Genomic DNA, 54,391 nt, shown 5'->3' on the forward strand with positions numbered 1-54,391 from the left:
AGCACAAGACACCGGAGCAGAGCGCAGTCGACCTGTCCGAGCTGATGCAGCACTACCGCCAGAAGTGGGGCACCAAACGCTTCGTACTGACCGGCTATTCATTCGGTGCCGACGTGCTGCCGGCGATCTACAACCGCTTGCCATCCGAAGACCAGAAGCGCATCGATGCGGTGATTCTGCTGGCGTTCGCGCGCAGTGGCAGTTTCGAGATCGAGGTCGAGGGCTGGCTGGGCAATGCCGGCAAAGAGGCGCCAACCGGGCCTGAGATGGCCAGGATGCCGCCGAGCAAGGTGCTGTGCATCTATGGTGAAGAAGAGGCCGATGAAAGCGGCTGCACCGACCATACCGCCGTGGGTGAGCGCGTGAAGCTGCCTGGCGGGCACCACTTCGACGAAAACTACCCGGCCCTGGCCAAGCGCCTGATCAGCGAGATCGAAACGCGCCAGGGGAAGTCCAGCATCGCTGAACAGTAGAAGCCTCGCCGGCAAGGCCGGCTCCTGCAACGGATCGCATCCTGCAGGAGCCGCCTTGGCGGCGAAAGGTCCCGCTAGATCTCCACCTGCGTACCCAGCTCGATCACCCGGTTCAATGGCAGGTTGAAGAACCTCAGGTTGCCGTTGGCATTCTTCAGCAGGAAGGCAAACAGCACCCCACGCCAGCGCGACATGCCCACCAGCTTGGATGCGATCACCGTCTCGCGGCTGAGGAAGTAGGTGGTGCGCATGGGGCTGAAATCCAGCTCGTCCAGGTGACACAGCTTCAACGCCGCCGGCACGTCCGGCTCGTCCATGAAGCCGAAATGCAGGATCACCCGGTAGAACCCCTCGCCATACCCCTCCACCTCGAAACGCCGCTGTGGCGGTACCCGCGGTGAATCCTCGTTGACCACGGTGAGCAACACCACCTGGCGGTGCAGCACCTGGTTGTGCAGCATGTTGTGCAGCAGCGCATGGGGCACCGCGTCCGAACGCGCGGTCAGGAACACCGCCGTACCTTCCACACGGTGCGGCGGCTGCACGCGGATGCTGGCGATGAACACCGGCAATGGCAACGCGCCTTCATCCAGGCGCTCCACCAGGATCTGCTTGCCGCGCTTCCAGGTGGTCATCAGGATGAACAGCGCAATCCCTGCCAGCACCGGGAATGCCCCACCCTGCAGCACCTTGGGCACGTTGGCGGCAAAGAACAGCCCGTCGACGAACAGAAAGCCCAGCAGTACCGGTACCGCCAGCAGCGGTGGCCACTTCCACAGCAGCAACATCACCGCCGACACCAGGATGGTGGTGATCAGCATGGTCCCGGTTACCGCGACGCCATAGGCCGACGCCAGCGCGCCGGAGGACTCGAAGCCCAGCACCAGCAGGATCACCCCGACCATCAGCGACCAGTTGACCGCCCCGATGTAGATCTGCCCCTGCTCGTCGCTGGAGGTGTGCTGGATCTGCATGCGCGGCACATAACCAAGCTGGATGGCCTGGCGGGTGAGGGAGAAGGCCCCGGAAATCACCGCCTGGGAAGCGATCACGGTGGCCAGGGTGGCCAGCCCGACCAGCGGCACCAGCGCCCAGCCGGGGGCCAGCAGGTAGAACGGGTTGCGTGCCGCTTCGGGGTTCTCCAGCAGCAATGCGCCCTGACCGAAATAGTTGAGCACCAGCGCCGGCAGCACCAGCGCGAACCAGGCCCGCGCGATCGGTTTGCGGCCAAAATGCCCCATGTCGGCGTACAAGGCCTCGGCCCCGGTCAGCGCCAGCACCACGGCGCCCAGAATCGCCACGCCCATGCCGGGGTGGACGATGAAGAAGCGCACGGCCCAGATCGGGTTGAGCGCCTGCAGCACTTCGGGGCGCTGGATGATGCCGTGCACGCCCAGGGCCGCCAGCACCACGAACCAGGCCACCATCACCGGCCCGAACAGAATGCCGATGCGCGCGGTACCGTGCTTCTGGATCAGAAACAGCGCCACCAGCACGACCAGCGCCACCGGTATCACCCAGTGATCGATGCCATCGAACGCCAGTTGCATGCCTTCGACCGCCGACAGCACCGAAATCGCCGGGGTGATCATGCTGTCGCCATAGAACAGCGCCGCACCGAACAAGCCGAACACCACCAGCAGCGCACGCAACCTGGGATAAGGCGCAGCCGCTCGTCGGGCCAGCGCGGTCAGGGCCATGATGCCACCCTCCCCCTGGTTGTCCGCGCGCAGGATGAACAGCACGTACTTGATCGACACCACCCAGATCAGCGACCACAGGATCAACGCCAGGATGCCCAGCACACCATCATGGTTGACCGGCACCCCGTAGCCGCCGGAGAAGACTTCCTTGAGGGTATACAAGGGGCTGGTACCGATATCGCCGTATACCACCCCGACTGCCGCCACCAGCAGGCTCAGCGGCTTTGCCGCCGTATGCCCGGCATTGGCCTGACTGCTTGCCTGAACCATCAACCACTCCCGCAACCAAGACCCAGAGGCCGGCGAAATTCGCGCCAGGCGCTATCATTTTTGCAACCCGTCGCAGCGTGCCGAACGCAGCGCTGAACGACGCGGGAGCGATGGCGCGAAGCATAGCGCAGCGTTCGTCGCATTTCTGCTAGTCAAGCGCGTTGTGCCTCGCTAGAATTGCGCACTTTTTGATCAGAGGCGCCCCAAAGCGCCCGTCAGGGCTGCCACCTTCGCGTGCCAAGCAGCCCCTCTACACCGAGGTTAACCATGTCCACCACCGCCACGCCCACCACGCCAAAGGTCGGCTTCGTTTCCCTGGGTTGCCCCAAAGCCCTGGTCGATTCCGAGCGCATCCTGACCCAGCTGCGCATGGAAGGCTATGAAGTCGTGCCCACCTACGAGGATGCCGACGTGGTGGTGGTCAACACCTGTGGCTTCATCGACTCGGCCAAGGCCGAATCGCTGGAAGTGATCGGAGAGGCCATCAAGGAAAACGGCAAGGTCATCGTTACCGGCTGCATGGGTGTCGACGCCAACAACATTCGCGACGTGCACCCCAGCGTGTTGTCGGTGTCCGGGCCGCAGCAGTACGAGCAGGTGGTCAACGCCGTGCACGAAGTGGTGCCACCACGTCAGGACCACAATCCGCTGATCGATCTGGTGCCGCCCCAGGGTGTCAAGTTGACCCCGCGTCACTACGCCTACCTGAAGATTTCCGAAGGCTGCAACCACACCTGCAGCTTCTGCATCATTCCGTCGATGCGTGGCAAGCTGGTCAGCCGCCCGGTGGGCGAGGTGCTGAGCGAGGCCGAGCGCCTGGTCAAGGCCGGCGTCAAGGAGCTGCTGGTGATCTCCCAGGACACCAGCGCCTACGGCGTCGACGTCAAGTACAAGACCGACTTCTGGAACGGCCGGCCGGTCAAGACGCGCATGCTCGAGCTGTGCGAAGCGCTCGGCAGCCTGGGCGTGTGGGTGCGCCTGCACTATGTGTACCCGTACCCGAACGTCGATGACGTGATCCCGCTGATGGCCGCCGGCAAGCTGCTGCCGTACCTGGACATCCCGTTCCAGCACGCCAGCCCCAAGGTGCTCAAGTCGATGAAGCGCCCTGCCTTCGAAGACAAGACCCTGGCACGCATCAAGAAATGGCGCGAACAATGCCCGGAGCTGATCATCCGCTCCACCTTCATCGTCGGCTTCCCCGGCGAGACCGAGGAAGACTTCCAGTACCTGCTCGACTGGCTCACCGAAGCCCAGCTCGACCGCGTCGGCTGCTTCCAGTACTCGCCCGTCGAAGGCGCACCGGCCAACGACCTGGACCTGCCCGTGGTTCCTGATGACGTCAAGCAGGACCGCTGGGATCGCTTCATGGCCCACCAGCAGGCCATCAGCAGCGCACGCCTGCAACTGCGCATCGGCAAGCGCATCGAAGTGCTGATCGACGAAGTGGAGGAGCAGGGCTCGGTGGGCCGCAGCTTCTTCGACGCCCCGGAGATCGACGGCAATGTGTTCATCGACGGCGACCACGGCTTCAAGCCGGGGGACAAGGTCTGGTGCGTCGTCACCGATGCCGACGAATACGACCTGTGGGCCGAGCCTGTCTGACGCTTTGCGGCCTGGAAAAGCCCTGCCATCATGGCGGGGCTTTTTATTGGACTATCGTGTCCAGTACGGACACCCCAGGAGACCCTGCGATGCGCGCGCATTTCACCGTGCAAACCCCTAGCCCCCACGACTACCCTCGCCTGCTGCAGGTATGGGAAGCCTCGGTACGTGCCACCCACGATTTTCTCCCCGACAGCTACATCGTGCTGCTGCGTGAACTGGTGCCCAAGTACCTGGATGCAGTGATGCTGATCTGCTGCAAGGACAGCCAGCAACGCATCACCGGCTTTGCCGGTGTAGCGGCCGGGCGTGTCGAAATGCTGTTCGTCGACCCGCAGTATCGCGGTCAGGGCATCGGCAAGCAGTTGCTGCGGCATGCCATCAATGAGCTGAACGCCGATGAGCTCGACGTCAACGAGCAGAATCCCCAGGCCATCGGCTTCTATGCCAGCCAAGGCTTCGAAGTCATCGGGCGCTCGGAAAAGGACGGCATGGGCAAACCCTACCCCCTGCTTCACCTCAGGCTAGGTCGTACACAGTCTGCGAGCACGGGCTGAAGGACGCTGTAAGGCCGATCCGAAAATCATCCCCTCACGGCATTAATAGCCGCCCGGCACGAATGTAGCCGGGCCTTCGCCCGCCCGGGCGGTTACAATGGGCGCCTTTCCCTGTGCCACGGCCGCCGTCATGTCTGAACCCATTCGTCTTTCCAAACGCCTTATCGAACTGGTCGGCTGCTCCCGACGGGAGGCCGAACTCTATATCGAAGGCGGTTGGGTGACCGTTGACGGCAACGTCGTCGACGAGCCACAGCTCAAGGTCGACGGCCAGGTCGTCGCCCTGCTGCCGGGCGCCAAGGCCGAAGCCCTGGAACCGGTAACCCTGCTGCTGCACCAGGCCGCCGACCAGGACAGCGAAAGCGCTCGCCTGAGCATGACCCCGGCCACCTTGTCCGAGGCCCACGCCGAAGGGCATCGCCCGCTCAAGGGCCACTTTGCCCGGCTGACCTGCGTCGCCGAGCTGCAACAGGGCGCCAGCGGCCTGCAGGTGTACAGCCAGGACTGGCGTGCCGTGCGCAAGGTCACCTCGGACCTGGCCAAGCTGGAGCAGGAGTATGTGGTCGAGGTCAGCGGCGAGATGGTTGCCCATGGCCTCGAACGCCTTAACCGCGGTTTCACCTGGAAGGGCCAGGAATTGCCCCGCATCAAGGCCAGCTGGCAGAACGAGACGCGCCTGCGCATGGTGCTGAAAAACCCGACGCCGGGGCTGATCGAACTGCTGTGCCGCAGTGTCGGTGTCAGCGTGGTCAGCATGCGCCGTATCCGCCTGGGCGGCGTGGCCATGAGCAAGCTGCCGCTGGGCCAGTGGCGCTACCTGTCCAGCAAAGAAAAATTCTAGGCCTCGCCACTCGGGCGTTGCCACTTGATCAGGATTGTCCAATGATTCACAACGATGTGCTGCGCAGCCTGCGCTACATGCTGGATATCAGCGATGCCAAACTGGCAGAGATCACCCGCATCAACGGTTTTGACGTCAGCGATGCCGACATTGCCAGCTACCTGAAAAAAGACGAGGAAGAAGGCTTCGTGCGCTGCCCGGATGAGGTCATCGCGCATTTTCTCGATGGCCTGGTGGTGTTCAAGCGTGGTCGCGACGAGAGCCGCCCGCCTCTGCCGGTCGAACTGCCGGTCACCAACAACATCATCCTGAAAAAACTGCGGGTGGCCTTCGAGCTCAAGGAAGACGACCTGCATGCCATTCTCAAGGCGGCGGATTTTTCGGTATCCAAGCCTGAACTCAGCGCCCTGTTCCGCAAGGTCGGCAATAGCAACTACCGCCCCTGTGGCGACCAGTTGCTGCGCAACTTCCTCAAGGGCCTGACCCTGCGAGTGCGTGGCTGATTCGATCATGGCCTACAGTGTCGAGCCGGTCGGCTACGTGCGCTCCTGCTTCAAGGAGAAGTTCGCCATCCCGCGCCAACCGCAGCTGGCTCCGGCTGCGCGCGGGGCGCTGGAGCTGGTATCGCCTTTCGATCAGGGGGAAGCGGTTGCCGGGCTAGAGCAGGTCAGCCACGTGTGGCTGCTGTTCCTGTTTCATCAGGCCCTGGAAGAGAAGCCGCGCCTGAAGGTGCGCCCGCCGCGCCTGGGCGGCAACACGTCGATGGGCGTGTTCGCCACCCGCGCCACCCACCGGCCAAACGGCATCGGGCAATCGGTGGTGAAGCTGGAGGGCGTCGAGGCCGGGCGACTGCTGCTGTCGGGCATCGACCTGCTGGACGGCACGCCGGTCATCGATATCAAGCCCTATGTACCCTATGCCGACAGCGTAGCCGGGGCGGTCAATCACATGGCCAGCGCCCCGCCTGCGCCGATCACGGTGCAGTGGAGCGACTCGGCACTGCAGCAGGCCCATGCGCATGCGCTGCGTCTCGCAGAGCCGTTGGTGGAGCTGATAGAACAATGCCTGGCACAGGATCCACGCCCGGCCTATCAGGTGCCCCCGGTCGAGCGCGTGTACGGGGTCAGGTTCTGGGACGTGCAGGTACGCTGGCACTACCCTCAGCTGGATACGATCCGGGTGCTGGAGGTGGTGCGCGAGGCGTAGGGCCGGCGCCCGCGAGGTCGCAGGAACGCCGCGCCGGCGAATGCCACACCACAAATCCAGGGCAAAAAAAAACGCAGACCACGGTCTGCGTTTTTTACTGGTACTGCCTGCTTACTTCTCGACGAACGCACGCTCGATCAGATAGTCACCTGGCTCGCGCATGCGCGCGGAGACTTTCAGGCCGAAGCTGTTCAGGACTTCGCTGGTTTCATCCAGCATGCTCGGGCTACCGCAGATCATCGCACGATCGTCCTGCGGGTTGATCGGCGGCAGGCCGATGTCGCTGAACAGTTTGCCGCTGCGCATCAGGTCAGTCAGGCGTCCCTGGTTCTCGAACGGCTCGCGGGTGACGGTGGGGTAGTAGATCAGTTTTTCACGCAGCGCCTCGCCGAAGAACTCGTTCTGCGGCAGGTGCTCGGTGATGAACTCGCGATAGGCCACTTCGTTGACGTAGCGCACACCGTGGACCAGGATCACTTTCTCGAAGCGCTCGTAGGTTTCCGGGTCCTGGATGACGCTCATGAACGGTGCCAGGCCAGTGCCGGTGCTCAGCAGGTACAGGTGCTTGCCCGGGTTCAGGTCATCCAGCACCAGGGTGCCGGTAGGCTTCTTGCTGATGATGATCTCGTCGCCTTCCTTCAGGTGCTGCAACTGCGAGGTCAGCGGGCCGTCCGGCACCTTGATGCTGAAGAACTCCAGATGCTCTTCCCAGTTAGGGCTGGCGATCGAATAGGCGCGCATGAGCGGGCGGCCGTTAGGCTGTTGCAGGCCGATCATCACGAACTGACCGTTCTCGAAGCGCAGGCCCGGGTCGCGGGTGCACTTGAAGCTGAACAGGGTGTCGTTCCAGTGATGAACACTGAGGACACGTTCGTGGTTCATGTTGCTCATGTACGGGGGCTCCTGAAAAATAACGCAGCGCTGACCGTGAGCGCGATTGCGCGATAGTTTAGTGCGAGCGACAATATCTGTTAAATGAATTATCAAGATATGTCTTATCGGTTATATAGATATGCGATTTACACTGCGTCAACTTCAGGTCTTCGTGGCCGTCGCGCAACACCAGAGCGTCTCCCGTGCGGCCGGGATACTGGCGCTGTCGCAGTCGGCTGCGAGCACCTCCATCACCGAGCTTGAACGGCAATCCAGCTGTCAGCTGTTCGATCGTGCCGGCAAGCGCCTGAGCCTCAATGCACTGGGGCACCAGTTGCTGCCCCAGGCCGTGGCCCTGCTCGACCAGGCCAAGGAAATCGAGGACCTGCTCAACGGCAAGTCCGGCTTCGGCTCTCTGGCAGTGGGCGCCACACTGACCATCGGCAACTACCTGGCCACCTTGCTGATCGGCAGCTTCATGCAGGTTCACCCGGAGAGCCAGGTCAAACTGCATGTACAGAACACCGCCCATATCGTGCATCAGGTCGCGCACTATGAAATTGATCTGGGTCTTATAGAAGGCGATTGCAACCACCCCGACCTGGAGGTTCAGCCCTGGGTCGAGGACGAACTGGTGGTGTTCTGCGCGCCGCAGCACCCCTTGGCGCTCAAGGGTCGCGCCAGCCTTGAGGAACTGACCCATGAAGCCTGGATTCTGCGCGAGCAGGGTTCAGGCACGCGCCTGACCTTTGACCAGGCGATGCGCCACCATCGCTCGACACTCAACATCCGCCTGGAACTGGAACATACCGAAGCGATCAAGCGCGCGGTGGAATCAGGGCTCGGGATCGGCTGCATTTCACGTCTGGCGCTGCGCGATGCGTTTCGTCGCGGCAGCCTGGTGGCGGTGGAAACCCCCGACCTGGACCTGGCGCGGCAGTTCTACTTCATCTGGCACAAGCAGAAGTACCAGACCTCGGCGATGCGCGAGTTTCTGGAGTTGTGCCGCAACTTTACTGCCGGGGTACGACGCAGCGACGAAATCGTGCTGCCGCACATTGCCTAGAGCAGAATCACCGCCCACACCACCGCCACGATGCTCAACGCCACGAACTGGGCAGCACTGCCCATGTCCTTGGCGTTCTTGGACAACGGGTGGCGGTCCAGGGAAATACGATCGATCGCGGCTTCCACGGCAGAGTTGAGCAGCTCGACGATCAGCCCCAGCAGGCACACCGCGATCAGGATCGCGCGCTCGGCACGGCTTACATCCAGCCAGAAGGCGACCGGGATCAGCATCACGTTGAGCAGCACCAACTGACGAAACGCCGCTTCGCCGGTAAAGGCGGCGCGCAGGCCGTCGAACGAATAGCCGGCGGCGTTGAACACTCGTTTAAGGCCGGTCTGGCCCTTGAAAGGCGACATAGAAAGCCACTTGAACCCAATGAGGAGCGGTGCAGGCTAGTGCACGCCGAGTCAAAAAAGCGTGAAGGCCAGTGGCCTTAATTCGTTGAAACCGATTCCAATTGTTGCAGCAACAACGCGGCCTGGGTGCGCGTACGCACGCCCAGCTTGCGGAAAATCGCGGTGACGTGGGCCTTGATGGTGGCCTCCGACACGCTCAGCTCATAGGCAATCTGCTTGTTCAGCAGGCCTTCGCACACCATGGTCAACACGCGGAATTGCTGTGGGGTAAGGCTGGCCAGGCCCTCGCTGGCGGCCTTGGCTTCAGCGGACACATCGATCTTCTCGAAGGCTTGCGGCGGCCACCAGACATCGCCATCGAGCACTTTCTTGACCGCGTCCTGAATCTGCTCCAGCGGGCTGGATTTTGGGATAAAGCCGCTGGCACCGAATTCTCGGGACTTTACCACCACGGCCGCCTCTTCCTGGGCCGAGACCATCACCACCGGGATTTGCGGATACTGACCGCGCAGCAGCACCAGCCCCGAGAAACCATAGGCACCGGGCATGTTCAGGTCCAGCAGCACCAGGTCCCAGTCGTTTTTCTCGGCCAGGCGGGTTTCCAGTTCGGCGATGCTTGCCACCTCAACCAGTCGAACGTCCGGACCTAGGCCCAGGGTAACGGCCTGGCGCAGCGCACTGCGAAACAGCGGGTGGTCATCGGCAATCAGGATTTCGTATGTGGCCATCGATCTAATGATCCTGTTCTGTGCAGGCGCAGCCAGCGTGGGGGCGCCTGGCGGGGCAGCTCAAGGGCATCGGGCGGCAGTGCCGGAAGCCAAAAAGGCACGTCGGGGCCAGGAAAACAGCATTCAAGCCTTCGTCGTGCCCGAATCGGCGCCAAGGATGCCGAGCCCGGACCGGGTGGTCAAGTTCAAAGCCCGGTGGTTGTCTCGTAGCCCATGGCGCCAGTGCACACATTATGAAGCAAAGTGGCGTACTTGCCCCTTGAACTATAGGAAGGGCCGCAGTTTTTGGTGCACGGCATCGTCTTCATCCAGCACAAGCCTGTTCTTGGCGCCCAGATAATGGGTGCTGAATACGTCCAGATAGGCATCCAGTGCCTGCGAGGCCTGCTGGTCATCGGCCAGCTCCAGACACATGGCTGCCACTTCAGCGGTACAGAAATGGTCGTCGCGCCGCGAGCGGCGCAATGTGTAGCGCGAGATCTGTTCAGGCTGCAGATTGAGCACCGGGAACCGTTCCAGGTACGGGCTTTTGCGAAACATCTTGCGGGCTTCGGGCCACGTGGCATCCAGCAGAATGAACAGCGGGCGCTTGCCCGACGCTGGGGCGACGCTGCTGACCACTCGCTCCGGCGCCACGAATTCACCCGGGAAAACGATGTAGGGCTGCCACTGTGGATCATCGAGCAGCGCCTGCAACTGTGCATCCACCGCCTTGCGTTCCCAGGCAAACGCCGTGGTGTCACCGATCACGTCGGCAATCAGCCAGCCCGTGTTCGTAGGCTTGAGTGGTTCGGTGTCATGCATGAGCAGGCAAATGCCCGAGTGCGCCTGCACCCGCGGGCGCCAGGCACACAGACAGTATTCGGGGATTACCCGGCAGCCGGGACAGCGTGGCGCACGCGAGCCGCGCGCGACGAAGGGTTTGACACTGCGCGCCAGGCGCTCGGCGCGCAGGCGCGAGACGGCATGGCTCATGACAGGGCGCAACGGTGGCAATGGGGATGGCAATAAAGGCAGGGCACGACGCAGGCTCAGCGAGACTAAAACCCCGGCAGTTTACCAGAGCCCGCCTCCACTGGCCGTATTTGCCGTGCAGCCTTGCGCGCTACTCCCTTATAATCTCCAGCCTGTACAGACCTGCCAGTACTGCCATAGCGCCTGTGACGGAACACTGCGCGCAATGACCGGTCAAATCGCCAGTTATCGAACCAGGAGAGATTCATGCTGCGTTTCATTGCCCCATCCTTGAGCCTGTTGCTTGCCCTGCCGTTGGGCGCGCATGCCGTCTCCAAGCAAGAGTACGCCCTGAACCAGAAGCTTCAAGAAGTCGCCAAGGAAAGCAGCGTGGGTACCCCTCGGGCAATCAACGAAGACATCCTCGATCAGGGCTACACTGTCGAAGGCAACCAGTTGATCAACCACCTCAGCGTTCGCGCCGGCCATGCACAAAAAATGCAGCAAAACCCGGAAGTCATGCGCGGCCAACTGGGAGACAGCGTGTGCCGTAACACCGGCTTTCGCCAGTTGATGGACCGCGGTGCTGTGCTGACCTACCGTTTCACCGAGTACAAAACCAACCGCCCGGTGATCGACCAGTCGTTCAACAAGGCCAGTTGCGTTTCCGGGCAGAAGAAGAAGTAACCAGCGTTCTCTGTTGCGCCGCTGCTCGCCATCGGCGCGCAGCTCAGCGATCAAGGCCTGAATGTGACGCGTACTCTACGCACGGTCACTACAGGCCTTGTCACTTCAGGCCCCGGTTGTTGGCCTGTACTGCGCAGTTCGGGCCCGGCTTGTCCGCCCGGCTCCCACCTGAACATCATGTACAGCCCATTGCCTGCCGCGTCCTCGCGAGCCCACGATCGACACCGGCATAACCCTGCGACAAGGTCTAGATTTATAGCCAGGACCTTTCACTTTGCGGACAAGCAGAGGGGCCTGACCGATGTGCGGCCAGGCCGAAGGTTTTGCTGCAAAAGGAGAAGTTGAATGCCGTACCAGACCAACGAATTGCTAGCCAACCATTTCAAGAACAATGCAATCGACCTGACCCACCTCGAACAACAGCTCAACCTGGTCGCCCCCAACAGCCCCAACCTGCCACTGTACCGGGACATGATGCTGACCGTGTTGCGCATGGCGCACGATGACAGCGACCGCTGGAGCGCCAAGATCACCCTGCAGGCACTGCGTGAACTCGACCACGCCTTCCGTGTGCTGCACCAGTACAAGGGGCGACGCAAGGTCACCGTGTTCGGCTCGGCACGCACCCCGGTCGAACACCCCATGTATGCCCTGGCCCGCGAGTTGGGTGCGACCCTGGCGCGCTCGGACCTGATGGTGATCACCGGGGCCGGGGGCGGCATCATGGCTGCGGCTCACGAAGGCGCAGGCGTCGACAACTGCCTGGGCTTCAACATCACCCTGCCCTTCGAGCAGCACGCCAATGCCACGGTGGATGGAACGGACAAGTTGCTGCCGTTCCACTTCTTTTTCATTCGCAAGCTGTTCTTCGTCAAGGAAGCTGACGCGCTGGTACTGTGCCCGGGCGGTTTCGGCACCCTGGACGAGGCCCTGGAAGTGCTGACCCTGATCCAGACCGGCAAGAGTCCGCTGGTGCCGGTGGTACTGCTCGACTCACCGGGGGGGACCTTCTGGCAGGATGCACTGGACTTCATTACCCGCCAGCTGGAAGGCAATCGCTACATCCTGCCGAACGATCTGAAGCTGGTGCGCCTGGTGAACAACGCCGACGATGCGGTAGCGGAAATCAACCAGTTCTACAGCAACTACCACTCCAGCCGCTGGCTGAAGAACCAGTTCGTGATTCGCACACACCACCCGCTCAGCGAAGCGGCCCTGCTCGACATCCAGCAGTCCTTCGCCGACCTGCGCCTGAGTGGCGACTTCCATCAGCACGCCTATGCAGGCGAGGAGCATGACGAGGCACAGTTCAGCCACTTGTCACGCCTGGCTTTTGCCTTCAATGGACGCGATCAGGGCCGCCTGCGCGAGCTGGTAGACTTCATCAACCGGTCGGAAAACTGGGCAAAGCCTCAGCACAATGAAGCCCAGCAACGGGCACGTGAACCCCTCAAGGTCACCTGAAAAGCCACACCGTGAACATGCCTGGCCTACCCCCTTTCGGGTCGGCCATCGCTCAATCGTCCAGGCTGCGACCACTCAGCACACGACCGACCATCTCCATGGAAAAACCACGGTAGACCAGAAAACGGGTTTGCTGTGCGCGACTGCGCGGATCGGAGGGCAGTTGCCCGGAAAACTTGCGTTGCCATACATCGATCAGCAGGCTTTGCCAGTCGATGCCGCACTCACGCAAGGCCTGTTCGATATCACTACGCTGCAAACCGCGCTGACTGAGCTCTTCACGGATACGCGCAGGGCCATAGCCCGAACGGGAGCGGTAACTGATGAAACTTTCGAGATAGCGCGCTTCGCTGAGCAGGCCCTCTTCCGTCAGACGGTCGAGTTCCTGGTCGATCAATTCGAGCTCAGCGCCGCGCTGACGCAACTTGCGCGTCAGCTCGACACGACCATGCTCGCGTCGCGCGAGCAGGTCCATAGCTGTCCGCCTTATGGCGACGGGGGTATCGAGTACGACGGACATGGTCTATCTGCAAATCAGAAGTTGGCGTCGGCGTCAGCGTCGACCAGATCATCTTCAGGTTCTGCAGCAGCCGTTTTACCAGCAGCCGCAGCAGCTGCAGCTTCAACACCACCGGTCAGCAGCTTGTCACGGATCTGCTTCTCGAGGGTCGCGGCGATTTCCGGGTTCTCTGCCAGGAACTTGGCGGAGTTGGCTTTACCCTGACCGATCTTGCTGCCCTGGTAGCTGTACCAGGCACCGGCTTTTTCGAGGAAACCGTGCAGCACGCCCAGGTCGATGATCTCACCGTTGCGGTAGATGCCCTTGCCATACAGAATCTGGAACTCGGCCTGGCGGAACGGCGGCGCCACCTTGTTCTTGACGATTTTGACCCGGGTTTCGCTGCCGACCACTTCGTCGCCTTCCTTCACCGCGCCGGTACGGCGGATGTCCAGACGTACCGAAGCGTAGAACTTCAGCGCGTTACCACCGGTGGTGGTTTCCGGGCTGCCGAACATCACGCCGATTTTCATGCGGATCTGGTTGATGAAGATCACCAGGCAGTTGGCGTTCTTGATGTTGCCGGTGATCTTGCGCAGTGCCTGGGACATCAGGCGAGCCTGCAGGCCCACGTGCATGTCGCCCATTTCGCCTTCGATCTCGGCCTTGGGTACCAGGGCCGCCACGGAGTCGACGATGATCACGTCGACAGCGTTGGAGCGCACCAGCATGTCGGTGATTTCCAGGGCCTGCTCACCGGTGTCCGGCTGCGAGACCAGCAGGTCGTCGACATTGACGCCCAGCTTGCCGGCGTACTCGGGGTCGAGGGCGTGTTCGGCGTCGACGAATGCGCAGGTGGCGCCGGCTTTTTGTGCCTGGGCGATCACCGACAGGGTCAGCGTGGTCTTACCCGACGACTCAGGACCGTAGATTTCGACGATACGGCCCTTTGGCAGGCCGCCGATGCCCAGAGCAATGTCCAGACCCAGCGAGCCGGTCGAGATTGCCGGAATCGCCTGGCGATCGTGATCGCCCATGCGCATGACCGCGCCTTTACCGAATTGACGTTCGATCTGACCCAGGGCCGCAGCCAAGGCACGCTTCTTGTTGTCGTCCATTGAAGTCCTCACGTAATCATCGATAGGGCCTGACGGCCACAACACCTGTATAAGTAGCCAGTATTATTCCACAGGGTTTTCTTTCCGCCTACCCCCGATTTGCGATTTACTCTGCGCCAAGCTGTAACAAGCCCTCTAGGGCGGCGATTACCGTTTGTCGGCGCACCGCATCGCGGTCGCCATCGAAGTGCCGGCGCTCGCTGGCCACATGCGCACCGTCGCCCCAGGCCAGCCATACAGTGCCCACCGGTTTGGCCGGCGAGCCGCCATCGGGCCCTGCCACACCGCTGACCGCCACGGCAAAGCGTGCCCCGCTGGCAGCCTGGGCGCCGCGCACCATGGCCTCGACCACTTCCTGGCTGACCGCACCAACCTGCTGGAACAGTGCCTGGTCTACCCCCAGCTGGCGAGTCTTCTGGGCGTTGGAGTAGGTCACGTAGCCCGCTTCGAACCAGGCCGAACTGCCAGGAATACGCGTGATGGCCTCGGCGATACCGCCGCCGGTGCAGGACTCGGCCGTGGTGACTTGGGCATTGTAACGGCGCAGGTGTTCCCCCAGCCGGGCAGAAAGTGCGGTGATCGGGTCCATGGCGGGCTCCTTGAAGGTCTGGCGCCTACCCTACACCAGCTATCGGCGTGGCTGAACACTCAAGGTGTGAGCGCGCGTATGTAACCCTGGCAGGCGCGCAGGGCGATCAGTCCGGCGTCACCGGCATCGGTGATGGCGATAATTCGTCGAGCATGCGCCGGGTCAAGTCGGGCGCGTGGGGCGCCATGATCCAGGCTGCCGGCGCCGGGGGCGGCAGGCAGGTCGGGGGTGGCGTCGCGGTCGAGAAGGACCGACAACCGCAGATCAGCAGTAGCCAGCCGATCACGCAAGCGTGCCTGAGCCTGTTGTGCATCGAGAAGCTCCTGATAATGGGTGTTGTCGTTCAAATCCAGCTGGCGCTCCAGCACATGACGTTGCTGGCGTTCGCCCTGCAGCTCGGCGGCAGCACGCTCGGCCAGTTGCTGGCGTTCGAATGCCCAGGCCTGTTGCTGCTGCGCCAGCTGGCGGCCCAGGCGCCAGCCCTGGACCTGCCAGGTCAATGCGCAGGCCAGCAGCGCCAGGCTCAGCAGCACGCCAGCGTGCAAGCGGTTCAACACAGCACCTCGCGGGCGCGGGCCCAGAGTTTGAGGCGATCCTCCAGGCCATTGAGGCCACCGTTGATATGCCGCGTGATGCGGTTGAACTCACCGCGGTCGGCCAGCGCGTTAAGCCCGCGCGAGTGCCAGAACCAGGCAGCCGACTCGGCGGCCCAACGCGGTTGCTCGAGCAACTGCGGCAACTCCAGCAGACGCTCGTCGCCAAACAGCGCCATGCTGCAGGCGCGGTAGTTGTTGCGCCCTGTAACCTGGATCAGCCCCCTGCCGCAGTACCGCTGACCGTCGCCGTCCGCCTCCGGCGTGTTGCCCAGGCGCAGGGCCAGGGCGCCGGTGTCGTAACGGGACAGGTAGCGATCGCTGCCCAGCTCCTTCACGTAACGCAGGTGGCCCGACTCGTGGCCGATCTGCGCGAGGAAGGCGGCAATGCGTCGGGGGTTGTCGATTTCCCAACGGGCCATGGCGGTGTTCAGGGCGGGTACAAAAATGCCGGCATTGGCGCCGGCACCGGGAAGAATCTGCATCAAGTTCTGCTGAGTGATGACCATCATCATTCTCCAAAATGCATAGGGGTTCAGGCCTGTCCGGCCTTGAGCGAACGACCGGCATTACCCTGCCCGCCCTTGGCCCTGGCCTTGCCTTGCTTGCCGCCATTGCACTCGACCGTGGTGCTCCACCCGGACGCGCTGAACACCTGCTCGATCGACTCGATCAGGTACTCGCCATCGAGGCCGGGCTTGAAGCCCTGGGCATCGAGGGTGCGTTCGACGAACAGGTCGGTGCGGCCCGGCATTTCCAGGCGCAGGCTGGCGGTGCTGCGGTTGAGCGCCGCCAGGCGGGCCTTGGCGGCCTGCTCGGCAGCGCTACGGTTGGGGTACAGGTGGCGGTCGGTGTGCACAGGCGACAGGCCGTCGGGCGCGTCGTCGTTGGGCAGGTCGACCACGCTCTGCTGGCCGGTCTTGCTGTCCAGATGACGGGCTTGCACGGCCTTGTGGGTACCTTTGTCGGTCATGCGAAACTGCCAGCTGCGCACGTCGCCACGGCTGATTCTGACGTTACCAAGGGCCTTGCCGCTGGCGCTCTTGCCGGCCTGGCGCGGCATCACCAGCAGCGCGCCGTTCGCTACCTTGGCGGTGCAGTCGAACAGGCGCCCCAGACGGGTGATGAAGTTGAAGTCCGACTCGTTGAACTGGTCGATGCGCGGTATGCGCACCGTCACCGGGCACGCTGGCTGCCAGCCATTGCGCGCGGCGATCTCGCGTACGATCTGCTGCAGGGTGACGTTCTCCCAGCTGCCGCTGCGGGTGGTCTTGCCGCTGCCGCGCATGTCGCTGGCCTTGCCTCGGATCACGATGCTGTCGGGCGGCCCGGACAGCTCCACCTCATCCACGGCGTAGCGCCCCAGGCGGGTCAATGCCTGGCCAGCATAGCCCAGATGCACCTCGATGAAGGCACCGCGTGCCGGCAATGCCACCTCGCCGTCGCGATCGTCGATACGCAGTTCGAACTCGTCCGAGTCCATGCCCGGCTTGTCGGTGGTACGCAGCGACAGCAGGCGATCATTGATCAGCGCGGTGATGTCCTTGCCATCGGCCACGATGCGAAACACAGATTGCATGGTTGCTGCTCCAGAAGGGCCTGCCCGCGCACGCAGCGCTGGCAGGCAGGGGGGGGGCGCGCCAGCTCAGTCCCACAACTGCACCAGGGGCTGGCGGGCGGGCGTCAATGCGGGCAGCCTGATGAGCACCCCGGCACCAAACGGCTGCGCCTGGTCGGCCAGGCCCTGGTTGGCATCGAGTACCGCTTCGACGCTGCCGTTGAGGTGCCCGTAGTAGTGCTGGCAGAGGCTGTCGAGCAGATCGCCGTCAGAGGTTCTGCAGATCGTCGCCATAGCTCACGAACTCCAATGAAAAGCCTTGTTTGCGAGGAATGCCGCCAGCCACCAGGCTGCTCTGGTCCTCCTCGATGCTGGTCAGGCACCAGTTGCCCAGTACCTCTCCGTAGCCGGTGGTCAGGCTCAGTGGCTGCAATTGCCGACCGATGCTGCGCAGCGCCTGCAACTGGCCGAGCCCGCTTTTGGCACCGGGAAAGATCGTGCCCTTGAGGGTGATGCGCTCTTCGCCAAGCCCGACCGCCTGCTGCGCCGGGTGGCGGCTCAGGCGCTCCTGGCCCGCCCAGCGAAAGCCGCTCTGGCGACGCAGTTCATCGAAGGTCGCGGTGTCGAGGTTGAAGTAGTAAGGCTGCGCCTGCGCCTGCAACGACTGCAGAATGAGCAGGTGCGGGAACGGCTTGACCACCTCGGCTGCCGGCGTGACCGACGGCGCGAAACTGCCGGTGGGCAGCAACGTGCCCAGCGACGGGCTGATGCGACCCGCCACCTTGTTGATGGCTGCGGCAGCCTTGGCCGCCTTCTGCTCGAATATGACGATGCGCTCCTGCACCAGCGCAACCTTGGCCACGGCGCGGCTGTAACGGCCCAGCACCTTGTCGACGCCCTGCTGCGCCCGGTTGATGGCGCGCATCGTGCGTTGCAGCCTGGCGCCGATCAGCGGCCCGACGTAGGGGATATCCTCGAGCGCGGCAGCGGCTTCGGCGATATCGCTGATGGCGCCGGTCATGGGCTCCAGCATCTCGTCGGCACTGCGCCGGCCCGCCTCCCCCGCTGCGATCAGCGCCCGCAGGGCCGAGTGCAACTGGTCCATGTAGGTCATGGCAGCTCCTTATACAAATGTGGGGTCGGCCAGTTGCCGCATCGAAGCCTGACGGGTCAGTTCGAGGAACTGACGTCGAATGATGGGCTCGATGTTCATCGCCAACTGGGCCGGGTCGGTGACACTGCCCTGCACGGTGATGGGCATGTTCGGGGCGAAGGTGATCTGTTGGGCAATCGGCTGCGGCGCAGGGCTGATCGAAGGTGGCGCAGGCGGCAACGACAGAATTGTCATCGGCTCGCCAGCGCCGGGATTCATCGAACGAGCGACATCGCCCAGCGACTTGGACAAGTGAGTGGGTTCGCCAGCAGGAGGCTTGGCAGCATCGTCGTCTGCAAACCACTTCTTGGCTAACGAGGAGCCCCACTCGCTGAACACAATACCCCCGATCACCGAACCGATCGCAGGACCGATGACAGGAACGAAAGCGCCCAGCGCAGCCCCGGCCAGTGCGCCACCAAAACCGCCCACTGCCCCACCATATCCCTCGGCCTTCTGCTCGGTGGTTTCTGCAGTGAGGAAGGTCTTGCCGAACTTGTAGATGGCCTCGACGGCTGCGGGCGCTCGAGCGGCCTTGATCGCCGGAACAGCCTTGCCGAGGTAACCTTTGATGCTTTCCCAGCGCCCAACCGGAGCAGATGAAGGTCGGCGCCTGGAGGGGCTGTTCTTTCTTCCCCCTCTACCCCTTCTCGAAGTTATCGCGCCGCAGCAAAAGTCCTGGGCATTGACGACAAACACGCGTTGCGGCGCCCTTGCGCCTTTGGGAGCGTCGCCACCCAGCACGCCAGCCTTCCGTGGCCCTGCCCTGAAAACACTGGCAACAGCGATGATACCTATGGGCTGCGGCCCCTTTGCCGGAGGCCCGGTATCATCGCTCCCCGCCATCCTCCTGCTGAGCGGGTCGGATACCCGACCCGCCGCAGGTGTCCCATCGGTTGGCAGAGATGCAGGCGCTGCAGTCTCCAGTGAAGCAGCCGCAGCTGCCCCTGCGGGTGCCTGCGGTGCCGCTTGCGATCTGATGTTTACGAATACCCTGGCGGGCTTCGATTGCGAAAGCCGGCGCGCAACATCGGCGACCTGGAAACTGATCACCTGCAAGTGCCCGTCGATGCTCTTCAACAATGTCAGCCTGTGCCGGGAGCCCTGTGTTTCAGCAGCCTGTACGACGCCCCCGGTCTTTGCTTGAGTTCTCGCGCCTGGCGGATCACCAGAAGCGCTGTCGAGCATCCCGTTGCCCAGCGTCTCGTGCCCGAGTGGGTACAGGTCGCCCTTGCCTTCGCTGCTCAATTGCCTGAGTTGCCGGATCCGCGCCTCAAGCAGCTTGAATGATGCGCCGATCGTCGAACTGACCGAGGCGCCGATAACCAGTTTCAACGCTAACGCGTTTGCCATACGGTCCCCCTGTGCGTGCAAAACCGGCTCACTCAGTGAGCCACCAGACCATGTCGTTGAACGACATGGTCATGATCTCGGTGGCAGAAAAATTCAGCTCACGGGCAAGCCGCCTGGCGGCCACCTTCTGAAGGGAGGGGTCAAAGCTCGTCGTCTTGCACCAGGCGAAAATAGCCCGCCTGCAGGCGGCCATAGTCCTTGAGCGCGAGGCCCTCCAGGTCCTTGATGCCCACCTCGGCGAGGGAGGCGAACAGGTTCAGCTCACGCTGCTCGTCGTCGCCGCTGCCGGCCGACTGAGCCGCACGAATGTCGCGTACCGTAGGCGAGCGCAACGACAGGCTGTCGACCTTGATGCCATTGGCTTCGCTCGGCCGGGTCAGCGCCACCACCACGCCGTCGGCGCTCAGCTTCATCCAGCTGGGGATCTTTGCTTGGGTCATGAGAAGTCCTTACAGGCCCAGGGCCGAACGTTGTGCCGCGAGCTGGTCGACGCCGTCGATCACGCGCTTCATGCCGATGGGGTCGATCTCGTAGATCAGGCGTCCGCCGACTTCCAGCTTGTAGTAGGTGACGGCGACGGTGTGCTTGACCTCGGCCTTGTCACCGGCCTTCCAATCGCCCATGTCGACTTCCTTGAGCGCGCCGCGCAGGGTCACGATCACCGGGGTGACAGCGCCCTTGAGGCCCTTGAAGGCACCGCGGAAGGTGCCGTTGAACGCAGAACCATCGGCCAGGCCGAAGAACTTCAGCGACTCACGGCGCACACCGGTAGTGGTGAAGCCGGCTTCCTGCTTCTCCATGCCCATGTCCATCTCGATGGGCATGTCCATGCCGCCCACCCGGTGCTCTTCCATTTTCAGGGTGAGCTTGGGCAGGGTCAGGCTGGTGACATCGCCCTGGAAGCTGGTGCCATCGACGAACAGGTTCAGGTTCGCCAGGGTTTCGGGAATCATTGCCATTGCTAGTGCTCCTTAAGCTGCGTTATCGAGAACTTCGGTCAGCCACTGGTTGGTGACCTCGACGCGGAAGTTGGGGTTTTCGGCCGGTGGTACGTCGGTGAAGCGGATGTTCCAGTACACCTTGCCCTGCTCCAGCTGGCTGGCACTGTTGAGTTCCGGGTCGGCGAACACTTCGAAGTTGATGATCGCGCCCTGGGCCTTGAGGTCGCGCATGAACGCCTGCAGGCCTTCGGTCACGTCCTTGACGTAGGTGGCGGTGATCGAACGGTCTACTGCCCATTTGTGCCCGTAGAGAATCGCGTCCATCACGATGTCCATGGTGCGCACGCGGGTGACGAAGGCCCACTTCGGGTCGCTGCTCAGGGTGCGGTTGCCCCACAGGCGATAGCCGTCATCGCGGATGATGGTGGTGATGTTGGCGTTGTTGAGCAGGTTGGCGCGGCAGGTCTCGTCGCCATCGAGGAACTCGATGGGGCGGGTGGTGCCGGTGATGCCGACGAACTCCTTGTTCGAGGGCGAGGCCCAGAAGCCGTACTCGTTGTCGGTCCAGGCGAACAGGCCGGCGACCCAGGCCGAGGCCGCTGCATCGACGGTGGCGCTGGTGGTGGTGTCCCAGTACTGCACGCCCGGGTCGACCAGGAAGGCGCGCTTGGCACCGAAGTTTTCGGCGTAGGCCAGGGCGGCCTCGTCGGTGGTGGCCGGGCCGTCGATGATGGCCAGGCCGCGCAGCTTGTCGGCCAGGGCCACCAGGGCGGTGGCGACGGCTTGAGTTGCGCTGTGCTTTGGAGTGACCAGCAGGCGCGGCTGGGCGTTGAAACGGCTCTTGCCGTCGAGCAGCGCTTGCAGGCCGGTACGCTTGCCGTCGGCCAGCACGCTGCCGATGATGGCCGAGGTCTGCTCGGCGGCGTCGGCTACCTTGGCCACGCCGCAGGCGACGATGACCGCCTTGGCGCGCTGGTAGATGGCCTGGCAGGCACGGGTGATGGCCGCGTCGGCGCCGAAGGCGGCGATAGCTTCACGCTCGCTGGTGATCAGCACCAGGTCGTTGAACTTGGCGCTGGCGGTCGGGCCTTCGGTGAAAGTGTCCACCAGGCCGATGATCGAGGACGACGGCAACGCGATGGTGCGGGCGCCGGTGTCGACGTTGGTGACGGTGACGCCGTGAAAGAAACCACTCATGGGTAAACTCCGGGTATGAAAAAGGCCCTGCGGTGCAGGGCCTTGTAAGGTTGGATCGGCAACTATCGGGGTGAACCGGCCGTTGCAGGTACAGATGCGGTGGCCAAAATCAGGCGAGGAAGTCCCAGGTCAGCGAGATCGCGGCGACAGAGTTGTTCGAGACGGTCCACAGCCCGTAGCCAGCAGGGATAAGCAGTGGGTAGGGTTGGGTGTACTGCCAGTTGTTGCTACTGGCTACTCCGCCCATGATGGCGTGCACCGTCATGTCACCCAGACGAGCAGGTGCCTTGGGACCGCTGTACAGGTTGATGATGCCGCCGCCGGTGCAAATGGTGGCGGTGCGCAGATAGACACCTTCCTTGTTTTCTTCCGGGCTGAAGACTTGAGTTACCGTGGTCGGGTGAGCGTTGAAGAAATGCTTGCCTACTTTTACTGGTTCCATGATTTTTCACCTATCGAGTCGAATGCTGGGTAGCGGAACATTCCGCGTTCATGTCGCTCACAGGCGATGGTTCGAGGCTCGTGGCCTTCACATGATTCAACGTTCCGCAGCGGGAACATTTGATCTGGAGTTCTGTGAACTCGCCCATACGGGCAAGCAGTCGTTTGCACCTGCCGCATCTGCATTCTTTCAACATCTGCGATGCCTTGTGATTATCTGCTGGAGGGTCTTGAAGAATGAAAAAGCCCCGACAGTGCGGGGCTTCAGGGGGTCATGCTTTCCAACCAGAGCGGCGGTACCGGCCGGTGCTCAGATACTGGGAACAGCTCAGACTGGGGCCAGTCGCGCAGGGCCTGGCGGTACTGCAGCAGCTCGGCGAACTGCTCGGCTGACAAGCTGGTAGTCAACTGCATGTCAAGCTCATCTCTATGGCGAGTGACTAACCATTCCGTAGCACCTATTTGCGAATCACGGCCTGCGCGCTCGCGGGCCGAATGTTCTTCCAAAGTCAGTACCACCGGCGGGGGCTCAATCAGAATGGGCAGCCCATCGGGGTCGTGGGAGCGTACCTTGCTCGGATCAGGATTGGCGATCACGTCAAGAAAAAGCGCTTCGGTGATAGGGCGGGCATCCGGTGGCATTTCCAGGTGAATGCCCTCCAGGTAGGTAGTAGCGGTGGAGAGACTGTAGTAGCGCTGCATATTTATCGTCCTAGGGCGAGCCAACGTATGGATTGAGCGGCCTCTGCATAGATCACCGCACCCGACTTCGACAGTGAGTTCACCCACTGGTCGTTGTACTCGCCGACGGTCGCCTGGCTGGCTTGTCCGGTGAGCATCAACTGCAGGACACTGCTCGGAAATTCAAGAGGGAAGTTGAGGTCACGCACTCCCGCGTTACCTGACAGCGCGCCCCACTGCACAGTGAACCCACCAAGCCAGGAAGGGAAAACCAGGTAGCCATTGGTAGTGAAGCTGGCCGTGAGCCCCCAGCGCAGTTTTTTGGGTGTAACGAGCACATCATCGGCCAAGCCTGCGTTGACCTGCGCTTGGGTGGCGATTCTCACCATACCCAAATTGGTTTCGGTCGCTTGAGCGGCCAACGCGGCCAACGCAGCAATATCAATGTTTCCTTGATTGATCGGCGCACTCCAGGCCTTGATGCACCAGACCACAGAAACGTTGCGCATGCGGGTTTCAGAGGCAGTACGGGCTACAAGCCCCGTATCGAACTCAGTACCCTGAAATGCTCCACTGGTGCTGCCATTTGCAACATAAAAGCCGGCGGTAGTAGTTGAGGACGCTTTGAAAGCCCCTTCCTGATCGGCAACCATAACGCCGCCCTGATAGGCACCACGGATGCCAAATTTGCCAGTAATCCGCTGCATCGCATCAAGCTGCTCGTCACCCAGCGCACGGCCGACGTCGATACCACGGCCATGATCCCAGCCCCGCAATGCAGCGCCGCGCGACTCCGGCAAACGGAAGTAACCCGCCGGTTCTGTGCCGTTGTTGTAGGCGCCGCCAAGGAACGCAGCCAAGTCGGGATAAGCAGCGATACTCTTCGCACTGTTATCGACCTCAAGCCAGCCTGGCGGGATCTTGTTCACCGGCAGTGCTGCCATGACTCCCACCGGCATCGCCGAGGCCTCGGCGATCATCTCTTCAATCTGCGCTTTGGTGTAACTGTCGGTGATGCCATACCCGCTCAGCGTGGTCGGATTCGTCGCGGCGACAACGCGGCCGTAAGCATCCACCTTGACGCTGCGATAGGTGCCAGCGGCGACCCCGCTGCGCCCGAACGCCATTTCAAACGCCAGCGCCGTTACGCCCAGAGTAATGGGGGCATCCGTGGTCAGTTGCCAGGCGCTGTCACCGTTGGCCGTACCCCGCTCCACCAGCACCAGCAGGCCGGGCGTGACCTTGGCGCTGCTGTCCGCATCCGGGCAACGTGTCCACGCTCCACTGGCAACCAGATACAGGCCGTTGTCCTTGGCAGCGGCCTGGTTCTTCACCAGCACGCGCGCGCCCGCCTGTAGCGCAACACCATCCATCGTCTGCAACCCGCTCAAGGTGATCGCGGCCGTGGTCGCAGCCAGCACCGAGTGCTTGAAGTCGCGCTTGGCCAGTTCCTCGGTCACGAACTCGCGGGTCGCCAGCACTACACCCGGATCGATCTTGAGTTGCACATTGCTGGCGCTGCTGACCACCAGGTTCATGCGCACCACCTGGGTACGACCCGAGCCCTGGTTGAGCAGCGGCTTGTAGGTAGGCGCACAGTTGGCCACCGCCACCAGGTCGCCGTCGGCGTCGTACAGCCCCACCTCGCGAATCCAGCGACCGCCGATCTCGGCCGGAATCACCTGCTCGGCGACGATGACCGCACTGTCCTTTTCGTCGACCTTGAGCTGGTTCAGCGGCGCCCGCCGCCACTCGTTGAGCAGGCTGGTCCAGCTCGCGTCGGGCATTGGCAGCGGCGGGTTGTCCAGCCCTGCCGGACTGGCGTCACCGACGGCCATGTGTGTGATTTTCCAAGGAATGCCCAGGGCATCCGCATTGGCCTGTTTCGCGGCCCCCACCTTGGTCAGGATCGCGTAGAACTGGGAGTTCTGATCAACCATTAGTAAATGTCCAGATAGTCAATGGTGTGTTCTCGCCCACCACGCCCGATGGCCCCCATGACCATGAGGTCGGCCGGCGCAGGCGGGTAGATGTCAAGTTCGTCGCCGTCTTGCAGCGCGGCGCCGAGGTAAAGCGACCCAGCGGTTTCCAGGCTGATGACCAGGCCACTCAGGTGTCGGCTGACGGGCCTGGCGTCGTCGATCAGCCAGGTCAGTTCCTGGTACGTCTGTTCGCTGATCCCCGCCTCGGACACGCCGATCTTCAGCGCGAAAGTGCCGGGCACCGACGGGGGCGTGGCCTTGAACCACTCGATCACTTCGATCAAATAGCCAAACGGCTCCACCACGCGGCGCAATGCGCCGATCGTGCCCTTGTGGGCATGCACGTAGAACGAGGAGCGAATCACCGAGCGCTTGATCGCCTCGGGCCAGGTGTCGTCCCAACGGTCCACCGACCAGGCCCAGGCCAGCTGGTACAACAGGTTCGCCGGGCACGTATCGGGGTTGTACAGGGTGCGCAGGGTGACCTTGAGGTCTTCGTTGGAGGCCGCCTCGACGGCCCGTTCCAGCTGCGTGCTGTTGAGCGGCAGGAGGCTGTGCATGTCAGCCCCCCCGCGTCAGTTCGAACCCGGTGCACCAGGCCGCCTGCGCCTTGCTCGGGCGGATGTCGGTCCAGTTGCGCAGCTCCACCCGGCTCACACCGGCGATGTGCAGTTGCGCATCGATGGCCGAGCGCGAGACCTCCACGCCCAAGCGTCGTCGGGGGTTGACCCAGGCCTGCAGGCGCCGCTGGCACTCGGCCAGGGTCGCTTCGTTCTCCGGCCCCGTCCCGGCCATGTAGAGCACGGCATCGATGCGATAAGGAATCACCTCGGCACTGCGCACTTCCAGGCGGTCCGCCACAGGGCGTACATCGTCGTCGTTGAGGTAGGCGGCCACTTCGGCCAGCAACTGCGCACTGGCGATGCCGTTCTCCTCCAGGCTCAGCACCGTCACCTCCACCACTGCCGGTGACGGGCTTTCTGCAGAGGCATCGGCCACCTGCCCCGAGGCATTGCGTGCATGCAGGATGTAGCTGTTGCGCGGGCCGGCGGTGGTCAGGCCCTCGTACACCAGTTGCACCCGCTCGCGCAGTGCATCGTCTTCCTCAAGCACTTCGAGGGTCGGTGGCACACTGTTCGCGTCTTCGGCCTGTACCACCAGCCGCTTGAGCTGCACGTTGGCTGCCAGCTGGTCCAGGTCGCTGCCCTGGGCATAGGCCAGCAGCAGCGCCTTGGCGGCATCGTTGACCCGCGCCCGATTGAGCAGCTTGCGGTACGCGCCCACCTCCAGCAGTTTGGTTACCGGGTCGCTTTCCAGCAGCGCGTCCCAGTTCTCGCCCATGTGCGACCGAAAGGCCGCCAGGTCATCCTGGAAGATGTCCTCGAAGTCGAGGTCTTCCAGCACCTGCGGCGCGGGCAGCGCCGACAGTTCCACGTTGCTCATGCCGTTATCTCCAGCAGTTGGCTGTCGCCCAGGTACTGCCCGCTCAGCTGCAGGCTGATCTGCCCGCCCACTACCGCCACCACGCGCACCCGCTGCAATTTCAGGCGTGGTTCCCAGCGGGTCAGGGCGCGGGCGACCTCGGCCTGCACCGCACTCTTCCAGCCCTCGTTGACTGGCAGGTCGATGAAACGGCGCAGCTTGCTGCCGTAGTCGGGGCGCATGCGCCGGCTGCCCAGCGGGGTGGTGAGGATGTCTTCGATGGACTGGCGCAGGTGCCCGATGCCGGACAGCGTCTGCCCGCCGTGGCGGCTCATGCCGATCATCGCGGTACCTCCCTGGCCTGAATGCATTCACTAGCCATGTTGTCTCCAGGCATAAAAAAGCCCGCGTCGGCGGGCGGGGTTCAGTGCTTGTGATTGGCGGTGTTGCCGCCGGTGTCGATGATCTTGCCGGCCCCCAGAATGTCACCGGTCACACGCAGGCCACCGTTGATGCTCACCTCACCGGTCAGGGCAATGTTGGCGGCGTTCAGGGTGATTGCGTTGTCGGTGACCAGCAGCGAGCTGCCGGCCACCTTGAGGCTGACGGTGCCACCGGGCAGCTCGATGCTGTAGCTGCGGGCCTGCCAGTCGTAGACCAGCGAGCCACCGTCATCGAAGCGCCATACCTCGACGTGCTCGCGGTTGTCGGGTGGCGCGCCGGCATTGCCGTACAGGCCCGGTACGAAGGTGCCCTGCGCCGGCTCACCGCTGGGGCTGAGCAGTGCGCCCTGCTCGTTCAGGCTCGGCGCACGCCAGTGGCGGGCCTTGCCTGCCGCGTGGCTGTGCCAGCGCACCCAGGCGCTGGTCCAGCCGGCGCCATCGGAGACCCGTACCCGCGCTGCTGCCAGGTCGATGCCGACCACCCGACATGGAATGACCAACGCCGCCAGCATGCGGTCATGCATGGAGCTGGCGTAACTCATGCCATGTCCTCCGGTGCCTGGTAGCTGTCCTTGTGCGCGGGCCCTGTGTCAGGGCTGAAGGCGAACAGCAGCGAACCGGGTGGCTGGTCTGGCCAGGGCCACTGCAGGTCGCCAAGGTAAACGGGCTGCTGCCATTGCACCCGCCATTCCAGGGTGCCGGGTACTTCGGCAGGTATGGCCGTCTGCGCCTTCACATTGAGGGTCGCCGCGACGAAATCCACGCCCCAGAACTGCTTGTGCAGCACAAGCGTTGATTTCGCCGCCAATGTGGCGGCTTGCAGGGCGGCGTGTTGCTGCTGTGCATCCACCAGGATGCGTGCCTCGAAACGCGCCAGGATGCACAAGCGTCCATCGCCGGGGTCAACGCTTGCCTCCATAGCGGTGATGGTGTGACACAGTGCCGGTTGCGGAGTGTGCTCGTTGACTGCGCTGAACGCTTCAACCGTCGCGAAATCAGGTACACCCGCCTGGAATGTTGCGGTAATGGCCTGGCTCAATAGCTTGAGTTCGTTCACAAGCCCTCCTTTCGTGTCTTCTTCGGCAAGCCGCCCACTGCGGTTGCAGCGGGCGTTGCGTTCACTGCGGCGACTACGGCTCGAACCAGCCGGTCGGCGCAATCCGGCCCTCGGAGCGCTTGGCTGCCAGCGTGCCGGCATTCTTGAAATTGAAGGTCTGCGGGTACAGGAACGCCAGCGATACGCCACCGAACACGAAGCTGCGCGAGCCGCTGTTGTCCTTCAGGTCGTAGTTGGTACGTACATCGTGGTTTCCGCTGTCGGGCGAGAAGTACTCGGCGTAGTCACCGGTGGCAGAGGTGCTCATGACGCACCTGGAGTCCATTCGAACGCCGGTAGCCAAGGGTGCGATATACCCGGAGCAGTCCATCAAGGTGCCGACAGGGCCTGGACTTGCACCGGGCGTTTCGGGTCGTAGCAGGTAAATGCCTCTGGACACCACCTCGGTGCCGGTGTCGTAGATGTTGCGCACCTCATGGGTGTCCAGATAGAACGACGCCAGGTAGCAGAAATGTGCGAACCCGGGGGGCGCGGGCAACAAAAATGCGCCGAAGGACAGCGCCCCTATGTTGTCGAGCGTAAGGGTGGTTGCAGTGTTAGCGACGACGGTCGCTACCCGGCCGGACCACTGCCCGCCCTCACTGATGACCAGGCACTGCACACCGGCAAGATTGTTGTCGGCCATCCAGTCGTAGCTTTTTTCAGCGATATCGTGGGTACCCTCGCCGGCCTTGTTCAGCGTGATCACGTTGCCGCTGATACTGCCCACGCGCAGGAACGGCATGGTTTTCACCACGGCACTGGCGTCACCTTCATTGGCACAGGCAAAGGCGGCGTACCAGCTCTCTTTGCAGTTGCTGCGTTCGGCACCGAGACCGGCTGGCGCCACGCTGGCGACCTTGTCAGCCATCGCGAAGGTCGGAACCATGCCCCGTGTGTATTGGCCGCGAAAGCGAAAACCGCCCATCGCAACAAAATTCCTGCTCAGCCTGACCGACGTGGCAGAGCCGTAGATCACCGCGTCGCGCGGCCCCTGGGCCAGGGTTAGGCCGACGTTGCCGGCATTCTCGTACAAGCGGGTGTTATCAGACATAGGTTTCTCCGGACATGAAAAAGCCGCTTCAAGCGGCTTTCGATAGTGTTGCGATGATCATTGCTCCTGGTCGCGCTCACGCAGGTCGCGCTGCAGTGGCGCATCCGATGCCAGGGGCGGCACGCCCTGTGCCACACCCAGCCGCTTCGCAGCCCAGCGCTCGTAAAGCCCGATGGCCACGTCGGCGCCCGCCATGGCGGTCAGGCAACCAAAGGCTGCGGCGCTCCAGATCGACAGCCCGCTGGCATACAGCAGCATCACGGTCGATACGCCGCAGACCATGCAGGCCCCGGAGCGCAGCAGCAGTCGCCTGAACAGGCCCCAGCCGCGGGCGCCCTCCTTGTCTGCGCGCCACATCTCGCCAGACAGACCGCCCAGCAATGCCAGGACGATCACCAGCCAGATCGGCATTTCCAGCAACGTCTGTTGCTCGTTTGTCATGCTCGTGCTCCCTTGTTGAACAGCCGATCACTCGGCATTCCAAAAAGCCCGGTCGCCCAGGCTTTTCAGTAATGCGTTGTCGGACCGCCGGCCACTGCTGGTGCGCCGTGCGATCCCGCCTCAAATTGTTCCTCCGACCGCGGCCGCCTGCCCGCCGGATAACTGCTTACGGTGCTTTACGCTGCACACCCGGGTCAGTTGCCAACCCTCTGAACAGTTCAGGCCTGTTCATCGCTGCCTTTGCCACTGCCGGTGTCTGACCGGCTTGAGACAAAGGTTATGCATCAATGCATATGCAGTCAATGCATTTTTGGAAATATTTATGCACGCGGTTTTGCGCTAACGCATGAAAGCCTTGCCCTGCTTGCGCTGCAGTGCTGTCTTGAGGGGTAGATTTTTTTGCAGGAACCGGCCTTGCCGGTGAAGGATTCAGTGGGATTGCCGCAAATATTTGGTGCGATCATTCGCCGGCAAGGCCGTCCCCTGCAGGCATTTGCAGGCACAAAAAAACCCGCCGAGGCGGGTTTGATGTAGCGACAGAACCTAGCGGGCGTACATGCCCCACCAGAACACATGCCCGAGGATGCTGATCTGCTCCTCCTGCATCTGCTGGAAGGTGTAGTCCTCGTCCGGGTGCTCGTCGCGGTTGAAGCTGCGCAGGCGGATACCCGTGGGCAGGCGATACAGCTGTTTCACGCGCAACTGGCCATTGTGGTTGATGGCATACAGGTCGCCGTCGACAATGTCGCCGATGCCGCTCTTGCCCGCATTCACCCCCACCGTGGCGCCATCACGCAGCACCGGCAGCATGCTGTTGCCGCGCACCGTCACGCACTTGGCCTGGTCGAACTGCACGCCGTTGTGACGCAGGCTGCGCTTGCCGAAGCGCAGGCTGGCCTTCTCGCTTTCCTCGATGACGAATCGTCCTGATCCTGCTGCCAACTCGACCTCACGAAGAAACGGAATGGACACCTCGTCGTCCTCGACGGGGGTGTCGTCATCCCACAGGCTGATGTCCTGCAGCTGCACGTCGGCGCGCGGCGCGTTCGCCGGGCGGGTATCGCCCAGGTCGGCACGGCCGCGCAACTGATCGGTGCTCACGCCGAAGTACTCGGCGATCTTCGACACATGCTTGTCGGAAGGATCGACGATCTTCTCGCTGAGAATCCGCGACAGGGTGGATTGGGGCACGCCGGTGCGACGGTGAAGCTCCGTGGGGGAGATCCCGTGGCGGTCGAGCAATGCTCTCAAGACGGTAGCTACGTTGCGTTTTTGCATAACGTGCATAGTACCCATCTCGTGCGCAAATGCAAATTCAAATATGCATTAACACAATACCAGAGGCAAAAGGTCGCTGCGCAGCGTTAGGCCCGGCAACGGGGAAAAAATCCCTGTACCATTGCCCGCTGCCTTTGGTCTAAACGACACTGCGAGCCAAGTTTCTGTAATGAGCGATCTTTCCGCACACACCCCGATGATGCAGCAGTACTGGAAGCTGAAGAACCAGCACCCGGACCAGCTGATGTTCTACCGCATGGGCGATTTCTACGAGATCTTCTACGAAGACGCGAAGAAGGCCGCCAAACTGCTGGATATCACCCTGACCGCCCGCGGGCAGTCAGCGGGCCAGTCGATCCCCATGTGCGGTATCCCCTACCACGCCGCCGAAGGCTACCTGGCCAAGCTGGTGAAGCTGGGCGAATCGGTGGTGATCTGCGAGCAGATCGGCGACCCGGCCACCAGCAAGGGCCCGGTGGAACGCCAGGTGGTGCGCATCATCACCCCAGGCACGGTCAGCGACGAAGCCCTGCTCGACGAGCGCCGCGACAACCTGATCGCCGCCGTACTGGGTGACGAACGCCTGTTCGGCCTGGCCGTGCTGGATATCACCAGCGGCAACTTCACCGTGCAGGAGTTCAAGGGCTGGGAAAACCTGCTGGCCGAGCTCGAGCGGGTCAACCCCGTGGAGCTGCTGATCCCCGACGACTGGCCCCAGGGCCTGCCCGCCGAGAAGCGCCGTGGCTCGCGCCGCCGCGCACCATGGGACTTCGACCGTGACTCGGCGCGCAAGAGCCTGTGCCAGCAGTTCGCAACCCAGGACCTCAAGGGCTTCGGCTGCGAGAAGCTGACCCTGGCCATCGGCGCCGCCGGCTGCCTGCTCGCCTACGCCAAGGAAACCCAGCGCACCGCCCTGCCGCACCTGCGCAGCCTCAAGCACGAGCGGCTGGACGACACCGTGGTGCTCGACGGCGCCAGCCGGCGCAACCTGGAGCTGGACGTCAACCTGGCCGGGGGCCGCGACAACACTCTGCAATCGGTGATCGACCGCTGTCAGACCGCCATGGGCAGCCGCCTGCTGACCCGCTGGCTGAACCGGCCGCTGCGTGACCTGAAGGTGCTGCAGGCCCGCCAGAGCTCGATTCGCTGCCTACTCGACGGCTACCGCTTCGAGAAGCTGCAACCGCAACTGAAGGACATCGGCGATATCGAGCGGATTCTCGCCCGTATCGGCCTGCGCAATGCTCGCCCACGGGATCTGGCGCGCCTGCGCGACGCGCTTGGCGCGCTGCCTGAACTGCAGAACGCCATGGCCGAGCTGGAGGCACCGCACCTGGCGCGCCTGGCGGCCATCGCCGGTACCTACCCGGAACTGGCCGACCTGCTGCAGAAGGCGATCATCGACAACCCGCCTGCGGTGATCCGTGATGGCGGCGTGCTCAAGGTCGGCTATGACGCCGAGCTCGACGACCTGCTGTCGATGAGCGAGAACGCCGGGCAGTTCCTGATCGACCTCGAAGCCCGCGAAAAGGCCCGCACGGGCCTTGCCAACCTCAAGGTCGGCTACAACCGCGTGCATGGCTACTTCATCGAGCTGCCGAGCAAGCAGGCCGAACAGGCGCCGGCCGACTACATCCGCCGCCAGACCCTCAAGGGCGCCGAGCGCTTCATCACCCCAGAGCTCAAGACGTTTGAAGACAAGGCGCTGTCGGCCAAGAGCCGCGCCCTGGCGCGCGAGAAGATGCTCTACGATGCGTTGCTCGAAACCCTGATCGGCCACCTGGCCCCGCTGCAGGACACCGCCGCGGCGCTGGCCGAACTGGATGTGGTCAGCAACCTGGCCGAGCGTGCGCTGAACCTTGACCTCAACTGCCCGACATTCGTCGACGAACCGTGCATGCGCATCAGCCAGGGTCGCCACCCGGTGGTCGAGCAGGTGTTGACCACGCCGTTCGTGGCCAACGACCTGGGCCTGGACGACAACACGCGCATGCTGGTGATCACCGGCCCGAACATGGGTGGTAAGTCCACCTATATGCGCCAGACCGCACTGATCGTGCTGCTGGCGCATATCGGCAGCTTCGTGCCGGCCGCCAGCTGCGAGCTGTCGCTGGTGGACCGCATCTTCACCCGTATCGGTTCCAGCGACGACCTGGCCGGTGGGCGCTCTACCTTCATGGTGGAGATGAGCGAAACCGCCAACATCCTGCACAACGCCACCGAACGCAGCCTGGTACTAATGGACGAAGTGGGCCGCGGCACCAGTACCTTCGACGGCCTCTCGCTGGCCTGGGCCGCCGCCGAGCGCCTGGCCCAGCTGCGCGCCTACACGCTGTTCGCCACGCACTACTTCGAACTGACCGTGCTGCCCGAAAGCGAGCCGCTGGTGGCCAACGTGCACCTGAACGCTACCGAGCACAACGAACGCATCGTGTTCCTGCACCATGTGCTGCCAGGGCCTGCCAGCCAGAGCTACGGCCTGGCAGTGGCACAACTGGCAGGCGTGCCGGCACCGGTGATCCAGCGAGCCCGCGAGCACCTGGGCCGCCTGGAAACCAACAGCCTGCCCCACGAAACCGCGCCAGCAAGCCCTGGAGCGCCCAGCACGCCGCACCAGAGCGACCTGTTCGCCAGCCTGCCGCATCCGGTGATCGAGAAGATCGGCAAGCTCGACGTGGACAACCTGACGCCACGCCAAGCTATCGAAATGCTCTATACACTAAAGACTCTGTTATAACGCCCCATCGCACAAACTGATAGAATCCCGCGCGGTTCGGCGGGGCAGCGAGTTATTAGCCTGGCTCGCTGCCGACCTACCGAACCGAGCGGCCCTGTCTGGAAGGGAACGCTGCCGTCGCCTGAGGAGAAAATTAGAAATGACCTTCGTCGTCACCGACAACTGCATCAAGTGCAAGTACACCGACTGTGTAGAAGTCTGTCCGGTGGACTGCTTCTACGAAGGCCCGAACTTCCTGGTCATTCACCCGGATGAGTGCATCGACTGTGCACTGTGCGAGCCTGAGTGCCCCGCCGTTGCGATCTTCTCGGAAGATGAAGTGCCGGCCGGCATGGAAAACTTCATCGAGCTCAACGCCGAGCTGGCCGAAATCTGGCCGAACATCACCGAGAAGAAGGATTCGATGCCAGACGCTGCAGAGTGGGATGGCAAGCCGGGCAAGATTGCAGATCTGGAGCGTTGATCGACGCCGGATCAATGAAAAAGGCCCTTCGGGGCCTTTTTTATGTTCGCTGCAGGGCCAGCCACTTTTTCGCAGGCAAAAAAAAGGGGCGGTATGACCCGCCCACATTTTTTTCCGTAGTCCCTGTATTCCCTATCATCATCCTGATGAATCGCATCCCGCGATGTCCTTGGCGCTCATCCTTGAGAACCTGTGTCAGTCCGTAGACACAGTTCAGATACTATCCCCTGCAGCCGGCAGAGCAACTGGTAAAAGCTCTCAAAAAAAGTCCGGAAGGTGACGCCACCTTAAAATAAACTCTTTCAATATCAATTGTTTAGACAAAATACCACGTCAAAACCGACTGGAATTTACACCCTCTTGATGTAAAGGCTTACGGATCTTGTAAGCGATAACCTACAAATCCAATAACAATATGCAACCGGGAAAGGTTGCCGCCGTGGTATCGGTGTTTCTGCGCGTGTCTTAGCGCTTGAGACAGCCACGAACAAAAACGCCTCGACGGGGTCGAGGCGCCTTTTCACAGCCGTCGCAGTTACTGGAACAGCGACTCGCTGGACAGACCGTTCTTCTCCAGGATCTCCCGCAGCCGCTTGAGGCCCTCCACCTGGATCTGACGTACCCGCTCCCGGGTAAGACCAATCTCCAGGCCAACATCCTCCAGGGTGCTGCTCTCATGCCCGCGCAGGCCAAAGCGGCGAATCACCACCTCACGCTGCTTGTCGGTCAGTTCGCTCAGCCACAGGTCGATGCTCTGGGACAGGTCGTCGTCCTGCAACAGCTCGCAAGGGTCGGTGGGACGATCGTCGGTGAGGGTATCGAGCAGGGTCTTGTCCGAGTCCGGGCCCAGTGAAACGTCCACCGAAGACACGCGCTCGTTCAGGCCGAGCATGCGCTTGACCTCGCCTACGGGTTTTTCCAGCAGGTTGGCGATCTCTTCCGGTGACGGCTCGTGATCGAGTTTCTGGGTCAGCTCGCGTGCTGCACGCAGGTAGACGTTCAGTTCCTTGACCACATGGATCGGCAGGCGAATGGTGCGCGTCTGGTTCATGATGGCGCGTTCGATGGTCTGCCGGATCCACCAGGTGGCGTAGGTCGAGAAACGGAACCCACGCTCGGGGTCGAACTTCTCGACTGCGCGAATCAGGCCCAGGTTGCCCTCTTCGATCAGGTCAAGCAGCGATAGCCCGCGGTTGACGTAGCGGCGCGCAATCTTCACCACCAGGCGCAGGTTGCTTTCGATCATGCGTTTGCGCCCGGCAGGGTCGCCACTTTGCGACAGACGCGCAAAATGAACTTCTTCTTCCGGGGAAAGCAGGGGCGAAAAGCCGATTTCGTTGAGGTAGAGCTGAGTTGCATCAAGTGCTCGAGTGTAATCGATGTACTTGTGCTGTTTGAGCGGTGAGCCTTGTTTGGCCCGGGTCCGAACCGGAGATACAGCAGGTTCGTCTGACACCACATCCGTTTCCAAAACGATGCCGGTTTCCATAAGGAGCACCTCATCGTCGATGTCAAACTCCGGCACTTCTTTACTGAGAGCCATTGTTATAGTCCTTTGCTGAGTTCGAACTCAGACTCAAGCGGCGCCTTTATCCTTGGCAACGCTGAGCCTGTCCCCACTACGCGAAGGAACAGGCCGGGTACATGCTTATCAACGACGTGGCAGGAATTGCAACGGATCTACAGGTTTGCCCTGGCGGCGAATCTCGAAGTGAAGCTTCACCCGGTCGGTGCCCGTGGACCCCATTTCGGCAATTGTCTGCCCAACCTTGACCTGCTGTCCCTCCCGAACCAACAGCCTGCGGTTGTGACCGTAGGCACTGACGTAGGTATCGCTGTGCTTGATGATTACCAGTTCACCGTAGCCCCGCAAGCCACTTCCGGCGTACACAACGGAACCATCCGACGCAGCAAAAACAGGCTGTCCCAAATCACCGGCGATATCAATGCCTTTATTCAAACTACCGTTTGAAGCGAATTTTCCAATCAGCACACCGTTGGCCGGCCATGCCCAGCCACCGGCCGAACGCTCCGAAGCCGGCACCTGGACGGGGGTGGTGGCGACGACGGGCGGCGCGCTGGTACCGCCTGGAGACGTGGTTTTTGCCGGTGCCGGGGTACCTGCCGGACGACGGGTGACCGTGGTCTTGCTGGAGGGCGAGGTGGAGGTGACGACCCGCGAGCCGCTGCTGGTAGCCGTGCCGGAGCCGAAGCGGATCGCCTGGCCGGGCCGGATGGTATAGGGCGCCGGGATACCGTTGCGCGCAGCGAGCTCCTTGTAGTCCCAGCCGTAGCGAAAGGCAATCGAGAACAGCGTATCGCCCGGGCGAACCACGTACTGCCCCGTAGTGACCACCGGGCGCTTGGGCGCGGCGCTGTTGCGGTCGACCACCCGCACGCTGCTCGAAGATGAACTGGAACACCCTGAAACCAGGGTTCCCAAGGCGAGTGCAATCACCAGAAGCTTTAAGCTCGATAGACCCATGCGCTGCCGAATGACTGTGTGACTCACCCGCCGCTCCCTTATGTGGTGACCGATGTAGGAATGCAATATTGTTGCAATTATAACCGAGCGCACAGGCAATGCAGATCAACTGCTTGCCAGGTTGTGCGATCGTTCAAGAAACCGCACGCCCCATAGACCCGGCAATGCACCGGGAATTCGACGCCCGCGAAAAAATCGACTCAGCTCAATGTGCCATTGAGCAACGGCACGAAGCGTACGTCGCACAGTTTGCGCCGCGAGAAGCCCTGTTCTTCGCGCACTATCAACAGCAATTGCTGTGTCTCGCCACTGGCGCCCACCGGTATCACCATGCGCCCGCCCGGTGCCAGCTGGTCGAGCAAGGCCTGGGGCACTTCGGGTGCGCCGGCGGTGACGATGATGCCATTGTAGGGGGCCAGTGCCGGCCACCCCTCGAAACCGTCGCCCCAGCGGAACACCTGGTTGCGCAGGTTCAACTCGACCAGCCGTTCCTTGGCGCGGTCCTGCAGGGGCTTGATGCGCTCTACCGAGAACACCCGCTCCACCAGCCTGGACAGCACTGCGGTCTGGTAGCCAGACCCGGTGCCGATCTCCAGCACCTTGTCCAGCGGACCGTCCTCCAGCAGCACCTCGCTCATGTACGCGACCATGAACGGCTGCGAGATGGTCTGGTTGTTGCCGATGGGCAGCGCGGTATCTTCATACGCACGGTGCGACAGCGCCTCGTCGACGAACATGTGCCGCGGGATGTTGCGCAAGGCCTCGAGCACTCGCTGGTCCTTGATGCCTTCCTCGATCAAACGCTGGATCAGCCGTTCACGGGTTCGCTGCGAAGTAAAACCGATACCATGGCGCATCAGATCCTCCGGCTCTCGCATCAGAGCAGCCCCTCCAGCCAACCCTCGAGACGGTCGAAGGCATCGTTGAAGGTGCGGTCAAGCTGTAGCGGGGTGATCGAGACATAGCCCTGCATCACCGCGTGAAAATCGGTACCCGGGCCGCCATCCTCGGCGTCGCCGGCCACCGCGATCCAGTAGCCTTCCTTGCCCCGCGGGTTGACCACCTTGGTCGGCGCCGCCGCACGTGCACGATGCCCCAGGCGTGTCAGTTGGATGCCACGGATGTGTTCCAGCGGCAGGTTGGGAATGTTCACATTGAGTACGGTGCGCGGTGGCAGCTCAAGGCTTGCATGCGCCTCGACCAGCTTGCGCGCAAAATAGGCGGCAGTGGGCAGGTTGTCCGGCAGGCGCGAGAGCAACGAGAAGGCAAACGAGGTGCCCCCCAGGAATCGACCTTCCAGCGCCGCGGCGACCGTGCCCGAGTAAAGCACGTCATCGCCCAGGTTGGCGCCCAGGTTGATACCCGAGACGACCATGTCCGGCGGATGCTCCAGCAGCCCGTTCAGGCCCAGGTGCACGCAATCGGTCGGTGTGCCGTTGAGGCTGATGTAGCCGTTGGCCAGGGTCTGCGGATGCAGCGGGCGGTCGAGCGTCAGCGAACTGCTGGCGCCGCTCTTGTCCTGGTCCGGGGCAATCACCACGCACTCGGCATAATCCGCCAGCGCAGCATGCAGCGCGGCGAGACCGGGTGCGGTGACCCCGTCGTCGTTCGAAATCAGAATACGCATGGGCTGTCCGTCTGCCCTGCCGGCACCAGATCGACGAGTTCGCGCACCACCACGGTGGCGAAGCATCCGGCCGGAAGGACGAATTCCAGTTGCAGGATATCAGGCTCGGGATAATGCCACGTCAAGCCGCCAATGGGCAGCCGCAGAATGCGCCGTTCCTGTTTGAGGTTGGCATTGCCCAGCCATTGGCACAGGGCTGCCTCCTGTTCGGCCACGCGTTGCTCGATCGCACCGCCTGCCCCACTGGTGGCCGGCAGGCCCTCGCCCCACAGCGGCCCGGTAGGGTGCAGGTCGAGTATTGCCAGGCGCGGATCGCTGCACTCGGCCTCGCCCGCCGCGAAAAAGCTGCGGCTGTCGGTGAACGCCAGCAGGTCGCCGACCTGAGCCTGTTGCCAGCTGCCATCGGCAACCCGCTCGGCCAGCACCCGGTTGAACAGGTAGCTACGTGCGCTGGACAGCAGCCGCGAGCGCACATTGCGCTGCTCGGGCAGGGCCTTGCGCTCGGCCCACTGGCGCGCATCGTGCACGTTGCCGCCCGCAAAGCCGAAGCGCTGGCTGCCGAAGTAGTTGGGCACGCCTTGTATGCGCAATTGCTCGAGGCGCGCGTCCAGGGCCTGGTGATCGGCGCTGAGCGCTGTGAGGCGCAGGGTGAAGCCGTTGGCCGAGTGCGCGCCACGCTGGAGTTTGCGCGAGTGGCGGGTGTGTCTGAGGATGCTCAGGGTTTCGTTTTCAGCCGCGCTCAGGTCAGGGTCGGCCTTGCCCGGCAGGTGCAGGCTGAACCATTGGCGAGTCAGCGCCTGACGGTCCTTGAGGCCGGCATAGCTCACGGTGCGCAGCGGTACGCCGGCGGCGCGGGCCAGGCGGCGGGCGGCCTCCTCGGTATTGAGGTCGCGTTTCTCGACCCACAGCCACAAGTGCTCGCCTTCACCCGACAGGGGAATGTCGAGCACTTCATCGACCTGGAAATCTTCGGCCGTGGCCTTGAGGATGGCGCTGCCCAGCGCCGGCCCGGCTGCCTGCGGGCCGAGCAGTTCGAGTTCGGTCATGCGCGCAGCAACAACGCGACGGCGTGAACGGCGATGCCTTCTTCACGGCCGGTGAAGCCGAGCTTCTCTTCGGTGGTGGCCTTGACGTTGACCTGGTCGAGCTCGACCTGCAGGTCCTGGGCGATCAGGGTACGCATGGTTTCGATGTGCGCGGCCATCCGGGGTGCCTGGGCCACGATGGTGGCGTCGACGTTGCCCACCTTCCAGCCCTTGGCATGGATGATCGACAGGATGTGGCGCAGCAGCACGCGGCTGTCGGCGCCCTTGAACTGCGGGTCGGTATCGGGGAAATGCTTGCCGATGTCACCCAGCGCGGCGGCGCCCAGCAGTGCATCGCTCAGCGCGTGCAGCAGCACATCGCCGTCGGAATGGGCCAGCAGGCCGAACTTGTGCGCAATGCGCACCCCACCCAAGGTGATGAAATCGCCTTCCGCGAAGCGGTGCACATCGTAGCCGTGGCCAATACGCATAAAAAAACGCCCTGATTGAGTCAGGGCGTGATTCTACCTGCTTTGCCGGGGGTTTGGCTTATTTGTAGGACTAGCCCTACGCCCGCCCCAATGCCGCCGCATGGTGGCGCAGGTGGTCATCGATGAAGCTGGCGATGAAGTAGTAGCTGTGGTCGTAGCCAGGCTGCAGGCGCAACGTCAGCGGGTAGCCAGCCGCCTGCGCGGCCTGGGCCAGCACTTCGGGCTTGAGCTGGGTTTGCAGGAAGTCGTCGCGATCGCCTTGGTCGACCAGCAGCGGCAGCGTTTCCTGCGCCTGCGCGATCAGTACGCTGGCATCCCATTCGCGCCAGCGCGAACGCTCCTCGCCCAGGTAGCGACCGAACGCCTTCTGGCCCCAGGGGCAGTCCATCGGGTTGCCGATGGGCGAGAACGCCGACACCGACACATAGCGCCCGGGGTTGCGCAAGGCGCACACCAGCGCGCCGTGCCCACCCATGGAGTGACCGCTGATGCTGCGCGCAGCGGAGGCCGGGAAATGCGCCTCCACCAGTGCCGGCAGCTCATCCACCACGTAGTCGTGCATGCGGTAGTGCTCGGCCCACGGCTGTTCGGTGGCATTGAGATAGAACCCCGCGCCCAGGCCGAAGTCCCAGGCGCCGTCCGGGTCGTCCGGTACCTGTGGCCCGCGCGGGCTGGTGTCCGGCGCCACGATGATCAGGCCGAGCTCGGCGGCAAGCTTGTGCGCGCCGGCCTTCTGCATGAAGTTCTCGTCGGTGCAGGTCAGCCCGCTCAGCCAGTACAGCACCGGCAGCTTGCCGCCCTGCTCCGCCTGCGGCGGCAGGTAAACGGCAAACACCATGTCGCACCCCAGCACGCTGGAGCGGTGCCGGTAGCGCTTGTGCCAGCCGCCGAAGCTCTTCTGGCAGGAGATGTTTTCCAGGCTCATGGCAGACCTCAGAAGTGGATGACGCTGCGGATGCTCTTGCCTTCATGCATCAGGTCGAAGGCCTTGTTGATGTCTTCCAGGCCCATGGTGTGGGTAATGAAGGTGTCCAGCGGGATCTCGCCCTGCTCGGCCATGTCCACATAGCTTGGCAGCTCGGTGCGACCACGCACGCCACCGAATGCCGAGCCGCGCCAGACGCGGCCGGTGACCAGCTGGAACGGACGCGTTGCGATCTCCTGGCCGGCACCGGCGACGCCGATGATCACCGACTCGCCCCAGCCCTTGTGGCAGCACTCCAGGGCCGCACGCATCAGTTGCACGTTGCCGATGCACTCGAACGAGAAGTCCACGCCGCCATCGGTCAGGTCCACGATCACTTCCTGGATCGGGCGATCGTAGTCCTTGGGGTTGATGCAGTCGGTGGCACCCAGCTGGCGTGCGATCTCGAACTTGGCCGGGTTGATGTCGATGGCGATGATGCGGCTGGCCTTGGCCTTGACCGCACCGATCACGGCCGACAGGCCGATGCCGCCAAGGCCGAAGATGGCCACGGTGTCACCCGGCTTGACCTTGGCGGTATTGAGTACCGCACCGATGCCGGTGGTCACGCCGCAACCAAGCAGGCACACCTTCTCCAGCGGGGCCTCTTTCTGGATCTTGGCCACGGAAATTTCCGGCAGCACGGTGTATTCGGAGAAGGTCGAGGTGCCCATGTAGTGGAACAGCGGCTGACCCTTGTAGGCAAAACGGGTGGTGCCGTCGGGCATCAGGCCCTTGCCCTGGGTCGCGCGGATGGCCTGGCACAGGTTGGTCTTGCCCGACTTGCAGAACTTGCACTGGCGACATTCCGGGGTGTAGAGCGGGATCACGTGATCGCCCACCACCACCGAGGTCACGCCCTCACCGATGGCCTCGACGATGGCGCCGCCTTCATGGCCCAGGATGGACGGGAAGATGCCTTCCGGGTCGGCGCCCGACAGCGTGTAGGCGTCGGTGTGGCAGACGCCGCTGGCGACCACGCGCAACAGCACTTCGCCGGCCTTGGGCATGGCCACGTCGACTTCGACGATCTCCAGCGGTTTCTTGGCTTCGAAGGCAACGGCAGCACGGGACTTGATCATCAAGGTTCTCCACAAAGGTTTCAGTTCAGGCGTGAAGTGTAATTCATCGTCTTTTGATTAATAATCGAGCCAAACACAAAACATTATTGCCATGCAGGGATAATCGATGAGCAGCCGCTGGGAAGGGATCGACGAATTCGTCGCGGTGGCCGAATCGGGCCAGTTCACTGCGGCAGCCGAACGCCTGGGGGTATCGTCGTCGCACGTGAGCCGTGCGGTGGCGCGCCTGGAAGATCGCCTGCAGACGCGCCTTTTGTACCGCAGCACGCGCAAGGTGACCTTGAGCGAGGCCGGGCAGACCTTTCTTCAGCACTGCCAGCGCCTGCAGGATGGCCGCGAAGAGGCCCTGCGCGCCATAGGCGACCTGACCAGCGAGCCCAAGGGGCTGCTGCGCATGACCTGTGCGGTGGCCTATGGCGAGCGCTTCATCGTGCCGCTGGTCACCCGCTTCATGGCGCAGTATCCGCAGTTGCGGGTGGACATCGAGCTGACCAACCGCACCCTCGACCTGCTGCACGAAGGCATGGACATGGCGATTCGCCTGGGTCGGTTGCAGGAGTCACGCCTGGTGGCGGCACGCCTGGCCCCACGGCGCATGTACCTGTGCGCCTCGCCAGCGTACCTGGAGCGCTATGGGCGGCCCCACAGCGTGTCGGAGCTGGCGCGGCACAACTGCCTGATCGGCAGCACGGATATCTGGGCCTTGCAGCAGGAGGGCCGGGAAATCAGTCAGCGGGTGCAGGGCAACTGGCGCTGCAACAGCGGGCAGGCGGTGCTGGATGCGGCGCTGCAGGGGATGGGCCTGTGCCAGTTGCCGGACTACTACGTGCTGGAGCATCTGGGCAGTGGCGCGCTGGTGTCGCTGCTTGAAGCGCATCAGCCGCCGAATACGGCGGTGTGGGCGTTGTACCCGCAACAGCGGCACCTGTCGCCGAAGGTGCGCAAGCTGGTGGATTATCTGAGGGAGAAGTTGGGACAGCTGCCTGAGTACCGCAGCGTGTAGAAAACGTCGCGGGCTCCCACAGGCAGTTCACCCGCCCTTGAACGTACTGCAGTCCCTTGTGCAAGGCTGGCTTGCCAGAGAATGGGCCACCGCGGTCAATTGCCGCGATTGGCCCAGCGCTGCCTCAGCCACTCCAGGTCTTCCGGTCGCGTCACCTTGATATTGTCGTTGCGCCCTTCGACCAGCCGCGGCGCCTGCCCCGACCATTCGATGGCCGACGCCTCGTCGGTGATAGCCACGTCCGCCACCAGGCTGTCTGCCAGCGCACGGTGCAATGCCCCCAGGCGGAACATCTGCGGGGTGTACGCCTGCCACACCGTGCTGCGGTCGATGGTGGCGCTTACCCGCCCGTTGGCATCGGCACGCTTGAGCGTGTCGCGCGCCGGCACCGCCAGCAGCCCGCCCACCGGGTCATTCGCCAGCTCGCCCAGCAGGCGGTCGAGATCGTCGCGCGCCAGGTTCGGCCGCGCCGCATCGTGCACCAGCACCCAGTCGTTGTCGGCCGCGCCCTGGGCATGCAGCAGCAGCAAGGCGTTGAGCACCGAATCGGCACGCTCGCGCCCACCTGCCGCACGCTGGATGCGCGTATCGCTGGCGCAGGCCAGGCCCGGCCAGTAAGGGTCGTCGGCAGCAATGCTGACCACCACGCCCTTGAGGCATGGATGGTCGAGAAAACAGTCGAGGCTATGCTCGAGAATCGTCCGCCCGCCCAGTTGCAGGTACTGCTTGGGACGGTCGGCCGCCATGCGGGCACCAACACCCGCGGCAGGAATCACTGCCCAGAAGGCAGGCAGGGACGCCGTCATTGGGCCAACTGGTAGAGGGTTTCACCCTCCTTGACCATACCCAGCTCATGACGAGCGCGTTCTTCGACGGTTTCCATACCTTTCTTCAACTCCAGCACTTCGGCATCAAGCACGCGATTACGCTCCAGCAGACGCTCGTTTTCAGCGTGCTGGTCGGCGATCTGCTGCTTGAGGTCGGCAACCTGGGCCAGGCTGCCGTTGCCCACCCACAGACGGTACTGCAGGCCACCCAGCAACAGGAGCAAGACGAGGAACAACCAATAGGGACTACGCATCAGGGTATCCACTGGAAAAAGGCCGCCCGTGCACAAGGGGCTGATGGCACGAAGCCTGACCGAAGCCAGGCTTTGTGGGGAAAGCACTTGCTGCACAGGGTTGCTGAAAGATTAGCTGCGTCTTTCAGCCTCACACTGCGGCCTTTTTACCATCTCTGGCTTAGCCGCGAAACTCGCCGCGACCACGGTACACAGCCTTGCTGCCCAGTTGCTCTTCGATACGCAGCAATTGGTTGTACTTGGAGACGCGGTCGGAGCGGCACAGCGAACCGGTCTTGATCTGGCCGGCAGCGGTACCCACGGCCAGGTCGGCAATGGTCGAATCTTCGGTTTCGCCCGAACGGTGCGAGATCACCGCGGTGTAACCGGCGGCCTTGGCCATCTGGATGGCTTCCAGGGTTTCGGTCAGGGTGCCGATCTGGTTGAACTTGATCAGGATCGAGTTGGCGATCTTCTTGTCGATGCCTTCCTTCAGGATCTTGGTGTTGGTCACGAACAGGTCGTCACCGACCAGTTGCACCTTGTCGCCGATCTTGTCGGTCAGGATCTTCCAGCCAGCCCAGTCGGACTCGTCCAGGCCGTCTTCGATCGAGATGATCGGGAAACGCTCGGTCAGGCCCTTGAGGTAGTCGGCAAAACCGGCTGCGTCGAACGACTTGCCTTCACCGGACAGGTTGTACTTGCCGTCCTCGTAGAACTCGCTGGCCGCACAGTCCAGCGCCAGGGTCACGTCGGTGCCCAGGGTGTAGCCGGCGTTGGCGATGGCTTCGGCGATGGCCGACAGCGCGTCTTCGTTGGAAGCCAGGTTAGGTGCGAAACCACCCTCGTCACCCACGGCGGTGTTCAGGCCACGGGCCTTCAGTACTGCCTTGAGGTGGTGGAAGATCTCGGTGCCCATGCGCAGCGCGTCGGAGAAGGTCTTGGCGCCGACCGGCTGCACCATGAACTCCTGGATGTCGACGTTGTTGTCGGCGTGCTCGCCGCCGTTGATGATGTTCATCATCGGGACCGGCATCGAGTACTGGCCAGGGGTGCCATTGAGGTTTGCGATGTGCGCGTACAGCGGCAGGTCCTGGTCCTGTGCAGCGGCCTTGGCGGCAGCCAGGGACACGGCGAGGATGGCGTTGGCGCCCAGGTTGCCTTTGTTTTCAGTACCGTCGAGCTTGATCATCGCCAGGTCGAGCGCTTTCTGCTCGACCGGGTCCTTGCCCAGCAGCAGGTCGCGGATCGGGCCGTTGATGTTGGCGACGGCCTTCAGTACGCCCTTGCCCATGTAACGGCTCTTGTCGCCATCACGCAGCTCCAGCGCTTCGCGCGAGCCAGTGGAAGCACCCGACGGCGCACAGGCGCTGCCGATGATGCCGTTGTCGAGCAGTACGTCCGCTTCGACGGTAGGGTTACCGCGCGAATCGAGAACTTCACGACCTTTGATGTCGACGATTTTTGCCATTGTTGTAAGCACTCCAGAATTGACGAAAACAACGCAGCTGAGAAAAAAACCGGGTCCGTCACAGGCGGTCGGCGCACGGGCAGGCCTGACGAGGACAAGCCCCTGACCCGGGGGTCAGGGGATGAACGGGCGGTACTTTACCGGAGAATCGAGGTTTACGCGGTTTCTACCGTCGGAAAACTCTTGACCAGTTCGTCCAGTTGCTTGAGCTGGGCCAGGAATGGCTCCAGTTTGTCCAGGCGCAGGGCGCACGGGCCGTCGCACTTGGCATTGTCAGGGTCCGGGTGGGCCTCGAGGAACAGGCCCGCCAGCCCCTGACTGAGGCCGGCCTTGGCCAGGTCGGTGACCTGGGCACGGCGGCCACCTGCGGAATCGGCGCGACCACCCGGCATCTGCAGGGCATGGGTCACGTCGAAGAACACCGGGTACTCGAACTGCTTCATGATGCCGAAGCCGAGCATGTCCACCACCAGGTTGTTGTAGCCGAAGCTCGAACCACGCTCGCAGAGGATCAGTTGGTCGTTGCCGGCCTCTTCGCACTTGCTCAGGATGTGCTTCATCTCCTGGGGTGCGAGGAACTGCGCCTTCTTGATGTTGATCACCGCGCCGGTTTTGGCCATCGCGACCACCAAGTCGGTCTGGCGCGACAGGAAGGCCGGCAGCTGGATGATGTCGCACACGTCGGCCACGGCCTGCGCCTGGTGCGGCTCGTGCACGTCGGTGATCACCGGCACGTTGAAGGTGCGCTTGATCTCTTCGAAGATCTTCATCCCCTCTTCCAGGCCAGGGCCGCGGTAGGAGTTGATCGACGAACGGTTGGCCTTGTCGAAGCTGGCCTTGAACACGTAGGGGATACCGAGCTTCTCGGTAACCCGCACGTACTCTTCGCAGACCTTCAGGGCCAGGTCACGGGATTCCAGCACGTTCATGCCGCCGAACAGGACGAACGGCTTGTCGTTGGCGATCTCGATGTTACCGACGCGAATGATCTTCTGGGTCATGGATCAGGCCTTGTTCTTTTGAGCCAATGCAGCTTTGACGAAGCCGCTGAACAGCGGGTGGCCGTCACGCGGGGTAGAGGTGAACTCCGGGTGGAACTGGCAGGCCACGAACCACGGATGGTCCTTGGACTCGACCACTTCGACCAGTGCGCCGTCGCCGGAACGACCCGAGACCACCAGGCCCGCCTCGATCAGTTGCGGCAGCAGGTTGTTGTTGACCTCGTAGCGGTGACGGTGACGCTCGACGATCACGTCCTTGGCGTAGCAGTCGTGCACCTTGGAGCCGCTTTGCAGCTGGCACTCCTGGGCGCCCAGACGCATGGTGCCGCCAAGGTCCGAGGCTTCGGTACGGGTCTCGACCGCGCCGGTGGCATCTTCCCACTCGGTGATCAGGCCCACCACAGGGTGACCGCTGGCGCGATCGAACTCGGTGGAGTTGGCGTCCTTCCAGCCCATCACGTTGCGGGCGAATTCGATGACCGCCACCTGCATGCCCAGGCAGATACCCAGGTAAGGCACCTTGTTCTCGCGAGCGTACTGAACGGCAGTGATCTTGCCTTCCACGCCGCGCAGGCCAAAACCGCCCGGTACCAGGATGGCGTCCACGCCTTCGAGCAGGCCGGTGCCCTGGTTCTCGATGTCTTCGGAGTCGATGTAGCGCAGGTTGACCTTGGTGCGGTTGCTGATGCCGGCATGGCTCATCGCTTCGATCAGCGATTTGTAGGCATCGAGCAGCTCCATGTACTTGCCGACCATGGCGATGGTGACTTCGTGCTCGGGGTTGAGCTTGGCATCGACCACCGCGTCCCACTCGGACAGGTCGGCGCTGCCGCACTGCAGGCCGAAACGCTCGACGACGAAGTCGTCCAGGCCCTGGGAGTGCAGGATGCCCGGGATCTTGTAGATGGTGTCGGCGTCTTCCAGCGCGATCACCGCACGTTCTTCAACGTTGGTGAACTGCGCGATCTTGCGGCGCGACGAGCTGTCGATCGGGTGATCGGAACGGCACACCAGCACGTCCGGCTGCAGGCCGATGGAGCGCAGCTCCTTGACCGAGTGCTGGGTAGGCTTGGTCTTGGTCTCGCCGGCGGTGGCGATGTACGGCACCAGGGTCAGGTGCATCAGCATCGCGCGCTTGGCGCCCACTTCGAAGCGCAGCTGGCGGATGGCCTCAAGGAACGGTTGCGACTCGATGTCACCCACGGTACCGCCGATCTCGACCATGGCCACGTCGGCATCGCCGGCGCCCTTGATGATGCGGCGCTTGATTTCGTCGGTGATGTGCGGGATCACCTGGATGGTGGCACCCAGGTAGTCACCACGGCGCTCCTTGCGCAGCACGTGCTCGTACACGCGGCCGGTGGTGAAGTTGTTGTTCTGGGTCATGGTCGTGCGGATGAACCGCTCGTAGTGGCCCAGGTCCAGGTCGGTCTCGGCGCCGTCGTGGGTGACGAACACTTCACCGTGCTGGAACGGGCTCATGGTGCCCGGGTCGACGTTGATGTACGGGTCCAGCTTGAGCATGGTGACCTTGAGCCCCCGCGCCTCCAGGATGGCCGCCAATGAAGCCGAGGCAATGCCTTTCCCCAATGAAGAAACAACACCGCCCGTGACGAATATGTAGCGCGTCATGAAAAACCCTAGAAGTCTGCGTTAAAGCGGTCAGTGCCGCCGGGGAAAGCGAAGGAAGGCCGAAGCCCCCGATCACCTGCGTCAATCACAGTGCATCTTAAAAAACTGCCGCGCCTGGTCAGACCGGGGGTTGAAAACCCGGTAAGGAGCTCGCTAAACATTTTTAGAATCGCCCAGCAAAAAACTGCTTGGTAATCGGCAACTGCCGTGATTCAGCTGAAGTCACAGAAGTTGTATCAAGAAGGGAGCGTAGTCTACCGGAATGTCCCTTTCATCTCAAACCTTGCGCGCTTGTCGGTACGCACCAGTGCAGTTGCCCGTCGGCAAGCCCCAGCCCCGGCAGGTTGGCCACCGCCAGCAACTGCCCGTCGCGGTACAGCAGCGGCACGCGCTGGCGGGCGAACAAGGGTAGCTGGCGCTCGTTGAGCAACCGCTTGAGGTCGCGATGGCCTCTACCCTCGACCGCCATCCTCTCGCCGCCCTGGCGATAGCGCACCTGCAGCGGGCCCTGCGGCAACCTGCCGCTGAGTGTCAACTGGCCATTGCCGGGCAGTGCAAGCGGCTGGCGCGGGTCGAGCCAAGGCCCCGGCTGCGCCGGCGGCGTGAGCCAGTGCGCATCCAGCCAGTAGATACGCAGGCCACTGCGGTGCAGCTCGCCATCGGCCAGACGCCATACAGGACGCCCTTCGCCGCCGGCATCGCGCAGGTCTTCCCAACCCGACCAGTGGCGGGTGTCCGGCAGGCGCGTGCGCGCCGCCAGCCAGTACTGCAGGGCGTTGCGCTGGCGTGCCGGGGACAGTTGGCGCAGCACCTCCAGATCCAGCGACGGGCAGCCCAACCAGGCGAAGGCATCAGGGGTCGAGGCTTGTGCGAGGTCCTGCTGCGCCACTTCATCGAGCAGGCCCTGCGCCTCGGCCAGGTGCGCGGCGCTGCGCGCCAGGCTGCGCGCCGCCTGGGGCCAGCGTCGGGTCAGCGCCGGCAGCACCTGGTGGCGCAGGTAGTTGCGCGAGAACTGGGTGTCATCGTTGCTGGGGTCTTCTATCCAATGCAGGCCATGCGCGGTGGCGTAGGCCAGCAGTTCATCACGCGGGGTATCCAGCAAGGGTCGCAGCAGGCTGCCCTGCCCCAGCGCCCGCTGCGCCGGCATCCCCGACAGGCCACGCAGGCCGGCCCCGCGCAACAGCCGAAACAGCAGCGTCTCGGCCTGGTCGTCGCGGTGCTGGCCGGTCAGCAGCAGTTCGCCCGGGCGCAGGGCCTGGGCGAAGGCTGCATAGCGCGCGTCCCGGGCGCCCTGCTCCAGGCTGGCGCCAGGGGCGACGTGCACATGGATGATGTCCAGCGGTACGCCCAGGCTGTCGCACAGGCGCTGGCAGTGGGCCGGCCACGCATCGGCAGCGGCTTGCAGACCGTGGTGGACATGGAGGGCACGAAGGGGCGCAGTCGGCTGTTGGGCCAGCAGGTGCAGCAGGACGGTGGAGTCGAGGCCGCCAGAGAGGGCGACGCACCAGCCGGTAGCTTGGTGCCAGGGGGACAGGGTGTTGCGCAGGTCGATCATCGGTGGCCCTTCGCCGGCAAAGCCGGCTCCTACAGAAGCGAAAGGGCCACCGATGAGTTCAGATCAGAGCCCGTAGCTCATCAGGCGATCATAACGGCGCTTGAGAAGCGCGTCGTTGTCGAACGCCTTGAGCATGTCCAACTGCTCGATCAGCGAAGCGCGGATGTTGGCCGAGGCTGCCGCCGGGTCACGGTGTGCGCCGCCCAGAGGTTCGCCGATCACCTTGTCAACGATACCCAGGCCCTTGAGGCGCTCGGCCGTGATGCCCATCGCTTCGGCTGCGTCAGCAGCCTTCTCGGCAGTCTTCCACAGGATCGAGGCGCAGCCTTCCGGCGAAATCACCGCGTAGGTGGAGTACTGCAGCATGTTCAGCTGGTCGCAAACGCCGATGGCCAGTGCACCGCCCGAACCGCCTTCGCCGATCACGGTGGCGATGATCGGCGTTTTCAGGCGAGCCATCACGCGCAGGTTCCAGGCAATCGCTTCGCTCTGGTTGCGCTCTTCGGCGTCGATGCCAGGGTAGGCGCCCGGGGTGTCGATGAAGGTCAGGATCGGCATCTTGAAGCGTTCGGCCATTTCCATCAGGCGGCACGCCTTGCGGTAGCCTTCAGGGCGTGGCATGCCGAAGTTGCGGCGTACCTTCTCGCGCACTTCACGGCCTTTCTGATGACCGATCACCATCACCGGCTGGTCGTCCAGGCGGGCGATGCCGCCAACGATCGCGGCGTCGTCGGAGAAGTGGCGGTCGCCATGCAGCTCGTCGAACTCGGTGAAGATGTGGTCGATGTAGTCCAGGGTGTACGGACGACGCGGGTGACGCGCCAGGCGCGCGATCTGCCAGCTGGTCAGGTTGCCGAAAATGCTCTCGGTCAGCGTGCTGCTCTTGTCTTGCAGACGGGCGATTTCATCGCCGATGTTCAGCGAGTTGTCATTGCCGACCAGGCGCAGCTCTTCGATCTTGGCTTGCAGGTCAGCAATCGGCTGTTCGAAATCCAGAAAATTCGGGTTCATAGGCATCCGTCTTGGGTCGACGGCCAGGCGGCCGGCCGGTTGATCCGTTTGGCGCCCTACCTTAAGGGATCAGGCGCATTCAGGTCGAGATTAAAAATTCATCAATTCATCGATATTGCAGGAAGACGTTCTCACGCCCGAACTGGTCACGCAGGGCCTGAATCAGTCCGTCCGCGGGGTCGATGCGCCAACCTTCGCCAAACTGCAGCAGGGCGCGCGCATCGTTGCCGGTGTATTCCATGCTGATCGGGCACGCGCCACGATGGCGCTTGAACAGCTCGCCCAGCCACGCCAGGCGGTCGCCCTTGAGGGCGTCGGCATGGATCTTCAGGCGCAGGCTTTCGGCCAGGTTGGTACGTGCATCTTCCATGCTCATCACGCGCTTGACCCGCAGGCGCAGGCCACCGGAGAAGTCGTCATTGCTGACCTCCCCTTCGACCACCACCATCGCGTCGGTCTGCAGCAAAGGCTGCGCGGCCATGAACGCATCGGCAAACAGCGACGCCTCGATGCGCCCGGAGCGGTCGTCAAGGGTCACGAAGCCCATCTTGTCGCCCTTCTTGTTCTTCATCACGCGCAGCGCAATGATCATGCCGGCCACGGTCTGGGTATCGCGGGCCGGCTTGAGGTCGATGATGCGCTGACGGGCGAAACGGCGGATCTCGCCTTCGTACTCGTCGATCGGGTGGCCGGTCAGGTACAGGCCCAGGGTGTCCTTCTCGCCGCGCAGGCGTTCCTTGAGGGTCAGCTCGCGGGCGTTGCGGTGGTTGGCATAGACGTCGGCGTCGGCCTCCACGAACAACCCGCCGAACAGGTCCGAGTGCCCGCTGTCGTGGGTGCGTGCGGTCTGTTCGGCCGACTTGATCGCCTCTTCCATCGCCCCCAGCAGCACCGCGCGGTTACGGTCGATGTTGGCCTGGTAGGCCTTGATTTCGTCGTGGAAGAACGGCCCCAGGCGGTCCAGCGCACCGCTGCGGATCAATGCATCGAGGGTGCGCTTGTTGATGCGCTTGAGGTCGACCCGCTCGCAGAAGTCGAACAGGTCCTTGAACGGCCCGCTGCTGCGCGCCTCGACGATCGCGTCGACAGGGCCCTCGCCCACGCCCTTGATCGCGCCCAGGCCATACACGATGCGGCCGTCGTCGTTGACCGTGAACTTGAAGTCGGAGGTGTTCACATCCGGTGCATCGAGGCGCAGCTTCATGCTGCGCACTTCCTCGATCAGGGTCACCACCTTGTCGGTGTTGTGCATATCCGCCGACAGTACCGCAGCCATGAACGCGGCCGGGTGATGGGTCTTGAGCCAGGCGGTCTGGTACGACACCAGGCCGTAGGCGGCGGAGTGGGACTTGTTGAAACCGTAACCGGCGAACTTTTCCACCAGGTCGAAGATGTTGCCCGCCAGGTCCGGGTCGATGTTGTTGGTGGCGCAGCCTTCGATGAAACCGCCACGCTGCTTGGCCATTTCCTCGGGCTTCTTCTTGCCCATCGCCCGGCGCAGCATGTCCGCACCGCCGAGGGTGTAGCCGGCCATCACCTGGGCGATCTGCATCACCTGTTCCTGGTACAGGATGATGCCGTAGGTCGGCGCCAGTACCGGCTTGAGGCCTTCGTACTGGTAGTCGGAGTGCGGGTAGGCCAGCTCGGCGCGGCCGTGCTTGCGGTTGATGAAGTCGTCCACCATGCCCGATTGCAGCGGGCCCGGGCGGAACAGCGCCACCAGTGCGATAAGGTCTTCCAGGCAGTCGGGCTTGAGCTTCTTGATCAGCTCCTTCATGCCGCGCGACTCGAGCTGGAACACCGCAGTGGTCTCGGCCTTCTGCAGCAGGTCGTAGGTCTTCTTGTCGTCCAGCGGGATGAAGTCGATGTTCAGGTCCGGCAGGCCGGCCTTGGCCTGCTCGCGGTTGATCGTCTCCATCGCCCACTTGATGATGGTCAGGGTACGCAGGCCGAGGAAGTCGAACTTCACCAGGCCGGCCGCCTCCACGTCATCCTTGTCGAACTGGGTTACCAGGCCGCCGCCCTCTTCGTCACAGGCAATCGGCGAGAAGTCGGTGAGTTTGGTCGGCGCGATGACCACGCCACCGGCGTGCTTGCCGGTGCCCCGGGTAACGCCCTCGAGCTTGAGGGCCATGTCCCAGATTTCCTTGGCATCCTCGTCGGTCTTGAGGAAGTCGCGCAGCATTTCCTCCTGCTCGTAGGCCTTCTCCAGAGTCATGCCGACTTCGAACGGAATCATCTTCGACAGGCGGTCGGCCAGGCCGTAGGACTTGCCCTGCACCCGCGCCACGTCACGCACCACCGCCTTGGCCGCCATGGTGCCGAAGGTGATGATCTGGCTCACCGCATTGCGCCCGTAGGCATCGGCCACGTACTCGATCACGCGGTCGCGACCGTCCATGCAGAAGTCGACGTCGAAGTCGGGCATCGAGACCCGTTCAGGGTTGAGGAAACGTTCGAACAGCAGGTCGTAGGCCAGCGGGTCGAGGTCGGTGATCTTCAGCACGTAGGCCACCAGCGAGCCGGCACCCGACCCCCGGCCCGGACCTACCGGCACGCCGTTGTTCTTGGCCCACTTGATGAAGTCCATAACGATCAGGAAGTAACCGGGGAAGCCCATCTGGATGATGATGTCCAGCTCGAACTTCAGCCGGTCGAGGTAGACCTGGCGCTTCTCTTCATAGTTGGGCGTGGTGTCCTTGGGCCAGAGCACCGCCAGGCGCTCTTCCAGGCCTTCATGGGACACATGGCGCAGGTATTCGTCGATGCCCATGCCGTTGGGCGTGGGGAAGTCGGGCAGGAAGTGCTTGCCCAGCTGCACCTCGATGTTGCAGCGCTTGGCGATCTCGACCGTGTTGGCCAGGGCGTCGGGCAGGTCGCTGAACAGCTCGGCCATTTCTTCCGGGCTTTTCAGGTACTGCTGGTCGCTGTAGTTGCGCGAACGCCGCGGATCGTCCAGGGCACGGCCTTCGCCGATGCACACCCGGGTTTCGTGGGCGTCGTAGTCGGTCTGCTTGATGAAGCGCACGTCGTTGGTGGCCACCAGCGGCGCGCCCAGGCGGTCGGCAAGGGCCACGGCGGCGTGCAGGTACTCTTCGTCGCCGCTGCGGTTGGTGCGCTGCACCTCGACATAGAAGCGATCGGGGAACATCGCCATCCAGTCGCGCAGCAGGGCCTCGGCTTCCTGCGGGTTGTTGCCCAGCAGTGCCATGCCGATATCGCCTTCCCTGGCCGCCGACAAGGCGATCAGGCCCTCGCTGGCCGGGGCGATCCACTCGCGTTCGATGACCACCACGCCATTGCGCTGGCCGTCCATCCAGCCACGGGAGATCAGCTCGGTGAGGTTGCGGTAGCCCTTGGCGTTCATCGCCAACAGGCAGATGCGCGACAGCGGCAGGTCGGGGTCGGCGTTGGACAGCCACAGGTCGGCCCCGCAGATCGGCTTGATCCCGCTGCCCATGGCGGTCTTGTAGAACTTGACCAGCGAGCACATGTTGCTCTGGTCGGTGACGGCCACCGCCGGCATGTTCATCCCGGCCAGGGCCTTGACCAGCGGCTTGATCCGCACCAGGCCATCGACCAGCGAGAATTCGGTGTGCAGGCGAAGATGAACGAAAGAAGCCGACATGATGATCCTATAGCAGCACAAAACAACAAGGCCCGGATTGTACCGGGCCTCGATCAAAACTACAGCCTGCGCGGGAGTGGTCAGGCTGAACGGGGGTTGCCTCTACACCGGCAACAGGCCGTTGGCCTGCAGGCCACGGGCCTCGAATGCAGCCCGTACCGGGGCGAACGAGCGCCGGTGAATCGGCGTGGGGCCAAGCCGGGCCAGGGCTTCAAGGTGCAGCGGGGTCGGGTAGCCCTTGTGCCCGCCGATGCCGTAGCCAGGGTAGATCAGCTCGAAGGCAGCCATTTCCCGGTCACGGGTCACCTTGGCCAGGATAGAGGCCGCAGCGATGGCCGGCACCTGGCTGTCACCCTTGACCACCGGCGCCGATGGCACGTTGAGCTTGGGGCAACGGTTGCCGTCGATCAGTGCCAGCTTGGGCGTGATGTGCAGGCCTTCGACCGCGCGCTGCATGGCCAGCATGGTGGCATGCAGAATGTTCAGCTGGTCGATCTCGTCGACCTCGGCGCGGGCGATGTGAAAGCTCAG

At 63.1% G+C, this 54,391-nt stretch carries 58 protein-coding genes (2 of these 58 cut by a window edge); 12 read left to right on the forward strand and 46 right to left on the reverse strand.

Annotated features, from left to right (window positions below; all coding sequences use genetic code 11):
• Positions 1–473: the 3' end of a virulence factor family protein gene (locus ACPRTJ_RS03775; RefSeq protein WP_426428159.1), read on the forward strand. Its footprint begins 820 nt before the window's first position; 473 of the gene's 1,293 nt are visible here — the last part of the coding sequence; its start codon lies beyond the left edge, outside the window; its stop codon occupies positions 471–473.
• Positions 474–547: 74 nt separating this feature from the next.
• Here ACPRTJ_RS03775 and ACPRTJ_RS03780 read toward each other — a convergent pair whose 3' ends face one another.
• On the reverse strand, positions 548–2,446 hold the full coding sequence (locus ACPRTJ_RS03780) for a potassium transporter Kup (protein ID WP_058541506.1): 1,899 nt from the start codon (positions 2,444–2,446) through the stop codon (positions 548–550).
• A gap of 267 nt (positions 2,447–2,713) precedes the next feature.
• Between ACPRTJ_RS03780 and rimO the strand changes: the two genes are divergently transcribed.
• The 5 genes from rimO (at position 2,714) to tsaA (ending at position 6,655) form a co-directional block, all read left to right on the forward strand.
• A complete protein-coding gene (gene rimO, locus ACPRTJ_RS03785) occupies positions 2,714–4,051 on the forward strand; it encodes a 30S ribosomal protein S12 methylthiotransferase RimO (protein ID WP_043864258.1) in 1,338 nt (445 codons plus the stop codon).
• Positions 4,052–4,140: 89 nt separating this feature from the next.
• Positions 4,141–4,608 carry an acetyltransferase gene (locus ACPRTJ_RS03790; RefSeq protein ID WP_058541504.1) on the forward strand — a complete coding sequence of 156 codons (468 nt, stop codon included), beginning with the start codon at positions 4,141–4,143 and terminating at the stop codon, positions 4,606–4,608.
• Positions 4,609–4,738: 130 nt separating this feature from the next.
• A complete protein-coding gene (locus tag ACPRTJ_RS03795) occupies positions 4,739–5,449 on the forward strand; it encodes an rRNA pseudouridine synthase (RefSeq protein WP_088514533.1) in 711 nt (236 codons plus the stop codon).
• Between the two features lie 41 nt (positions 5,450–5,490).
• On the forward strand, positions 5,491–5,952 hold the full coding sequence (locus ACPRTJ_RS03800) for a DUF1456 family protein (RefSeq protein ID WP_043864260.1): 462 nt from the start codon (positions 5,491–5,493) through the stop codon (positions 5,950–5,952).
• Between the two features lie 7 nt (positions 5,953–5,959).
• Positions 5,960–6,655 carry a tRNA (N6-threonylcarbamoyladenosine(37)-N6)-methyltransferase TrmO gene (tsaA, locus tag ACPRTJ_RS03805; RefSeq protein WP_426429070.1) on the forward strand — a complete coding sequence of 232 codons (696 nt, stop codon included), beginning with the start codon at positions 5,960–5,962 and terminating at the stop codon, positions 6,653–6,655.
• A 111-nt stretch (positions 6,656–6,766) separates the two neighbouring features.
• Here the strand turns inward: tsaA and fpr are convergent, their stop codons facing one another.
• Positions 6,767–7,546, reverse strand: coding sequence for a ferredoxin-NADP reductase (gene fpr / locus ACPRTJ_RS03810; protein ID WP_043864261.1), 780 nt, complete (start codon positions 7,544–7,546; stop codon positions 6,767–6,769).
• 121 nt (positions 7,547–7,667) lie between these two features.
• Between fpr and ACPRTJ_RS03815 the strand changes: the two genes are divergently transcribed.
• On the forward strand, positions 7,668–8,594 hold the full coding sequence (locus ACPRTJ_RS03815; RefSeq protein ID WP_043864262.1) for a LysR family transcriptional regulator: 927 nt from the start codon (positions 7,668–7,670) through the stop codon (positions 8,592–8,594).
• Here the strand turns inward: ACPRTJ_RS03815 and ACPRTJ_RS03820 are convergent.
• From ACPRTJ_RS03820 to ACPRTJ_RS03830, 3 genes are all read right to left on the reverse strand, one after another.
• Positions 8,591–8,953, reverse strand: a complete 363-nt coding sequence (locus ACPRTJ_RS03820; RefSeq protein WP_104572119.1) for a diacylglycerol kinase — start codon at positions 8,951–8,953, stop codon at positions 8,591–8,593. The two genes, ACPRTJ_RS03815 and ACPRTJ_RS03820, sit on opposite strands and share 4 nt — an antisense overlap.
• A gap of 77 nt (positions 8,954–9,030) precedes the next feature.
• Positions 9,031–9,681 (reverse strand): response regulator transcription factor ErdR, encoded by a 651-nt coding sequence (gene erdR, locus ACPRTJ_RS03825; RefSeq protein ID WP_054914978.1) that lies wholly within the window; start codon positions 9,679–9,681, stop codon positions 9,031–9,033.
• Positions 9,682–9,945: 264 nt separating this feature from the next.
• Positions 9,946–10,656, reverse strand: a complete 711-nt coding sequence (locus ACPRTJ_RS03830; RefSeq protein WP_043864265.1) for a tRNA-uridine aminocarboxypropyltransferase — start codon at positions 10,654–10,656, stop codon at positions 9,946–9,948.
• A gap of 246 nt (positions 10,657–10,902) precedes the next feature.
• Between ACPRTJ_RS03830 and ACPRTJ_RS03835 the strand changes: the two genes are divergently transcribed.
• Complete coding sequence (locus tag ACPRTJ_RS03835; RefSeq protein ID WP_043864266.1) at positions 10,903–11,322, forward strand: quorum-sensing-regulated virulence factor family protein; 420 nt, start codon at positions 10,903–10,905, stop codon at positions 11,320–11,322.
• Positions 11,323–11,667: 345 nt separating this feature from the next.
• The gene (locus tag ACPRTJ_RS03840) at positions 11,668–12,786 is read left to right on the forward strand and encodes an LOG family protein (RefSeq protein ID WP_210014257.1); all 1,119 of its coding nucleotides are present in this window, start codon (positions 11,668–11,670) and stop codon (positions 12,784–12,786) included.
• A 52-nt stretch (positions 12,787–12,838) separates the two neighbouring features.
• Here ACPRTJ_RS03840 and recX read toward each other — a convergent pair whose 3' ends face one another.
• The 24 genes from recX to ACPRTJ_RS03960 form a co-directional block, all read right to left on the reverse strand.
• On the reverse strand, positions 12,839–13,306 hold the full coding sequence (gene recX / locus ACPRTJ_RS03845) for a recombination regulator RecX (RefSeq protein WP_078480048.1): 468 nt from the start codon (positions 13,304–13,306) through the stop codon (positions 12,839–12,841).
• Between the two features lie 14 nt (positions 13,307–13,320).
• A complete protein-coding gene (gene recA / locus ACPRTJ_RS03850; protein ID WP_043864269.1) occupies positions 13,321–14,403 on the reverse strand; it encodes a recombinase RecA in 1,083 nt (360 codons plus the stop codon).
• 106 nt (positions 14,404–14,509) lie between these two features.
• Complete coding sequence (locus tag ACPRTJ_RS03855) at positions 14,510–14,992, reverse strand: CinA family protein (RefSeq protein WP_116053091.1); 483 nt, start codon at positions 14,990–14,992, stop codon at positions 14,510–14,512.
• Positions 14,993–15,051: 59 nt separating this feature from the next.
• Positions 15,052–15,546: a lysis protein gene (locus ACPRTJ_RS03860; protein WP_426428165.1), complete on the reverse strand. Its 495-nt coding sequence runs from the start codon at positions 15,544–15,546 to the stop codon at positions 15,052–15,054.
• Positions 15,543–16,094 carry a glycoside hydrolase family 19 protein gene (locus ACPRTJ_RS03865; RefSeq protein ID WP_054914982.1) on the reverse strand — a complete coding sequence of 184 codons (552 nt, stop codon included), beginning with the start codon at positions 16,092–16,094 and terminating at the stop codon, positions 15,543–15,545. Before ACPRTJ_RS03865 ends, ACPRTJ_RS03860 begins: the two co-directional genes overlap by 4 nt.
• A 26-nt stretch (positions 16,095–16,120) precedes the next feature.
• On the reverse strand, positions 16,121–17,164 hold the full coding sequence (locus tag ACPRTJ_RS03870) for a phage late control D family protein (RefSeq protein ID WP_426428167.1): 1,044 nt from the start codon (positions 17,162–17,164) through the stop codon (positions 16,121–16,123).
• Between the two features lie 66 nt (positions 17,165–17,230).
• Positions 17,231–17,437, reverse strand: coding sequence for a tail protein X (locus tag ACPRTJ_RS03875; protein ID WP_236176929.1), 207 nt, complete (start codon positions 17,435–17,437; stop codon positions 17,231–17,233).
• The gene (locus tag ACPRTJ_RS03880) at positions 17,412–18,257 is read right to left on the reverse strand and encodes a phage tail protein (RefSeq protein WP_054914985.1); all 846 of its coding nucleotides are present in this window, start codon (positions 18,255–18,257) and stop codon (positions 17,412–17,414) included. Before ACPRTJ_RS03880 ends, ACPRTJ_RS03875 begins: the two co-directional genes overlap by 26 nt.
• Positions 18,258–18,266: 9 nt before the next feature.
• Entirely contained in the window at positions 18,267–19,649 is a 1,383-nt protein-coding gene (locus ACPRTJ_RS03885) for a hypothetical protein (RefSeq protein ID WP_426428168.1), read from the reverse strand.
• A 140-nt stretch (positions 19,650–19,789) separates the two neighbouring features.
• Positions 19,790–20,089 (reverse strand): phage tail assembly protein, encoded by a 300-nt coding sequence (locus tag ACPRTJ_RS03890; RefSeq protein ID WP_043864277.1) that lies wholly within the window; start codon positions 20,087–20,089, stop codon positions 19,790–19,792.
• Between the two features lie 9 nt (positions 20,090–20,098).
• Complete coding sequence (locus tag ACPRTJ_RS03895; protein WP_043864278.1) at positions 20,099–20,608, reverse strand: phage major tail tube protein; 510 nt, start codon at positions 20,606–20,608, stop codon at positions 20,099–20,101.
• Positions 20,609–20,620: 12 nt separating this feature from the next.
• Complete coding sequence (locus tag ACPRTJ_RS03900) at positions 20,621–21,787, reverse strand: phage tail sheath subtilisin-like domain-containing protein (protein WP_043864279.1); 1,167 nt, start codon at positions 21,785–21,787, stop codon at positions 20,621–20,623.
• 109 nt (positions 21,788–21,896) lie between these two features.
• The gene (locus tag ACPRTJ_RS03905) at positions 21,897–22,229 is read right to left on the reverse strand and encodes a hypothetical protein (protein ID WP_088514470.1); all 333 of its coding nucleotides are present in this window, start codon (positions 22,227–22,229) and stop codon (positions 21,897–21,899) included.
• 10 nt (positions 22,230–22,239) lie between these two features.
• Positions 22,240–22,425, reverse strand: a complete 186-nt coding sequence (locus ACPRTJ_RS03910) for a Com family DNA-binding transcriptional regulator (protein ID WP_081315177.1) — start codon at positions 22,423–22,425, stop codon at positions 22,240–22,242.
• Positions 22,426–22,492: 67 nt separating this feature from the next.
• Positions 22,493–22,930: a phage tail assembly chaperone gene (locus tag ACPRTJ_RS03915; RefSeq protein ID WP_426428171.1), complete on the reverse strand. Its 438-nt coding sequence runs from the start codon at positions 22,928–22,930 to the stop codon at positions 22,493–22,495.
• Between the two features lie 2 nt (positions 22,931–22,932).
• Positions 22,933–24,849 (reverse strand): phage tail protein, encoded by a 1,917-nt coding sequence (locus tag ACPRTJ_RS03920; protein ID WP_100633087.1) that lies wholly within the window; start codon positions 24,847–24,849, stop codon positions 22,933–22,935.
• On the reverse strand, positions 24,849–25,451 hold the full coding sequence (locus tag ACPRTJ_RS03925; protein WP_426428172.1) for a phage tail protein I: 603 nt from the start codon (positions 25,449–25,451) through the stop codon (positions 24,849–24,851). The genes ACPRTJ_RS03920 and ACPRTJ_RS03925 overlap by 1 nt, the downstream gene beginning before the upstream one ends.
• Position 25,452: 1 nt before the next feature.
• Positions 25,453–26,334 carry a baseplate assembly protein gene (locus ACPRTJ_RS03930; RefSeq protein WP_104572111.1) on the reverse strand — a complete coding sequence of 294 codons (882 nt, stop codon included), beginning with the start codon at positions 26,332–26,334 and terminating at the stop codon, positions 25,453–25,455.
• On the reverse strand, positions 26,331–26,657 hold the full coding sequence (locus tag ACPRTJ_RS03935; RefSeq protein WP_282360560.1) for a GPW/gp25 family protein: 327 nt from the start codon (positions 26,655–26,657) through the stop codon (positions 26,331–26,333). Before ACPRTJ_RS03935 ends, ACPRTJ_RS03930 begins: the two co-directional genes overlap by 4 nt.
• Before the next feature lie 80 nt (positions 26,658–26,737).
• Positions 26,738–27,298, reverse strand: coding sequence for a phage baseplate assembly protein V (locus ACPRTJ_RS03940; RefSeq protein ID WP_043864286.1), 561 nt, complete (start codon positions 27,296–27,298; stop codon positions 26,738–26,740).
• Entirely contained in the window at positions 27,295–27,813 is a 519-nt protein-coding gene (locus tag ACPRTJ_RS03945) for a hypothetical protein (RefSeq protein ID WP_100633084.1), read from the reverse strand. The genes ACPRTJ_RS03940 and ACPRTJ_RS03945 overlap by 4 nt, the downstream gene beginning before the upstream one ends.
• A 73-nt stretch (positions 27,814–27,886) precedes the next feature.
• Complete coding sequence (locus ACPRTJ_RS03950) at positions 27,887–28,906, reverse strand: hypothetical protein (protein WP_236176925.1); 1,020 nt, start codon at positions 28,904–28,906, stop codon at positions 27,887–27,889.
• A gap of 57 nt (positions 28,907–28,963) precedes the next feature.
• A complete protein-coding gene (locus ACPRTJ_RS03955; RefSeq protein ID WP_100633082.1) occupies positions 28,964–29,347 on the reverse strand; it encodes a phage holin family protein in 384 nt (127 codons plus the stop codon).
• A gap of 543 nt (positions 29,348–29,890) precedes the next feature.
• Positions 29,891–30,625, reverse strand: a complete 735-nt coding sequence (locus ACPRTJ_RS03960) for a LexA family transcriptional regulator (protein ID WP_078480062.1) — start codon at positions 30,623–30,625, stop codon at positions 29,891–29,893.
• Between the two features lie 169 nt (positions 30,626–30,794).
• Here ACPRTJ_RS03960 and mutS point away from each other — a divergent pair, with 169 nt between their 5' ends.
• Together mutS and fdxA are read left to right on the forward strand one after the other, a co-directional pair.
• Positions 30,795–33,362, forward strand: coding sequence for a DNA mismatch repair protein MutS (gene mutS, locus ACPRTJ_RS03965; RefSeq protein ID WP_054914991.1), 2,568 nt, complete (start codon positions 30,795–30,797; stop codon positions 33,360–33,362).
• 139 nt (positions 33,363–33,501) lie between these two features.
• On the forward strand, positions 33,502–33,825 hold the full coding sequence (gene fdxA / locus ACPRTJ_RS03970) for a ferredoxin FdxA (protein WP_043863281.1): 324 nt from the start codon (positions 33,502–33,504) through the stop codon (positions 33,823–33,825).
• A 535-nt stretch (positions 33,826–34,360) separates the two neighbouring features.
• On the opposite strand, the gene rpoS is transcribed toward fdxA, so the two are convergent.
• The 8 genes from rpoS to ACPRTJ_RS04010 all read right to left on the reverse strand — a co-directional run bounded on the left by rpoS (position 34,361) and on the right by ACPRTJ_RS04010 (position 41,499).
• Positions 34,361–35,368 (reverse strand): RNA polymerase sigma factor RpoS, encoded by a 1,008-nt coding sequence (gene rpoS / locus ACPRTJ_RS03975; RefSeq protein WP_054914992.1) that lies wholly within the window; start codon positions 35,366–35,368, stop codon positions 34,361–34,363.
• 108 nt (positions 35,369–35,476) lie between these two features.
• Complete coding sequence (locus tag ACPRTJ_RS03980) at positions 35,477–36,337, reverse strand: peptidoglycan DD-metalloendopeptidase family protein (protein WP_043863279.1); 861 nt, start codon at positions 36,335–36,337, stop codon at positions 35,477–35,479.
• Positions 36,338–36,510: 173 nt separating this feature from the next.
• Positions 36,511–37,188, reverse strand: a complete 678-nt coding sequence (locus ACPRTJ_RS03985) for a protein-L-isoaspartate(D-aspartate) O-methyltransferase (RefSeq protein WP_162484879.1) — start codon at positions 37,186–37,188, stop codon at positions 36,511–36,513.
• Complete coding sequence (surE, locus tag ACPRTJ_RS03990; protein ID WP_043863278.1) at positions 37,188–37,937, reverse strand: 5'/3'-nucleotidase SurE; 750 nt, start codon at positions 37,935–37,937, stop codon at positions 37,188–37,190. Before surE ends, ACPRTJ_RS03985 begins: the two co-directional genes overlap by 1 nt.
• Positions 37,925–38,983 (reverse strand): tRNA pseudouridine(13) synthase TruD, encoded by a 1,059-nt coding sequence (gene truD, locus ACPRTJ_RS03995; RefSeq protein WP_043863277.1) that lies wholly within the window; start codon positions 38,981–38,983, stop codon positions 37,925–37,927. Before truD ends, surE begins: the two co-directional genes overlap by 13 nt.
• Positions 38,980–39,453 (reverse strand): 2-C-methyl-D-erythritol 2,4-cyclodiphosphate synthase, encoded by a 474-nt coding sequence (gene ispF, locus ACPRTJ_RS04000; protein WP_043863276.1) that lies wholly within the window; start codon positions 39,451–39,453, stop codon positions 38,980–38,982. Before ispF ends, truD begins: the two co-directional genes overlap by 4 nt.
• 76 nt (positions 39,454–39,529) lie before the next feature.
• Positions 39,530–40,378 (reverse strand): S-formylglutathione hydrolase, encoded by an 849-nt coding sequence (gene fghA / locus ACPRTJ_RS04005; RefSeq protein WP_229589592.1) that lies wholly within the window; start codon positions 40,376–40,378, stop codon positions 39,530–39,532.
• Positions 40,379–40,386: 8 nt separating this feature from the next.
• Entirely contained in the window at positions 40,387–41,499 is a 1,113-nt protein-coding gene (locus tag ACPRTJ_RS04010) for an S-(hydroxymethyl)glutathione dehydrogenase/class III alcohol dehydrogenase (RefSeq protein ID WP_426428177.1), read from the reverse strand.
• 106 nt (positions 41,500–41,605) lie between these two features.
• Between ACPRTJ_RS04010 and ACPRTJ_RS04015 the strand changes: the two genes are divergently transcribed.
• The gene (locus ACPRTJ_RS04015) at positions 41,606–42,502 is read left to right on the forward strand and encodes a LysR substrate-binding domain-containing protein (protein WP_043863273.1); all 897 of its coding nucleotides are present in this window, start codon (positions 41,606–41,608) and stop codon (positions 42,500–42,502) included.
• A 95-nt stretch (positions 42,503–42,597) separates the two neighbouring features.
• Here the strand turns inward: ACPRTJ_RS04015 and ispD are convergent, their stop codons facing one another.
• The 9 genes from ispD to rnhB all read right to left on the reverse strand — a co-directional run.
• Positions 42,598–43,308, reverse strand: a complete 711-nt coding sequence (gene ispD / locus ACPRTJ_RS04020; RefSeq protein ID WP_054914996.1) for a 2-C-methyl-D-erythritol 4-phosphate cytidylyltransferase — start codon at positions 43,306–43,308, stop codon at positions 42,598–42,600.
• On the reverse strand, positions 43,305–43,583 hold the full coding sequence (gene ftsB / locus ACPRTJ_RS04025) for a cell division protein FtsB (RefSeq protein ID WP_043863271.1): 279 nt from the start codon (positions 43,581–43,583) through the stop codon (positions 43,305–43,307). The genes ispD and ftsB overlap by 4 nt, the downstream gene beginning before the upstream one ends.
• A 160-nt stretch (positions 43,584–43,743) precedes the next feature.
• Positions 43,744–45,033 (reverse strand): phosphopyruvate hydratase, encoded by a 1,290-nt coding sequence (gene eno, locus ACPRTJ_RS04030; protein WP_043863270.1) that lies wholly within the window; start codon positions 45,031–45,033, stop codon positions 43,744–43,746.
• 155 nt (positions 45,034–45,188) lie between these two features.
• Entirely contained in the window at positions 45,189–46,034 is an 846-nt protein-coding gene (kdsA, locus tag ACPRTJ_RS04035; RefSeq protein WP_043863269.1) for a 3-deoxy-8-phosphooctulonate synthase, read from the reverse strand.
• 3 nt (positions 46,035–46,037) lie between these two features.
• Positions 46,038–47,666 carry a CTP synthase gene (locus ACPRTJ_RS04040; RefSeq protein WP_043863268.1) on the reverse strand — a complete coding sequence of 543 codons (1,629 nt, stop codon included), beginning with the start codon at positions 47,664–47,666 and terminating at the stop codon, positions 46,038–46,040.
• A gap of 271 nt (positions 47,667–47,937) precedes the next feature.
• A complete protein-coding gene (gene tilS, locus ACPRTJ_RS04045; RefSeq protein ID WP_426428180.1) occupies positions 47,938–49,221 on the reverse strand; it encodes a tRNA lysidine(34) synthetase TilS in 1,284 nt (427 codons plus the stop codon).
• A gap of 63 nt (positions 49,222–49,284) precedes the next feature.
• Positions 49,285–50,232, reverse strand: a complete 948-nt coding sequence (locus tag ACPRTJ_RS04050; RefSeq protein WP_043863266.1) for an acetyl-CoA carboxylase carboxyltransferase subunit alpha — start codon at positions 50,230–50,232, stop codon at positions 49,285–49,287.
• A 106-nt stretch (positions 50,233–50,338) separates the two neighbouring features.
• Positions 50,339–53,860 (reverse strand): DNA polymerase III subunit alpha, encoded by a 3,522-nt coding sequence (gene dnaE, locus ACPRTJ_RS04055; protein WP_058541490.1) that lies wholly within the window; start codon positions 53,858–53,860, stop codon positions 50,339–50,341.
• Between the two features lie 102 nt (positions 53,861–53,962).
• On the reverse strand, positions 53,963–54,391 hold the 3' portion of the coding sequence (gene rnhB / locus ACPRTJ_RS04060) for a ribonuclease HII (RefSeq protein ID WP_054914999.1). It continues 201 nt past the right edge of the window; the window shows 429 of its 630 coding nt (coding positions 202–630); the start codon falls outside the window, past its right edge — the gene reads right to left on this strand; it ends in the stop codon at positions 53,963–53,965.

Source organism: Pseudomonas palmensis (assembly GCF_049942755.1).
Taxonomy (GTDB): domain Bacteria; phylum Pseudomonadota; class Gammaproteobacteria; order Pseudomonadales; family Pseudomonadaceae; genus Aquipseudomonas; species Aquipseudomonas palmensis.

What these genes read in the sequence shown, in the direction of transcription:
- dnaE (WP_058541490.1), bottom strand. Translation starts at nt 53,860, where the DNA reads ATGTCGGCTTCTTTCGTTCATCTTCGCCTGCACACCGAATTCTCGCTG.
- kdsA (WP_043863269.1), bottom strand. Translation starts at nt 46,034, where the DNA reads ATGACCCAGAAGATCATTCGCGTCGGTAACATCGAGATCGCCAACGAC.
- ACPRTJ_RS03900 (WP_043864279.1), bottom strand. Translation starts at nt 21,787, where the DNA reads ATGAGTGGTTTCTTTCACGGCGTCACCGTCACCAACGTCGACACCGGC.
- ACPRTJ_RS03840 (WP_210014257.1), top strand. Translation starts at nt 11,668, where the DNA reads ATGCCGTACCAGACCAACGAATTGCTAGCCAACCATTTCAAGAACAAT.
- fghA (WP_229589592.1), bottom strand. Translation starts at nt 40,378, where the DNA reads ATGAGCCTGGAAAACATCTCCTGCCAGAAGAGCTTCGGCGGCTGGCAC.
- ACPRTJ_RS03920 (WP_100633087.1), bottom strand. Translation starts at nt 24,849, where the DNA reads ATGGTTGATCAGAACTCCCAGTTCTACGCGATCCTGACCAAGGTGGGG.
- ACPRTJ_RS03960 (WP_078480062.1), bottom strand. Translation starts at nt 30,625, where the DNA reads ATGCAAAAACGCAACGTAGCTACCGTCTTGAGAGCATTGCTCGACCGC.
- ACPRTJ_RS03790 (WP_058541504.1), top strand. Translation starts at nt 4,141, where the DNA reads ATGCGCGCGCATTTCACCGTGCAAACCCCTAGCCCCCACGACTACCCT.
- surE (WP_043863278.1), bottom strand. Translation starts at nt 37,937, where the DNA reads ATGCGTATTCTGATTTCGAACGACGACGGGGTCACCGCACCCGGTCTC.
- ispD (WP_054914996.1), bottom strand. Translation starts at nt 43,308, where the DNA reads ATGACGGCGTCCCTGCCTGCCTTCTGGGCAGTGATTCCTGCCGCGGGT.
- ACPRTJ_RS03830 (WP_043864265.1), bottom strand. Translation starts at nt 10,656, where the DNA reads ATGAGCCATGCCGTCTCGCGCCTGCGCGCCGAGCGCCTGGCGCGCAGT.
- ACPRTJ_RS03820 (WP_104572119.1), bottom strand. Translation starts at nt 8,953, where the DNA reads ATGTCGCCTTTCAAGGGCCAGACCGGCCTTAAACGAGTGTTCAACGCC.
- ACPRTJ_RS03795 (WP_088514533.1), top strand. Translation starts at nt 4,739, where the DNA reads ATGTCTGAACCCATTCGTCTTTCCAAACGCCTTATCGAACTGGTCGGC.
- fpr (WP_043864261.1), bottom strand. Translation starts at nt 7,546, where the DNA reads ATGAGCAACATGAACCACGAACGTGTCCTCAGTGTTCATCACTGGAAC.
- tsaA (WP_426429070.1), top strand. Translation starts at nt 5,960, where the DNA reads ATGGCCTACAGTGTCGAGCCGGTCGGCTACGTGCGCTCCTGCTTCAAG.
- ACPRTJ_RS03985 (WP_162484879.1), bottom strand. Translation starts at nt 37,188, where the DNA reads ATGCGAGAGCCGGAGGATCTGATGCGCCATGGTATCGGTTTTACTTCG.
- ACPRTJ_RS04010 (WP_426428177.1), bottom strand. Translation starts at nt 41,499, where the DNA reads ATGATCAAGTCCCGTGCTGCCGTTGCCTTCGAAGCCAAGAAACCGCTG.
- ACPRTJ_RS03855 (WP_116053091.1), bottom strand. Translation starts at nt 14,992, where the DNA reads ATGGACCCGATCACCGCACTTTCTGCCCGGCTGGGGGAACACCTGCGC.
- ACPRTJ_RS03815 (WP_043864262.1), top strand. Translation starts at nt 7,668, where the DNA reads ATGCGATTTACACTGCGTCAACTTCAGGTCTTCGTGGCCGTCGCGCAA.
- recA (WP_043864269.1), bottom strand. Translation starts at nt 14,403, where the DNA reads ATGGACGACAACAAGAAGCGTGCCTTGGCTGCGGCCCTGGGTCAGATC.
- eno (WP_043863270.1), bottom strand. Translation starts at nt 45,033, where the DNA reads ATGGCAAAAATCGTCGACATCAAAGGTCGTGAAGTTCTCGATTCGCGC.
- rimO (WP_043864258.1), top strand. Translation starts at nt 2,714, where the DNA reads ATGTCCACCACCGCCACGCCCACCACGCCAAAGGTCGGCTTCGTTTCC.
- ACPRTJ_RS03865 (WP_054914982.1), bottom strand. Translation starts at nt 16,094, where the DNA reads ATGGTCATCACTCAGCAGAACTTGATGCAGATTCTTCCCGGTGCCGGC.
- rpoS (WP_054914992.1), bottom strand. Translation starts at nt 35,368, where the DNA reads ATGGCTCTCAGTAAAGAAGTGCCGGAGTTTGACATCGACGATGAGGTG.
- ACPRTJ_RS03910 (WP_081315177.1), bottom strand. Translation starts at nt 22,425, where the DNA reads ATGTTGAAAGAATGCAGATGCGGCAGGTGCAAACGACTGCTTGCCCGT.
- ACPRTJ_RS03950 (WP_236176925.1), bottom strand. Translation starts at nt 28,906, where the DNA reads ATGTCTGATAACACCCGCTTGTACGAGAATGCCGGCAACGTCGGCCTA.
- ACPRTJ_RS03885 (WP_426428168.1), bottom strand. Translation starts at nt 19,649, where the DNA reads ATGGCAAACGCGTTAGCGTTGAAACTGGTTATCGGCGCCTCGGTCAGT.
- ACPRTJ_RS04040 (WP_043863268.1), bottom strand. Translation starts at nt 47,666, where the DNA reads ATGACGCGCTACATATTCGTCACGGGCGGTGTTGTTTCTTCATTGGGG.
- ACPRTJ_RS03835 (WP_043864266.1), top strand. Translation starts at nt 10,903, where the DNA reads ATGCTGCGTTTCATTGCCCCATCCTTGAGCCTGTTGCTTGCCCTGCCG.
- truD (WP_043863277.1), bottom strand. Translation starts at nt 38,983, where the DNA reads ATGACCGAACTCGAACTGCTCGGCCCGCAGGCAGCCGGGCCGGCGCTG.
- ACPRTJ_RS03925 (WP_426428172.1), bottom strand. Translation starts at nt 25,451, where the DNA reads ATGCACAGCCTCCTGCCGCTCAACAGCACGCAGCTGGAACGGGCCGTC.
- ACPRTJ_RS03905 (WP_088514470.1), bottom strand. Translation starts at nt 22,229, where the DNA reads ATGGAACCAGTAAAAGTAGGCAAGCATTTCTTCAACGCTCACCCGACC.
- ACPRTJ_RS03940 (WP_043864286.1), bottom strand. Translation starts at nt 27,298, where the DNA reads ATGAGTTACGCCAGCTCCATGCATGACCGCATGCTGGCGGCGTTGGTC.
- ACPRTJ_RS03895 (WP_043864278.1), bottom strand. Translation starts at nt 20,608, where the DNA reads ATGGCAATGATTCCCGAAACCCTGGCGAACCTGAACCTGTTCGTCGAT.
- ACPRTJ_RS04050 (WP_043863266.1), bottom strand. Translation starts at nt 50,232, where the DNA reads ATGAACCCGAATTTTCTGGATTTCGAACAGCCGATTGCTGACCTGCAA.
- ACPRTJ_RS03930 (WP_104572111.1), bottom strand. Translation starts at nt 26,334, where the DNA reads ATGAGCAACGTGGAACTGTCGGCGCTGCCCGCGCCGCAGGTGCTGGAA.
- ACPRTJ_RS03880 (WP_054914985.1), bottom strand. Translation starts at nt 18,257, where the DNA reads ATGACCTACATGGACCAGTTGCACTCGGCCCTGCGGGCGCTGATCGCA.
- ispF (WP_043863276.1), bottom strand. Translation starts at nt 39,453, where the DNA reads ATGCGTATTGGCCACGGCTACGATGTGCACCGCTTCGCGGAAGGCGAT.
- ACPRTJ_RS03875 (WP_236176929.1), bottom strand. Translation starts at nt 17,437, where the DNA reads ATGGCGACGATCTGCAGAACCTCTGACGGCGATCTGCTCGACAGCCTC.
- ftsB (WP_043863271.1), bottom strand. Translation starts at nt 43,583, where the DNA reads ATGCGTAGTCCCTATTGGTTGTTCCTCGTCTTGCTCCTGTTGCTGGGT.
- ACPRTJ_RS03870 (WP_426428167.1), bottom strand. Translation starts at nt 17,164, where the DNA reads ATGCAATCTGTGTTTCGCATCGTGGCCGATGGCAAGGACATCACCGCG.
- erdR (WP_054914978.1), bottom strand. Translation starts at nt 9,681, where the DNA reads ATGGCCACATACGAAATCCTGATTGCCGATGACCACCCGCTGTTTCGC.
- mutS (WP_054914991.1), top strand. Translation starts at nt 30,795, where the DNA reads ATGAGCGATCTTTCCGCACACACCCCGATGATGCAGCAGTACTGGAAG.
- ACPRTJ_RS04015 (WP_043863273.1), top strand. Translation starts at nt 41,606, where the DNA reads ATGAGCAGCCGCTGGGAAGGGATCGACGAATTCGTCGCGGTGGCCGAA.
- ACPRTJ_RS03915 (WP_426428171.1), bottom strand. Translation starts at nt 22,930, where the DNA reads ATGCAGCGCTACTACAGTCTCTCCACCGCTACTACCTACCTGGAGGGC.
- fdxA (WP_043863281.1), top strand. Translation starts at nt 33,502, where the DNA reads ATGACCTTCGTCGTCACCGACAACTGCATCAAGTGCAAGTACACCGAC.
- recX (WP_078480048.1), bottom strand. Translation starts at nt 13,306, where the DNA reads ATGTCCGTCGTACTCGATACCCCCGTCGCCATAAGGCGGACAGCTATG.
- ACPRTJ_RS03935 (WP_282360560.1), bottom strand. Translation starts at nt 26,657, where the DNA reads ATGATCGGCATGAGCCGCCACGGCGGGCAGACGCTGTCCGGCATCGGG.
- ACPRTJ_RS03955 (WP_100633082.1), bottom strand. Translation starts at nt 29,347, where the DNA reads ATGACAAACGAGCAACAGACGTTGCTGGAAATGCCGATCTGGCTGGTG.
- ACPRTJ_RS03890 (WP_043864277.1), bottom strand. Translation starts at nt 20,089, where the DNA reads ATGACCCAAGCAAAGATCCCCAGCTGGATGAAGCTGAGCGCCGACGGC.
- ACPRTJ_RS03800 (WP_043864260.1), top strand. Translation starts at nt 5,491, where the DNA reads ATGATTCACAACGATGTGCTGCGCAGCCTGCGCTACATGCTGGATATC.
- tilS (WP_426428180.1), bottom strand. Translation starts at nt 49,221, where the DNA reads ATGATCGACCTGCGCAACACCCTGTCCCCCTGGCACCAAGCTACCGGC.
- ACPRTJ_RS03780 (WP_058541506.1), bottom strand. Translation starts at nt 2,446, where the DNA reads ATGGTTCAGGCAAGCAGTCAGGCCAATGCCGGGCATACGGCGGCAAAG.